Annotated in this window: 52 protein-coding genes, 1 tRNA gene and 1 riboswitch (1 of these 54 cut by a window edge); of the genes, 26 read left to right on the plus strand and 27 right to left on the minus strand. The window is 31.5% G+C overall.

From position 1 onward, the window contains the following. The 5 genes from DIS18_RS15060 to mnmE all read right to left on the minus strand — a co-directional run. Positions 1–1,249 (minus strand): PorP/SprF family type IX secretion system membrane protein (locus DIS18_RS15060; RefSeq protein ID WP_245925655.1); only part of this gene is annotated, 1,249 nt, incomplete at its 3' end. Between the two features lies 1 nt (position 1,250). Then, complete coding sequence (locus DIS18_RS09895) at positions 1,251–2,696, minus strand: T9SS type B sorting domain-containing protein (RefSeq protein WP_109352915.1); 1,446 nt, start codon at positions 2,694–2,696, stop codon at positions 1,251–1,253. Between the two features lie 136 nt (positions 2,697–2,832). Then, positions 2,833–4,161, minus strand: coding sequence for a hypothetical protein (locus DIS18_RS09900; RefSeq protein ID WP_109352916.1), 1,329 nt, complete (start codon positions 4,159–4,161; stop codon positions 2,833–2,835). 250 nt (positions 4,162–4,411) lie between these two features. Then, positions 4,412–4,858 (minus strand): hypothetical protein, encoded by a 447-nt coding sequence (locus DIS18_RS09905; RefSeq protein ID WP_109352917.1) that lies wholly within the window; start codon positions 4,856–4,858, stop codon positions 4,412–4,414. A gap of 113 nt (positions 4,859–4,971) precedes the next feature. Continuing rightward, a complete protein-coding gene (mnmE, locus tag DIS18_RS09910) occupies positions 4,972–6,378 on the minus strand; it encodes a tRNA uridine-5-carboxymethylaminomethyl(34) synthesis GTPase MnmE (RefSeq protein ID WP_109352918.1) in 1,407 nt (468 codons plus the stop codon). A gap of 403 nt (positions 6,379–6,781) precedes the next feature. On the opposite strand from mnmE, the gene DIS18_RS09915 reads away from it, so the two are divergent. Continuing rightward, entirely contained in the window at positions 6,782–7,210 is a 429-nt protein-coding gene (locus DIS18_RS09915; RefSeq protein ID WP_109352919.1) for a hypothetical protein, read from the plus strand. Here the strand turns inward: DIS18_RS09915 and DIS18_RS09920 are convergent. Further along, a complete protein-coding gene (locus DIS18_RS09920) occupies positions 7,202–8,032 on the minus strand; it encodes a CvfB family protein (protein WP_109352920.1) in 831 nt (276 codons plus the stop codon). The genes DIS18_RS09915 and DIS18_RS09920 overlap by 9 nt on opposite strands. A gap of 283 nt (positions 8,033–8,315) precedes the next feature. Here DIS18_RS09920 and DIS18_RS09925 point away from each other — a divergent pair, with 283 nt between their 5' ends. Next, positions 8,316–8,816 carry a hypothetical protein gene (locus DIS18_RS09925; protein ID WP_109352921.1) on the plus strand — a complete coding sequence of 167 codons (501 nt, stop codon included), beginning with the start codon at positions 8,316–8,318 and terminating at the stop codon, positions 8,814–8,816. Between the two features lie 27 nt (positions 8,817–8,843). After that, positions 8,844–9,233 (plus strand): hypothetical protein, encoded by a 390-nt coding sequence (locus DIS18_RS09930; protein ID WP_109352922.1) that lies wholly within the window; start codon positions 8,844–8,846, stop codon positions 9,231–9,233. 77 nt (positions 9,234–9,310) lie between these two features. Here the strand turns inward: DIS18_RS09930 and DIS18_RS09935 are convergent, their stop codons facing one another. From DIS18_RS09935 to DIS18_RS09960, 6 genes are all read right to left on the minus strand, one after another. After that, entirely contained in the window at positions 9,311–9,649 is a 339-nt protein-coding gene (locus tag DIS18_RS09935; protein WP_109352923.1) for a DUF2853 family protein, read from the minus strand. 95 nt (positions 9,650–9,744) lie between these two features. Further along, positions 9,745–11,505 (minus strand): 2-succinyl-5-enolpyruvyl-6-hydroxy-3-cyclohexene-1-carboxylic-acid synthase, encoded by a 1,761-nt coding sequence (gene menD, locus DIS18_RS09940; RefSeq protein ID WP_109352924.1) that lies wholly within the window; start codon positions 11,503–11,505, stop codon positions 9,745–9,747. A gap of 48 nt (positions 11,506–11,553) precedes the next feature. Continuing rightward, positions 11,554–12,672 (minus strand): chorismate-binding protein, encoded by a 1,119-nt coding sequence (locus DIS18_RS09945; protein WP_109352925.1) that lies wholly within the window; start codon positions 12,670–12,672, stop codon positions 11,554–11,556. 2 nt (positions 12,673–12,674) lie between these two features. After that, positions 12,675–13,097, minus strand: a complete 423-nt coding sequence (locus DIS18_RS09950; protein ID WP_109352926.1) for a PaaI family thioesterase — start codon at positions 13,095–13,097, stop codon at positions 12,675–12,677. Between the two features lie 152 nt (positions 13,098–13,249). Then, complete coding sequence (locus DIS18_RS09955; RefSeq protein ID WP_109352927.1) at positions 13,250–15,013, minus strand: serine hydrolase; 1,764 nt, start codon at positions 15,011–15,013, stop codon at positions 13,250–13,252. A 109-nt stretch (positions 15,014–15,122) separates the two neighbouring features. Then, positions 15,123–15,608 (minus strand): PAS domain-containing protein, encoded by a 486-nt coding sequence (locus DIS18_RS09960; RefSeq protein WP_181364031.1) that lies wholly within the window; start codon positions 15,606–15,608, stop codon positions 15,123–15,125. Positions 15,609–15,713: 105 nt separating this feature from the next. Further along, a riboswitch (cobalamin riboswitch) is annotated at positions 15,714–15,843 on the minus strand. A 125-nt stretch (positions 15,844–15,968) separates the two neighbouring features. On the opposite strand from DIS18_RS09960, the gene DIS18_RS09965 reads away from it, so the two are divergent. Continuing rightward, on the plus strand, positions 15,969–18,029 hold the full coding sequence (locus DIS18_RS09965; protein ID WP_109352929.1) for a DUF3857 domain-containing transglutaminase family protein: 2,061 nt from the start codon (positions 15,969–15,971) through the stop codon (positions 18,027–18,029). Positions 18,030–18,040: 11 nt separating this feature from the next. On the opposite strand, the gene DIS18_RS09970 is transcribed toward DIS18_RS09965, so the two are convergent. Continuing rightward, a complete protein-coding gene (locus tag DIS18_RS09970; RefSeq protein WP_109352930.1) occupies positions 18,041–18,646 on the minus strand; it encodes a pyridoxamine 5'-phosphate oxidase family protein in 606 nt (201 codons plus the stop codon). A 151-nt stretch (positions 18,647–18,797) separates the two neighbouring features. Here DIS18_RS09970 and DIS18_RS09975 point away from each other — a divergent pair, with 151 nt between their 5' ends. Beyond that, a complete protein-coding gene (locus DIS18_RS09975) occupies positions 18,798–19,157 on the plus strand; it encodes a hypothetical protein (RefSeq protein WP_109352931.1) in 360 nt (119 codons plus the stop codon). Here DIS18_RS09975 and DIS18_RS09980 read toward each other — a convergent pair. From DIS18_RS09980 to DIS18_RS09995, 4 genes are all read right to left on the minus strand, one after another. Then, positions 19,150–20,097: an NAD(P)H-dependent flavin oxidoreductase gene (locus tag DIS18_RS09980; RefSeq protein ID WP_109352932.1), complete on the minus strand. Its 948-nt coding sequence runs from the start codon at positions 20,095–20,097 to the stop codon at positions 19,150–19,152. The two genes, DIS18_RS09975 and DIS18_RS09980, sit on opposite strands and share 8 nt — an antisense overlap. Positions 20,098–20,158: 61 nt before the next feature. After that, on the minus strand, positions 20,159–21,391 hold the full coding sequence (locus tag DIS18_RS09985) for a class I SAM-dependent rRNA methyltransferase (RefSeq protein ID WP_342752163.1): 1,233 nt from the start codon (positions 21,389–21,391) through the stop codon (positions 20,159–20,161). Between the two features lie 103 nt (positions 21,392–21,494). Then, entirely contained in the window at positions 21,495–23,402 is a 1,908-nt protein-coding gene (gene dnaK, locus DIS18_RS09990; protein ID WP_109352933.1) for a molecular chaperone DnaK, read from the minus strand. Positions 23,403–23,744: 342 nt separating this feature from the next. Further along, the gene (locus DIS18_RS09995; RefSeq protein WP_109352934.1) at positions 23,745–24,203 is read right to left on the minus strand and encodes a nuclear transport factor 2 family protein; all 459 of its coding nucleotides are present in this window, start codon (positions 24,201–24,203) and stop codon (positions 23,745–23,747) included. A gap of 281 nt (positions 24,204–24,484) precedes the next feature. Here DIS18_RS09995 and panB point away from each other — a divergent pair, with 281 nt between their 5' ends. From panB to DIS18_RS10010, 3 genes are all read left to right on the plus strand, one after another. After that, complete coding sequence (gene panB / locus DIS18_RS10000) at positions 24,485–25,303, plus strand: 3-methyl-2-oxobutanoate hydroxymethyltransferase (RefSeq protein ID WP_109352935.1); 819 nt, start codon at positions 24,485–24,487, stop codon at positions 25,301–25,303. 85 nt (positions 25,304–25,388) lie between these two features. After that, positions 25,389–26,090 carry an RluA family pseudouridine synthase gene (locus tag DIS18_RS10005; RefSeq protein ID WP_109352936.1) on the plus strand — a complete coding sequence of 234 codons (702 nt, stop codon included), beginning with the start codon at positions 25,389–25,391 and terminating at the stop codon, positions 26,088–26,090. Positions 26,091–26,120: 30 nt separating this feature from the next. Then, positions 26,121–27,500: an aldehyde dehydrogenase gene (locus tag DIS18_RS10010; RefSeq protein WP_109352937.1), complete on the plus strand. Its 1,380-nt coding sequence runs from the start codon at positions 26,121–26,123 to the stop codon at positions 27,498–27,500. Here the strand turns inward: DIS18_RS10010 and DIS18_RS10015 are convergent, their stop codons facing one another. The 4 genes from DIS18_RS10015 to DIS18_RS10035 form a co-directional block, all read right to left on the minus strand. Beyond that, complete coding sequence (locus tag DIS18_RS10015; RefSeq protein WP_109352938.1) at positions 27,501–28,301, minus strand: sensor histidine kinase; 801 nt, start codon at positions 28,299–28,301, stop codon at positions 27,501–27,503. A gap of 688 nt (positions 28,302–28,989) precedes the next feature. Continuing rightward, positions 28,990–29,508: a hypothetical protein gene (locus tag DIS18_RS10025; RefSeq protein WP_109352940.1), complete on the minus strand. Its 519-nt coding sequence runs from the start codon at positions 29,506–29,508 to the stop codon at positions 28,990–28,992. Between the two features lie 80 nt (positions 29,509–29,588). Continuing rightward, positions 29,589–30,215 carry a CPBP family intramembrane glutamic endopeptidase gene (locus tag DIS18_RS10030; protein ID WP_109352941.1) on the minus strand — a complete coding sequence of 209 codons (627 nt, stop codon included), beginning with the start codon at positions 30,213–30,215 and terminating at the stop codon, positions 29,589–29,591. Beyond that, positions 30,216–30,674, minus strand: coding sequence for an Lrp/AsnC family transcriptional regulator (locus tag DIS18_RS10035; protein WP_109352942.1), 459 nt, complete (start codon positions 30,672–30,674; stop codon positions 30,216–30,218). Positions 30,675–30,831: 157 nt separating this feature from the next. On the opposite strand from DIS18_RS10035, the gene DIS18_RS10040 reads away from it, so the two are divergent. Then, the gene (locus tag DIS18_RS10040) at positions 30,832–32,061 is read left to right on the plus strand and encodes an aminotransferase class I/II-fold pyridoxal phosphate-dependent enzyme (RefSeq protein WP_109352943.1); all 1,230 of its coding nucleotides are present in this window, start codon (positions 30,832–30,834) and stop codon (positions 32,059–32,061) included. A 116-nt stretch (positions 32,062–32,177) separates the two neighbouring features. On the opposite strand, the gene DIS18_RS10045 is transcribed toward DIS18_RS10040, so the two are convergent. Beyond that, entirely contained in the window at positions 32,178–33,200 is a 1,023-nt protein-coding gene (locus tag DIS18_RS10045; RefSeq protein WP_109352944.1) for a metal-dependent hydrolase, read from the minus strand. Positions 33,201–33,295: 95 nt separating this feature from the next. Here DIS18_RS10045 and nhaC point away from each other — a divergent pair, with 95 nt between their 5' ends. From nhaC to DIS18_RS14960, 5 genes are all read left to right on the plus strand, one after another. After that, on the plus strand, positions 33,296–34,765 hold the full coding sequence (gene nhaC, locus DIS18_RS10050; RefSeq protein WP_109352945.1) for a Na+/H+ antiporter NhaC: 1,470 nt from the start codon (positions 33,296–33,298) through the stop codon (positions 34,763–34,765). Between the two features lie 146 nt (positions 34,766–34,911). Beyond that, the gene (locus DIS18_RS10055) at positions 34,912–35,556 is read left to right on the plus strand and encodes a peroxiredoxin (protein ID WP_109352946.1); all 645 of its coding nucleotides are present in this window, start codon (positions 34,912–34,914) and stop codon (positions 35,554–35,556) included. Positions 35,557–35,564: 8 nt separating this feature from the next. Further along, complete coding sequence (locus DIS18_RS10060; protein WP_109352947.1) at positions 35,565–35,879, plus strand: thioredoxin family protein; 315 nt, start codon at positions 35,565–35,567, stop codon at positions 35,877–35,879. Beyond that, positions 35,860–36,117, plus strand: a complete 258-nt coding sequence (locus tag DIS18_RS10065; protein ID WP_109352948.1) for a DUF6952 family protein — start codon at positions 35,860–35,862, stop codon at positions 36,115–36,117. The genes DIS18_RS10060 and DIS18_RS10065 overlap by 20 nt, the downstream gene beginning before the upstream one ends. A gap of 172 nt (positions 36,118–36,289) precedes the next feature. Continuing rightward, on the plus strand, positions 36,290–37,138 hold the full coding sequence (locus tag DIS18_RS14960; protein WP_181364032.1) for a hypothetical protein: 849 nt from the start codon (positions 36,290–36,292) through the stop codon (positions 37,136–37,138). Positions 37,139–37,292: 154 nt separating this feature from the next. On the opposite strand, the gene DIS18_RS10075 is transcribed toward DIS18_RS14960, so the two are convergent. Together DIS18_RS10075 and katG are read right to left on the minus strand one after the other, a co-directional pair. Further along, positions 37,293–37,763, minus strand: a complete 471-nt coding sequence (locus tag DIS18_RS10075) for an ankyrin repeat domain-containing protein (protein ID WP_109352949.1) — start codon at positions 37,761–37,763, stop codon at positions 37,293–37,295. Between the two features lie 108 nt (positions 37,764–37,871). Further along, the gene (gene katG, locus DIS18_RS10080; RefSeq protein WP_109352950.1) at positions 37,872–40,076 is read right to left on the minus strand and encodes a catalase/peroxidase HPI; all 2,205 of its coding nucleotides are present in this window, start codon (positions 40,074–40,076) and stop codon (positions 37,872–37,874) included. A gap of 265 nt (positions 40,077–40,341) precedes the next feature. On the opposite strand from katG, the gene tpx reads away from it, so the two are divergent. From tpx to ribB, 6 genes are all read left to right on the plus strand, one after another. Continuing rightward, entirely contained in the window at positions 40,342–40,848 is a 507-nt protein-coding gene (tpx, locus tag DIS18_RS10085) for a thiol peroxidase (protein WP_109352951.1), read from the plus strand. Next, the gene (locus tag DIS18_RS10090) at positions 40,841–41,209 is read left to right on the plus strand and encodes a diacylglycerol kinase (protein WP_109352952.1); all 369 of its coding nucleotides are present in this window, start codon (positions 40,841–40,843) and stop codon (positions 41,207–41,209) included. Before tpx ends, DIS18_RS10090 begins: the two co-directional genes overlap by 8 nt. A gap of 101 nt (positions 41,210–41,310) precedes the next feature. Beyond that, the gene (locus DIS18_RS10095; RefSeq protein ID WP_109352953.1) at positions 41,311–43,701 is read left to right on the plus strand and encodes an FtsK/SpoIIIE family DNA translocase; all 2,391 of its coding nucleotides are present in this window, start codon (positions 41,311–41,313) and stop codon (positions 43,699–43,701) included. 9 nt (positions 43,702–43,710) lie between these two features. After that, complete coding sequence (gene lolA1, locus DIS18_RS10100) at positions 43,711–44,346, plus strand: outer membrane lipoprotein periplasmic chaperone LolA1 (protein ID WP_109352954.1); 636 nt, start codon at positions 43,711–43,713, stop codon at positions 44,344–44,346. A 9-nt stretch (positions 44,347–44,355) separates the two neighbouring features. Further along, positions 44,356–46,737, plus strand: coding sequence for an LptF/LptG family permease (locus tag DIS18_RS10105; RefSeq protein ID WP_342752164.1), 2,382 nt, complete (start codon positions 44,356–44,358; stop codon positions 46,735–46,737). Between the two features lie 16 nt (positions 46,738–46,753). After that, positions 46,754–47,914 (plus strand): 3,4-dihydroxy-2-butanone-4-phosphate synthase, encoded by a 1,161-nt coding sequence (gene ribB, locus DIS18_RS10115; RefSeq protein WP_109352955.1) that lies wholly within the window; start codon positions 46,754–46,756, stop codon positions 47,912–47,914. Positions 47,915–47,925: 11 nt separating this feature from the next. Here ribB and DIS18_RS10120 read toward each other — a convergent pair whose 3' ends face one another. From DIS18_RS10120 to DIS18_RS10130, 3 genes are all read right to left on the minus strand, one after another. Further along, a complete protein-coding gene (locus tag DIS18_RS10120; protein ID WP_245925659.1) occupies positions 47,926–49,473 on the minus strand; it encodes a glycoside hydrolase family 16 protein in 1,548 nt (515 codons plus the stop codon). A gap of 86 nt (positions 49,474–49,559) precedes the next feature. Further along, a complete protein-coding gene (locus tag DIS18_RS10125) occupies positions 49,560–50,753 on the minus strand; it encodes a DegT/DnrJ/EryC1/StrS family aminotransferase (RefSeq protein WP_109352957.1) in 1,194 nt (397 codons plus the stop codon). 133 nt (positions 50,754–50,886) lie between these two features. Further along, on the minus strand, positions 50,887–51,516 hold the full coding sequence (locus DIS18_RS10130) for an NAD(P)H-dependent oxidoreductase (protein WP_109352958.1): 630 nt from the start codon (positions 51,514–51,516) through the stop codon (positions 50,887–50,889). A 188-nt stretch (positions 51,517–51,704) separates the two neighbouring features. Here DIS18_RS10130 and DIS18_RS10135 point away from each other — a divergent pair. The 6 genes from DIS18_RS10135 to DIS18_RS10160 all read left to right on the plus strand — a co-directional run. Continuing rightward, positions 51,705–51,792, plus strand: a tRNA-Ser gene (locus DIS18_RS10135). A 235-nt stretch (positions 51,793–52,027) separates the two neighbouring features. Continuing rightward, entirely contained in the window at positions 52,028–53,278 is a 1,251-nt protein-coding gene (locus tag DIS18_RS10140; protein ID WP_109352959.1) for a site-specific integrase, read from the plus strand. A gap of 174 nt (positions 53,279–53,452) precedes the next feature. After that, entirely contained in the window at positions 53,453–53,716 is a 264-nt protein-coding gene (locus tag DIS18_RS10145; RefSeq protein ID WP_079738437.1) for a helix-turn-helix domain-containing protein, read from the plus strand. Further along, positions 53,716–55,212, plus strand: coding sequence for a hypothetical protein (locus DIS18_RS10150; RefSeq protein WP_109352960.1), 1,497 nt, complete (start codon positions 53,716–53,718; stop codon positions 55,210–55,212). The genes DIS18_RS10145 and DIS18_RS10150 overlap by 1 nt, the downstream gene beginning before the upstream one ends. Before the next feature lie 50 nt (positions 55,213–55,262). Beyond that, a complete protein-coding gene (locus tag DIS18_RS10155; RefSeq protein WP_079738439.1) occupies positions 55,263–55,583 on the plus strand; it encodes a DUF6660 family protein in 321 nt (106 codons plus the stop codon). Between the two features lie 49 nt (positions 55,584–55,632). Further along, positions 55,633–57,671, plus strand: partial view of a TonB-dependent receptor gene (locus tag DIS18_RS10160; protein ID WP_109352961.1) — the 5' portion only. 148 nt of this gene lie beyond the right edge of the window; 2,039 of the gene's 2,187 nt are visible here — the first part of the coding sequence; its start codon is at positions 55,633–55,635; the stop codon falls past the right edge of the window.

Consider the following 57,671-nt stretch of genomic DNA (forward strand, 5'->3'; position numbering starts at 1 on the left):
CTGCTTCTGCTATTCTAGCCTGCTCTTCTTGAGCTGCCTTAGCTTGTGCTTCTTCTAATTGTTTTGCTTTAGCTTCCTCTGCTGCTTTTACTCTTGCTGCTTCTGCTATTCTAGCCTGCTCTTCTTGAGCTGCATTAGTTGCTTCTGTAGCTTTTTCTCTTGCTGTTTCTGCATTAACTTGTGCTTTTTCCTCAGTAGTATCACTTTTAGCAACAACAGGTTTATTCTGCTTACTAGTAGATGTTTTATTTGTATTTCTTCTTTTTGAAACTGAACTTCTCTTTTTATTTGGCGAAATCAATAATGCCTCCTCATCATCTTCTCCACTATAATCATATCTATTTTTATTATTGAATTTAAAAGCCAAAGTGAAATCATGAGAATTACCAAAAGTGGAAAATCCACCAACGCCTTTTTCATAATTATATTCAATAGCAATTTGTTCAGTTACATTTAAACCAATACCAGCAGAAAACGCATACAAACTATTATATCCTGCTTGTGCCCATATCCCTTTTGGAACCATAAGCATAACCATTCCTGAAACTACAGTTTGGTCTTTTTTAAACTCTGAGCTTATTAATCCAGTAAACCTACTCTCATCAAAAAAACCTCTACTATTTAAATAACCCGTATACATAATATGCCCTTTTATACCTTGCTCTGGATTATCTTCTATCATTTCAGAAGATGTTAAATTATATGACACCAAATTATTTATAGACACACCAAAATCAAAAAACTCAGTACCATAATTAATCCCTGGATTAATTGTAATTATTGAGTTTGAAGGGAAATTATCTAGAGATGAATCTGGAAAATTAGTAATAACATTACCTTCATTTATACCACTTTTATAAAACCCAATGTTAGTACCAAAAGTTAAATTACTATCTCTATCAAGAACAGCATTATATGCAAAGTTTACAACGCCTCCAAAGGTAGTTAAAACACCATAATTTTGTTGAAACAAGGTAACACCTGCTCCAATATTTTCTTGAAACCTTCCAGAATATCCAAACAAATAAGTTTGTGGCGCATCATCAAATTGCACCCATTCTCGTTTATTATTAAAGCTGATATATTTATTTTGTTCTCTAACAAAACTAAAAGTTGGATTTATAAGCTGCCTGTTAAATTTCAAAGAATTTCTAGCAGGCATATTAAACGCCACAACTCCATCCTCTTGAGAATAGAGCTGTTGTGTAATACAGAAAAATAAAACGATATGTAAAAGATACTTTTTCATCTTACCTGACGACAGTTATCGAACCTTTTTTAGTTTTACCATCAGAAGTTGTTATAATGTAATAGTAAACTGGGTTTATGGATCCAAAAGCTATTTGGTTTTCAGGCCAATTATTTTGATAGTTTTTAGTTCTTAGTGCAATTTTACCTTGTGAACTTATTAAAAGTACTTCAGTATTAGTTCCACTAACATAGTTTTGTGGAATTACCCATGTATCATTTACGCCATCACCATTAGGGCTAATTAAATTTGGAATTTTTTCAACATTTGGGAAAGCTTCTCTAACTATAAAAGCAAATTCTGTTGAGGCATTACAACCTGTAGTTTGTGTAACTACAACTTTATAATTTCCTGTTTCAGATACCTCATAACTATTATTTGTTGCACCATTTATCATAGTATCATTTAAATACCATTTAAATTCTGGGTTATTTGCTGAGGTTGTAAGTGTAGCAATTAAAGTCTCATTCTCATCAATATTATTAACATCATCAACATCAATACTACTTGTAAATCCTGTATTATCAATGTTTATTGTAGCACTGGTCATACAATCACCTAAATCAATATTTACGGCGTACTCTCCAGATTCATTAGTTTCATACATTTGATTTGTTGCACCAGAAATAACTTCACCATCCTTAAACCATTGGTATCCATTAGCATTTATAGCACTTAAAACTGTTGGACCATCTGTGGAGCAATACGGGTTACCTAAACTAGAATTGATACTACTTGTAGATCCTGAAGAAGCTTCACTCACAGTTACCCGGTTTGAAACTGAATCTGATGTACAAGAACCATAATTTGTTTCAACAAAATAAGTCCCTGGCTGATTTACAGATAAAGTATTTCCTTCTGATACAAAAACGGATGTTGTCTGACTTGTTTCTTTATACCATTTATAAGTTAAAGAAGGATATTGTAATGGTGAATTACCAGAAAATTTATTAATATCATCAATAGCTAATAAATAACTACCACCAGAACAATACACAGCTGTTTCAATTAAATTGTTAATTGAAAAATCTGTGTCATGAATTTTATAATATGCCGGAAAAGCGTTAGAACTTCCGCTAATAGAAGCTGGTGCTGTACTTTTAGCTCGCATTCTATAAGCCTCACCAGCTGTGGTGGTTGGCAATGAAAAACTAAATTCTACTGGTGAAGTTGTAACAGCTCCTGGATTAGAAGTGTAAATTATTGTTGGATTAGAAAAACTTCCATTTTCATCAGAAAGTTCAACAATGAATTGATTTGAAGATTCTAAATTTGACTCTGGAGAAAACGCAAAGGTTACATCAAAATTATTAAATGAAGAACTAGCACAAGCTTGAGTTATAATAGCTTTAAAACTAGGTTTACTTATTACTATTTGAGCATGAGTAGTTTCGTTTAAAGATAAAACGAAAAAAACAACAATGTAAAATAGAGTAAAGTTTCTCATATAGTTTTATTATTAAATAAAACCTCTAAAACTAGTACTAAACACTATTTATATATTATAGGAATTATAAATTCTAAGATTAAAATAGTATAAGGATAAGTGCAAAGGTTTAGGGTTTGAAATCATTTTGAATTTATTAATCCATACTTCTTAAATCAGGATCAACTTCATTTGATGCTATTATTTTATTAATACGCAACCTAAAATCTGGTCTTCTAGCATTCTTTGTATCTATAAAAGTTTCGTAATTGTCACTTTTAGAGTAAACATTAAAGAAAACACTATTTCCATACCAATTTTCTAAATCTTCATTATTTGAATTATACTCAACAAAAATATTTCCATTGCAGTTATTGAATAACATTGCATTAAAATTTATCTTTTCTAAATTCTCTTGATTTATTATAATATTTTCGTCCAAAACTACAGCAGGATTAAACCCAGAGATTACACTTTTATTCATATCTAAAGAAGCATTTTTACCAATAAAAACAGCTTCTTGTACCAGATTCATCTTTATATCTGATTCTAAATTTTCACTATTATTTATAAATGTTATATTTTGAACTTTAACTAACGTACCACTTTTAGTGAAATCAAATTCTTCTTTTCTATCATAAGATTTAACCTCTAAACATTTTGACCCTCCTCCGTTTGAAGCATAAGGTGATCTCACAGCTAATGAATTTGATAAAACTGCTCTAGTTCCGTAATTAAATTTAAAATCATTACCATGTGTACTATAAGATACTAACTTATTAAGTGTTGTATTACCTCCCCAGACTTCAAATGCATTTCCAGCAGAATGACTTACCATGATATTAGATAGCTCAGTTTCATTACCAACACTTGCTAGAAGCAGTCCACTAAAATATCTGTTTTCAGAAATTCTTTTACCAGCAAATTCAATTCTAGTGTGCTTAATTACACCAGAACTCCTATTTGGATCATTTCCTCCATAATTTGCATGAACATAATCAGATGCTTTAAGGTTTGGATAAAACATGGCTGCTGATCCAAAACCAAACTTATTAATTGGAGCATTTCCTAATATTACTAAGCCTCCCCAATCACCTGGCCTTTTTACTGTGCGATTAGAAGAAAAAATAATAGGATCTGTTTCTGTACCATTAGCAATAATACTAGCATCTTTAGAAATTGTTAAAGACCCTTTAGTCTTAAAATCTCCAAGTATAACTGTTCCAGGTTCTATGGTAAGTGTTATACTATCAGTAACAAAAACACTACCTAATAATAGATATACCTCTCTTTTGTATAGTGTGGTGTTTTCGGTTATATTTCCGGCTAATATTTTAGAAGGCTCGCCATAATCCTGTTGGTTAGGTTTAAACTCCGTCCAATTATTAAGCCAGTTTGTCTCTCCTACTATTCCCTTTTCTTGTTGGGCAAAACTATTTGCTATTATGAAAAGAAATATGAAAATGATTTGGGTAAAGTTTTTCATAGTTAATTATTTAAATAAAATCTTCCTAGGTTTTCTACTATTAAGAATAACCAAAAATAAATAAAAATCCATGAAATACCAATTATTTCGTTAAAATACAAATATTAAAAAGAAAAATACTACATATTTTATCGATTAAGTGTAATTTAAGTTTAAATAAAATTAAGATTTGTATAAAAAATAATGTCCGTTTTAGAATATTCTAAAACGGACATTATATAAAAGTTATATTATTTATTAAATATACAACTTATCTAAAATCATTATATTGATGAAGTGATTTCATTATTTCTTCATAAAATAAAATACCTGCTATCAAATTACCAGTATCAGAATAAGGCAAATATTCTTTATGAAATTCACCAGCTTTTTCCAAATAATCATCTGTAGATTCAAATTGACCATCTAATGCTTTTTTATTATCATTATTTGTAGGTATACCTAATGTAGCCATAGTTATACCGGGCTTTGTTGCAAAAGCAATGTAAGGTAGTGTTCTAACTAAAACTTGAATTCTTTCAGAGTATAAAGTAATTAACTGACCTTTTTGCATAAGCTCAAGCTCGTTTTTATTATGGTACTTGCTTATTCCAACTTTCTCACTAATAAAGCTTTTTGGTCCTTTCTTTTTTTGAGCAAAACCAATGCCAGTAAAGAATAAAAGGCTAAAACTGAATAAAATAATCTTCACTTTCATGTTGTAGATTTAAGGGTTTAAAAAACAAATTTATGTAATTAATCGTTAAAAACAAGCGTTTTATCGATTTATTTTAAATACAAAACAATAATCGTATTCTTTTTATTACATATTTATTTACCAATACAGAAATTAGCAAAAATATTTCCTAATAAATCATCGTTAGTAATCTCACCTGTAATTTCCCCAAAATGATAAAGTGCTTGACGAATATCTATAGCTAATAAATCTCCTGATAAACCCGTTTCTAATCCAGATTTAACTTTATCAATCTCTTCAAAAGCTTTTAAAAGGGAATCGTAATGGCGAGAATTAGTTACAATAGTGTCGTTATTTCTAAGCGCACCAGTATTAACAAAACTTAGTAGTTTGTCTTGAAGTTTATCTACACCTATTTTATGTTTAGCAGATAATAAAATGAAATGAGATCTTTCAAAAGTACTTAAGGATGCATCTAATTTTGATTTATCCTCATCTGAAAGTTTATCAATTTTATTAGCAATAACTAACAGTGGTTTTAATGGGTATTTGTTTTTTATTTTTTCTATTTCAACTTTAAAAGTAGCGCTGTTATTTTTAAAATCCTCAGCATCAAACAAATAAACTACTACCTGAGCTTGATCTATTTTTTCAAACGTTCTTTTAATTCCAATACCTTCAACAACATCCTTAGTATCACGAATTCCAGCAGTATCAATAAACCTAAAACCTATTCCTCCTATTGAAATTTCATCTTCAATAGTATCTCGAGTAGTTCCTGCAATGTCTGAAACTATAGCACGCTCTTCATTTAATAAGGCATTTAAAAGTGTAGACTTACCAACATTTGGTTCGCCAACAATAGCCACAGGAATTCCATTTTTTATCACATTTCCAACAGCAAAAGAATCAATCAACCGTTTTAAAACAAATCGAATACGCTCTACTAAATCTTTAAACTGCGTTCTATCTGCAAATTCAACATCCTCTTCGGCAAAATCAAGTTCCAATTCAATTAAAGAAGCAAAATTTAAAAGTTCTTCACGAAGCTTAGCTATTTCAGAAGAAAATCCCCCACGCATTTGTTGCATAGCTATTTGGTGTGAAGCTTCATTATCACTTGAAATTAAATCTGCAACTGCTTCTGCCTGAGACAAATCTAACTTACCATTTAAAAAAGCACGTAATGTAAACTCGCCAGCTGTAGCCATTCTACAACCTTGACGTAAAAATAACTGTATAATTTCTTGCTGAATATAATTGGAACCATGACATGATATCTCAACAACATCTTCCCCAGTATAAGAATTTGGGTTTTTAAAAACAGAGACTAAAACTTCATCAATTGTTTTTACACCATCAACAATATGTCCTAAATGAATCGTATGTGTTTTTTGGAAGCTAAGTGATTTTCCAGAAATTACTGATTGAAAACAAGAATCTGCAATTGATATTGCTTCTTTTCCAGATAATCGGATAATAGCAATAGCCCCTGCACCAGATGGTGTTGCTAAAGCTACAATAGTGTCTTGATTAATCATTCGGCAAAAATAGTGAATTTGAAATGCTATTTACTACTAATTTTATTTCTAAAAACGACGTCTTCTTACTTATAATTCAACAAAAATTATTTAAATATATATTTTATCAATAAATATTAAGCAATAAAACAACCACAAACTTAATTATTTCGTATTTCTAGAATAGTAAATACAATGTTTTTTTAGTTTTTTTTCAACTAAACCAAATATTTCATAATAATCTGATTAATAGTTTTTTAACTTTTATATATTATGCTAGCATAGTATATTTGCAAGCGCAAATTTATATTTCTAAATTAAAATTTGTGACTTACTAGTCAATAAAGTGTCAAAACTCTGGTAACCAGAAAATTAACAATAATTTGTCCCCCTAGAGCAACCGAGGCAAAGATTTGCAAAAAAAATGAAAATAATAGAATCTGATTTTTCTAATCAAATTTTAAAGTTTGTACAAAACCCTTTAGGTAATATTTTTTTCTTCAATCATATAGCAGTTGTAGAACTCAATGAAGGCGTACATTTTGATACAAATAACGCACCATTAATTATAGATGAATTGGTATCTTATTTTGGAAATACACAACCTTATGGTGTTGTTGCCAACAGAGTTAATTCTTATTCAGTTAATTTAATAGACACCCAATTATATAAGCAAAAAGCTAAAAACCTATATGCGTATGGTGTAGTTGGTCACGATCTTGCTGGAAAAATGAATGCAGAAATGGAAAATGATTTTTGCACATCAGAAAAAGTAGATTATGATAATATCTACGATGCTATAAACAAGGTATACACTAAAGTAAAAAACAGTGGTTTATTTAGCTTAAACTAAATAAATACCATCAGGTTTTATTTCTATTAAGCGCTTTTTATAAAGTGTACCAACTGCTTTTTTGAAGTTTTTTTTACTCATTTGCAAGTGCTCTTTAATAGCCTCAGGACTTGATTTATCTGTTAAATTTAGGTACCCACTGTTATCCTGTAATTCTTGCATTATTCGGTCTGCATTAGGCTCAATATTTCTATAACCTATCTGCCCCAAAGCAATATCAAGTTTATTACCAGGTCGTATTTTTTTAACAATACCTTTCAACTTATCTCCAACACTTAAATCTCTAAAAATACTGTCTTTATAAATTAATCCAATATGTTGCTTGTTCACAATAACATTCATCCCAATATCAGATGGATGAGATACAATCAAATCTACCTCATCAAATGCATTAACAGTAAGTTCTCTATTGTCTAAAAATCTATTGGTTTTACTAGATGCTACCAATCTATTTGTTTTTTCATCCAAATAGCAATGCACCAAATACCAACCTCCAGGTTTCATTTTAAAAGCCTGCTCACTAAACGGGCAAAACAATTCTTTCACCAAACCCCAATCTAAAAAAGCACCATAATCAGTTACTTGATTACATCGTAATAAAGCAAACTCACCACGCTTAATATAAGGCATATCAGTAGTAGCAACTGGACGCTCCTCATTATCTAAATACACAAAAACATCAAGCTTTTCCCAAATTTTAAAAGACTCAGGAACATATCTATTAGGTAACAAAACTTCATTATCATCAGCATCAATTAAATAAACCCCATGGTCGGTTTCTCTAAGTATTTCTAGCGTATTTATTTCACCTAATTTTATCATGCGGCAAAGGTAACATTTTATTGTTATGGCGCAACCCAAGGGTCGGGCTTTCACTACTCGCTCCCTCCTATGTCGGGGAGCTCAAACATGCCGTTCAATCCCTTGCGCACTATTCCACAAAAATCATTACTAAACATAAACAATGTGTGTACTTGCAAAAAGTTTAAATAAAAAAAACACAACCTACTCATTGCTAATTACTTAAAACACTTCAGAACTTTTTATCATATTAATTTTCAGGATTTTTAAAAATTGAATTGTTATATATTAAAAAACAATAACCATGAAAAAATTAATTGTATTACTTGTATTAGCGCTTTCATTTACAAGTTGTGAAAAAGACGAATTAAACGACGCTGAACTAAACCTTGCGGAAACAAAAGTTTTAGGAACTTGGGAAATGTATCGTGATGAAAATTTAGAATCTATAATAGATGAGTGGACAGGAACAGAATGGACCACAAAAGATCAATGGTTTCAAAACACAAGGGAAGATTCAGAAATAATTTTAGAATTTAAGGCTGATAATACTTTTGTAGATAGGTATGCCAATGTTGAAGTTGCAAATGGTACTTGGGGGCTTTTAGATGATGGTCGCTTTTATTTTGATTACATTCAAAATAGTGGTATCAAAAACGAACAACTAACCCAAAGAAGATATATAACTATATATTGTGATAACACTTATTCTATTGAGATAGAAAACAATGATAGAGCTGTTTATTATTATAGAAAAATGAATACTACAGAATGCTCTGATTTGATAGAGTATAATGTTGAATAAATATTTCTACTCTAAAAAAACACTACAATGAAAAAAATATTTCTTTTATTATTACTACCTCTAATAGTAGCTACAACTTGTGAAGAAGATCATTTAAACTCTGGTTTTGAGACAGAATTTATTATACAAAATGATTCAAGCATAGATTTAATTTTACTTCAAGAAGGAGGTTTTCAAACTACAATTGAAAACGGAACAAGTTTTCTTCTTGCCAGTGATTTAAATCAGGAAACAAATTCAATAAACCCATCTGAAACTTTTGCTTTTAATGTTATCAATTTATACAAAACAGAAAATGATAATTTTATTTTAGCATATAAACAAGAACCCATTAATGATGATTTGTGGACGTTTGACGAACCTGTAACAAATAGATATAACTATACATTAATAATTACAGATGATTTATTAAATTAATAACTATTAATTATTAAATCAAGAAATAAAAAAAGCGTTACATATTGTAACGCTTTTTAATTTATATAAATTGAGTTCTAGTAAACAGACTCTTTTCCAAAATGTTTAGTAAGCAAATAATAAACTACTGCTCTATATTTATTACGGTTAGATTGTCCGTATTTATCCATAACAGCTTGAATACCTTTATCTAAATCTGCACCATCTTTTAATCCTAATTTCTTGATTAAGAAATTGTTCTTAACTGTAGCCAATTCAGATTCGTCTGATCCTGAAACCGTTGATGCATCAGCATTGTAAATTGCTGGCCCACAACCAATAGTTACTTTTGTTAATAAATCCATGTCTGCGTTTACTCCGCATTTGTCTTTTAAATCTGCAGCATATTTTGCAATAAGCTCATCTCTTTTACTCATAATGATTTCGTTTTATGTGTTAATTAATAATTTAATAGATAACCGTTCTAAAGATACTAAATTTTAGACACAACAAAAATCAAAAAGTCACATGGCTATTTAATAAACTCAAAGTAGTTTAAAAGCACTTCATCATTGACTTCCTTAGGAGTAAACACTTCTAGTAATTTTGGTTGATTGTCTTCTAAATAAAAAGATGCTAAAGAAGACTTCAAACTATCTTCGTCTGAGGCAGATTCATATTTAAAACCATACATTTTACACAAATGTTCTGCAGTTAAATCGTGATTGGTCTCAAAATAAGTATCAAAATTATCAGTGTTTTTATGTCCTGGTAAAATTCTAAAAATACCACCCCCTTGGTTGTTTACAATAATAATTCTGAAGTTTTTTGGTATATGCTTATTCCAAAGCGCATTACTATCGTACAAAAAACTCAAATCACCAGTAATAAAAACTGTTGGCTTACTATTGGCCACAGCACAACCAATAGCTGTAGAAGTGCTTCCATCTATCCCACTAGTTCCTCTATTACAAAACACATCAATATTCTTATTAATTTTAAATAACTGTGTGTAACGAATGGCAGAACTGTTACCCGATTGCAAAATATAATCCTCTGGTATAGATTTTAAAGCACTACTAAAAACTTTAAAATCAGAAAATGGAATTTGCTCAACATAAGCTTTATGCCTTTTTGTTCTATGCTTTTTTACTGAAGTCCAGATTGGTTTATAATCACTCTTTACATAATGTGTAACTCTAGGCAAAAAGGTTTCAAAAAAAGCATTAGGCGATTTTTGAATATGATTATCTAAACAGAAAAACGTATCATTAGCTGTTTTGCTATCAATATGCCAATGGTGTCTTGGTTTATATTTTCTAAGAAATTGTTTTATTTTTTTTGATACAACTAAGCCACCAAAAGTTAAAAGTATATCTGGCTGCAATTGTTGCCTTTCATCTTCAGTAAGAGGTGCTATTAATTTATCTATACTAGGAAAAAAACTTGGGTGATGTAAATTAGATGTTGTTTCAGTAAATACAATAACACTATCATCTTTAGCCAATTCATCTAACCACTTTTGTTCAATGGTGTTGGGTCCATTAACACCAACTAATATCATTTTTTTTGAAGCCGCATTCCAATCTTCCAAACAAGATTTCAAAACATAATCTTCAATTTCCTGAGGCTTTATTTTAGCATCAACTACCCTAGGAGAAACACTCAATGTATCTACTATTTCATAGAGTGGTTCATCAAAAGGAATATTTATATGTACAGGTCCTTTTTTTAAACAAGCTAAATTAATTGCATTATTCAGGCCTTCTTCATTGTGCGTTTGGATATCTTTTTGCAAACCTAATAAACGTTCAAACTTATCCTCTAAATTTTTAAAAATGGGTAGTTCTTCTTCTCTAGAAATGTTTTTTTCATCTTTTAAATCCAACTTCAAATTAGCCGAATACAAAATATGATTATCAAAAACTTTTTTTTGATTAATAGTTTGCCCATCCCCAATTCCAACCAAGTGTTTTGGTCTATCTGCTGATAAAACCACTAAAGGAATATCACTGTAAAAAGCTTCAGCTACCGCAGGATAATAATTTAACAACGCACTACCAGAGGTACAAACTACTGCTGTTGGTTCTTGGATTTGTTGCGCAATGCCTAGAGCAAAAAAAGCAGCACAACGCTCATCAACAATACTATAACATTTAAAAAATGAATCGTGAGTAAAACCAATAGTTAATGGTGCATTTCTACTACCAGGAGAAATTACAATATGCTTTATACCTTTGGCTTTACAGAGTTGGATAACAGTTTGAGCAAGCGGGATTTTCGGGTAAGTCATTTAGCAATTTTGTTATACAAAAATACAAAATCACCCAATAAAAAATACTTATAACACAGAATTAATAACTAACGATTTTGATACCGTTTCCTCCCACTCCATTTCTGCATCAGAGCTTTCAGTAATTCCGCCACCAACATAAATAATTGCTTGCTGGTTTTTAAGTTGCATACATCTTAAATTAACATATAACTGGGTACTATTTCTAGTTACACTATAAGCTCTATTTTCAATATTACGTTTACTAGAACGTGGAGCAATAGTAGTTTCTAAATTTAATTCGCCTAAAAATCCAGTATAAAATTCTCTATTATAATTTTCATTTTTTAATATGAATTGTTTTGCTAATAATTTTGGCAACCCACAAACTGCTGGTGTTGGATGCAATGCTTTTATAACTTCTTTTAAAGGTGTATCCGTTTTTAACTGGGCAGAAATCATAGTTTTTAAATGAACCAAATTACCAGCCTTTACGGTTTCAACCTCCGAAACTTTAAAGTTTTCTACTGATGGTTTTAAATTATCAACTATAAAATCGGTAACAAATTGTTGTTCTTGTTTTTCTTTGTTTTGCCAAACTACATCTAAGTTGCCTTTGTAATCTTGAGTACCTGCTAAAGCCATAATAGAAAATCGATTACCCTCAATTTTAATTAAAGTTTCAGGAGTTGCCCCAAGCCATAATCCAACTTTTGGATGATACCAGCAATAAACAAATGCAGATTTATAACTGTTTAAAAGGTTTTTAAAAATAGGAATTGGGTTAGAATTTGAAACATCTACCTTTTCTTGTCTAGACAATACCACTTTTTTTAAGCCTGAGCTATTAATAGCTTCAACGCCTTGTTTAACCAAATTTATATGAAAATCTCTTGCGCCTTCATTAGATATATTCTCATTGCTTTGAACATCTTCTATAACACTTAACGGTTCATATGAAGCAGAAAAAACTTCTGAAACCTCATTTGGAATTAAAATGGTTTGCTCTATATCATCAAAAGGAGAAAACACAAACCCTTTTTCAACAAAGTTCTTAGTAAAATGCAAATCTTTGGTACTTTGAAGTCTTGCTTTCAATAAGTTTTCATTAGGCTTTCTGTAAGTAACAAATGGGAGTTTATTTTTAAAATGTGCTTCAATACACTTAAAAAAATCAGATGAAGTCATGCTTATTTTTTAGGTAAAGAAATGGTTGTTAACTTACATAATGAAATTAAATTTTCATTTTCATCAGTTACACGAATTTCAAATAATTGAGTTGTGCGCCCTTTATGAATAAAAACGGCTTTGGCATAAACAAACCCTTCTCTTATACTCTTTACATGGTTAGCACTAATCTCTATACCACGCACAAAAAACTGCTTAGTATCTAATAATAATTCAGCAGCAAAACTTCCAGTTGTTTCAGCTAAAGCAACTGTAGCACCTCCATGAAGCACACCGTCTGGTTGATGAACTTTAGGTGTAACAGGCATTTTTAATATTAAAAAATCATCTCCAAAATCAACCATTTCAATCTCTAAAGTCTCGATAAGGGTATTTTTGGTCATTACTTCAAAGCGTTCTATGAGAGCTTTTTTAGGTAGTTGCATAGGAAAACTGTATTTTAAAAGTAGTGCTTGTAAAAGTACAAAATGCTGTCATTTTATAATGCATTCCAAAACATATTAATTTCTTAAATTTAACAAAAAACACCTTCCGAAAATTGGAAGGCGCTTATTATAATTTAGCACTAATAGATGATTTACTCCACTATACGTTTACCAGTAATCTCACGCCCGCCTTGAAAAAGTGTTACACTTTCTACAATACCCGCATCATTTTTATTAAACTTTAATTGTGCTTGGACTACTTTTAAATAAAACTCATTGTCATTTTTAGGAAAAATATCAAATACTGGTTGTCCTGTAGCTTGGGTTTTTAATTGGTTTCCTTCTTTTGTAACCGTTAGTACAAACCCTGGCATAAGCTCATATTTTCCAACGTAAGTTTCTAAAATAGCATCATCTACTTTTACCTCCTTTTCGAAATCACTAACATCATCCCCAAGCTTCTTTAAAAAGTCAATTCCATTTTGATTGTTAGGGTTTAATTCTACAGATTTTCTATAGTTTTTTATTGCTAAATCTTTTTTACCTAAATTCATTAATGCTTCGCCATAACTATCATAAGCATTTGATGAATTTGGGAAGGCTTCAATAATCAATTTAAATACTTTGGATGCTTCTTCGACTTTATCAGAACGCATAAGTTTATAGCCCATAGCATTCATATTGCTTTCATTTAAATCATACTTTTTTAAATCTTTTATTTTATTATAAGATGCTATTCCAGCTTCAATACCTTTTTCTTCTATAACAGAATAAAATTCATCTGCAACAGATTTTTTTGGCATGTTATAGTCTTTACCATTTAATATACCATAAATAGCTCTAGTCATTGAATTTAGTGGTGCTCCTCCTGTATTACTAAAAAGTACAACTAACGATTTATTAGATGGTGCTCTAGAGATATTAGTATTAAATCCATTGATACCACCTCCATGACCAATAGTATAAATACTATCTTTTGACTTTCCTATTTTGTTATAACCAACACCCCATCCATAGGCATAATGACTGTTTCCCCAAGCAGAAATATAGGGTTCAAAATACATATCCATATACTTTTGAGATAATAGCTTATTGGTATATAAAGCTTGATCCCATAAATATAAATCTTCAACTGTTGAATACATAGATCCTGCAGCATAAGGAATTGACATGTCTAAATATCTTGAATTTTCATAACCACTTCCATTTTTTTCATATCCAGTAGCACGTTTTTTTAAAATCTCACCATGGTGGTCATAACCAGTATTATTCATGCTTAAAGGCTTAAATATATTTTCATGAAGCATCTCTTCGTAAGTATTACCACTTAATTTTTCAACAAGAACACCTAATAAAAAATATCCAGAATTACTATAGCTAAACTTTTCTCCTGGCTCAAAATCTAAATCTTTGTCTTGGAATTTTTTAACAAATTCATTTGGTGTATACGGGTTTCGAGTTTCATCTTGCATAAATCTAGGAAATGAGGTGTAATTTGGTATTCCAGAAGTATGCGTTAGTAAATGATGTGTTGTAATTTTATTTCCTGTTTTTTTAGGATACTCAGTAAGGTATTTTGATATTGGAGCTTGTAAGTCTATCTTTCCTTCTTCAGCTAATTGTAAAATTAACATCGCCGTGAATTGTTTTGTAATAGATCCTAATCGATGTTTGGTATCAGAAGTATTAGGAATATCCCATTCCATATTCGCCATACCAAAACCTTTTTTATAAATCACTTTTCCATTATCTGCAACTAATGCAGAACCGTTAAACTTACCATACTCTTGGTATTTACTAATAAGTTGATCAATTTTTTCTACTTTTGATTGTGAAAAACTAAAGTTGAATACTAATAGCATTGAAAGCATAAAAATGCTTTTTTTAGAACCTAAAAATTTTAAAATTGTTTTCATAAGATGATTTTTGATTGATTTATATTATTAATGTATGACGTTATATACCGTTTATAAGTTACATAAAAATTAAAAAATCTCAGGTTTTAATAAATAAAGTTTACTGTGGTTAAGTAATTTGTTTTTCTAAAGCTAAAAGATGAGTTGTTTTATTGCTTTCATCTTTTAGCGGGTATATTTTTATTTCGCATTTATAAGCATCACCATTTTTCTTATAATTGATGATTTCCTCTTTAAAGGGTTTATCTGCTTTTAAACTAACTCTAATAGATTTTACTGCTTCTTCGGAAGAGTCTTTTCCTTGTAAAAAATTAGGCTTTTTGCCTTTTGCAAAATTTGCTGGATAACCCGTCATTTTAGTAAAACCTTTACTCACCCATTTAATTTCCTGATTAAAATCTGTAAGAACCAAAGCCTCAAAATCATTTTCAGTTATTAACTTCTCAATATTCAATACCCAACCAAATTTATTCTTATAAGCCTTCAAAAAGTCAATTTCAATTTGCTTATTAAAATTTATAGATTGTTCTGCTAAATGCATCCCGTAAATATCCCAGCATAGTAAAGGGCCTCGTAATGGTTTTGATTTATTCATAGCTTCTTTTTTTATGTGCAGTGAAATAAAGAAGCAAGACATACTATTAAAAAATTAATAGTAGTATAAGAATATCTTGACTTGGCTCTAAATCGCGAAAGCACTATTTGTCTGAATTATAAAGGAAGTATCTGGCTTGTAATTTACATTACTTACAGTTGCGCGACAGCTTGTGATTTTAACACAATTCCTTTTTAGTTAGCATGATGCTAAACCTTTATAACTGTTGCAAAGATATTGATTTTAAGTTTACAGGTATTTTAAAATTAATAATACAATTCTATGGTGATATTTACTACAAAATAAAACGCAAGTTATTTCTAAAAAATTAACTTTGTATTTTATTTGAAACTCGCCTTTATGAAACAACTATGCATTGCGTTACTATTATTTATCTTACCTGCATCAACTATTTTTTCACAAGTTTTAAAAGAAAATATACCTAATTGGGTTGATTATATAGAATACGCTGATACTGAAATTAATAAAGATGACGTTTCACAAGGTTCTTATATTTTGTTATATGATAGTCAAGTTAACGCTTCAAAAAAAGTGGCTTACACTCGATTAGCTTTAAAGATCACCAATAATACAGGTATACAAAATGCATCTACTATTAATGTTTCTTATGACCCTACTTACCAAAATTTAAAATTTCATAGTATTAATATTATTCGTGATGGAAAAGTTATAGATAAACTAGATGTCTCCAACTTTCAAGTAATGCGTCGGGAACTCAATGCTGAGATTTATTTATACGATGGTTCATTATCAGCAGTTATGAATATATCAGATGTAAGAACTGGAGATATTATTGACTATGCATATTCTATTTACGGCTTTAATCCACTTAATAAAAAATTTTCGGGTTCGTTTTATTTAAATGATACGGACCCAGTTGGAAAAATAAATGTTTCTGTTTTATCAAAAAACAAATTGCATTATAAACTATTTAATACAAATGATGCACCCCAAATAACAAAAGTTAATAGCCTTTACAAATACAATTGGAGCGTATCTAATATTAAAAAACTCGATTATGAGCAAAACACACCTTCTTGGAAATTAATTTATAATACAGTTTTTTTAAGCGAGTATAATTCTTGGGAAGAAGTTGTTGATTGGGGCTTGAATTTATATGATATAAGCACAAAGATTAACACTAAATTACAGACAAAAATTAATGAAATAAATAAAACTAACAAGACTCAAGGAGACAAAATAAAAGCTACTCTAGATTTTGTACAAAATGATGTTAGATACTTAGGGCTTGAGTTTGGTATTGGTAGTTACAAACCTTTTTCTCCAAACACAGTATTTGAAAGACGTTTTGGAGATTGTAAAGACAAAAGTCTTTTAATGATAAAAATGCTGAATGAAATGAGAATTGAAGCTTATCCGATGCTCGTAAATACAACTTTAAAGCAAACTATAAAAGAAATTCTCCCTTCTCCAAAATTTTTTGATCATTGTGTAGTAAAAGTTATTGATGGCAATAACGAATATTATTATGATCCTACAATAACTAACCAAGGTGGTGATTACGATAGCACGCATTTTCCTGACTATAGATTTGGTTTAGTTTTAAAAAAAGGAAATTCAAACTTTGATGACATTAAACCATATTCAGAAAATAAAGTTGAAACCATTGATGAATATATTATAGATACTATAGGCAAAGGCGCAAAACTTAAGGTAGTTACAACATACTATGAATCTGAAGCAGATAATATGCGGAATTACTTTAAAAACAACAGCATAAACGCCATTAAAAAAGAATATGAGAATTTCTATTCAAACTATTATTTTGATGTAACTTCTTCTAAGCCTCCACGTTTTAAAGATGAAAAATTAAGTAACAAGTTCAAAGTTTTTGAAGAATACCAAATCGATAGTATTTGGCAACCTATGATTGAAAAAGAAAACCATATAGCAACCACTTTTACTGCTACAAGTCTTTTAAATTCTCTATATATTCCAACCAAAGAAAAAAGAAATTCTGAGTTAGCAATTGTATATCCCATAATCAGAGAACATAAAATTAAAATTAATTTACCAACACAATGGGGTATTGAAAATGAAAAAATATTTGTCAACTCGCCTAGTTTCTATTATGAATGGAACGTGAAGTATGACAGAAAAAAACATATTATCGATTTATACTATTATTTAGAAACTCAAAAAGATCATATCAATACAGAAGAATACAAACAATATCTTAAGGATGTAAAAAAAGTAGATCAAACTACTGGATATTACCTTTTTATTCCCAAAAACTACTCTAATTCTAATACATCTACAGTTAACAATAGTGATTTTTTTGAAGGCGTTAAGTCTATTATAAAAGTTCTATTACTATTTGCAGGTATAGTCGTAATAGGGTTATTCGTTTTTTTATATTTTCAAGGAAAGAAAAGATGAAACAGTTAAACTTACAAATCCTTTTTATAGCGTTTTACCATAGCCTCTCTAGTTTCTGGTTCATCTTCAGATCTTAATTGGTCTTTTAACATCTGCCCCATAGTTGGAAATGAATCTCTATCAATTTGTGAAGAAGCATCCCACAATTTTGAGCGCATAAATGCTTTTGCACAATGCAGAAAAGTTTCTTCAACTGAAATAATAACACAAGCTTTTGGAGGATTAAGTTCTTCAGTAAATAGCTTCAAATAGGTGTCATCGGTTGATAAATATGCACTACCATTTATACGCAAAGTTTCATCAACACCAGGAATCAAAAATAATATACCAACTCTACCAGTTTCAACAATATTAGAAATACTATCAACTCTATTATTTCCTTTTGCATCTGGTATAACAATTGTTTGTTCATCAATTACTTTTACAAACCCCGAATTACCTCCACGAGGAGAAGCGTCCATTTTCCCATCTGTACTTGAGGTAGATATAACCAAAAAAGGCGAGTTTTCAATAAAATTCACAGCATGCTTCTCTAAAGACTTTAAAACCTTATTTTTAGCTCTCCCACTTGGGTAACCATATAATTCTCGAAGTTGAGCTTCATTTTTAATTTTCATATCGTAGCGTAAAAATGTTAATCAAATTTAATGATTTTAAAATCTAAAAAATTAATTATTCATCTTTAACCAAGTAAAAAGGTTTTTCATCAAGTATATATAGCAGAAATGAAAAATATTATTTAAAATTATACATTATACTAACTTTAAGATGAAGACATTTACTCTATTAATAGCCTTATTATCCACCAGTTTATGTAGTGCACAATATATATCTGAAGATGATAAATTACACTTTGGCGCAGGTTTCTTAATATCTGGAGGAACTTATACAATTGTTTATTCCAAAACAAAAAACAAAAAAAAGGCCTTCTGGTATAGCTTTGCAGCTTCAACTTTAGTTGGTCTTTCTAAGGAAATTTATGATGGATACATCATAGATGGTGGACGATTTGATAATGGAGAAATGGTAGCAACATCACTTGGTGGTTTAACTGCAAGTACAACTCTTCATTTATTTGTTGGTAAGAAGAATAATGAGAAACTTAAAAATATAGCCATAGTTAACTAACTAGTTTTTTTACAATATCCTTAGTTGGTAGAATTTTATTAGTATGCTCAATACTTGGTCCTGCAACCCAAACCGTTTTATAAGTGGCTTTAGTAGCAGCGTTTTTAGTGGCATTCATTCCTATTGAAAAACGAATCATTTTCACCCACTTTTTTAGTTTTTTGTTCTTATTCAACACAGATTCTAACCAGGTTTGTTTTGTTCCTATTTTTTGAACATATGGTGTGTTAATTACTGTACAAGGCGTTCCAGAAATACGTTCTGTCATTATAATATCATCAGCACCATAATCCACACAGGCTTGTTTGTATTCTTCAGTTACATTTGCTTCTTCAGAAGCAATAAATGGGCTGCCAACTGAAACACCTTCAGCACCGTAGCTTAACATTTTATCAATATCTGCTTTACAACCAACGCCTCCAGCAGAAATAACAGGAATGCTACAATTTGTACTCAATTCTCTTATTAATTCTTCAGGGGACTTATCTCCTCTATGACCACCAGCTTGATTATTAACAGCTATAATAGCATCGGCTCCCAAATCTTCAACTTTTTTGGCAAACTTTAAATCAACTACATCACAAAATACTTTTATACCAACTTTATGAGCCTGATTTATAGTTTCCTCTGGACTTCCTAATGAAGTAATAATAAAATCGCAACCTTCTTCACAAATCACTTCTAATTGTCCCTTATATTTTACATTGGATTTATTTACAATTAAATTGAATCCAAACGATCCTCCTTCAGGCTTTGCTGCTTTTAATTCTCGTAAAGCGACTCTAAGCTCATCTAAAGTTCTATAATTTAAAGCTGGAATACAACCTGCAATTCCTCCATGCATAGCCTCTTTAACCATGGCAATATTTGACACCAGAAACATTGGAGCTTGAATAATTGGATACTTTATATTGAGCAGTTTTGTGAGTTTCGTTTCCATACTTAAATTGATTTCAACAAATATAATAAATATTATGCATGCATAGTAAATTAAATATTATCTAATCTACAAATCGGTAATATCCACATTTTAAATAAGCCCCCTCTTGAAAACCAATAGGGTGATCTGTATCATGTCCTGTTTTCAAAATGACTTTAAAGGGTCTGTTATTTGAAGATAAAACTTTGCTATTTATATCAAAAAAAGATTGAGTTAAAACTCTAGAAGAACAAGATGCTAAAACTAACAATCCATTTTTAGCGGTTAACTTTTCACCTAATTCAGCTAATTGAGCATATTTCTTTTTAGCTAAGTCAATTTCTGAAGCTTGTTTTGCAAAACTTGGAGGGTCAATTACTACAACATCAAACGTCACTCTATTTTTAATAAGATTCTTTAACTCTACAAAAGCGTCACCTGCAATTATTTTATGCTTTCCAGAATAATTGTTCAGTTTTCCATTTTGAATAGCTATTTCTAAGGCTTGCTTACTAATATCCAAGCTAGTTACTTCTTTCGCCCCATTTGCTAATGCATGAACTGAAAATCCACCAGCATAACTAAACACATCTAACACCGTTTTTCCCTTGCTCCACTCGCCTACTTGCTTTCTATTTGCACGATGATCTAGGAAATAGCCAGTTTTATGACCTTTAATAACGTTTGCCGAAAAGTTCACCCCATGCTCTACAAACTCAACAACTTCATTTTGTAGAGTTCCGTAAACCACTTCTCCATTTTCAAGTTTATGCAATTTTGATTTTTCCAAACCTCTACTTAATCGAATAACAATAGTTTCAGCTCCTGATGTTTCTTGTAAGCTAGGAATAATAGCTTCCAAATAAGGCAGCCATATTTCAGAATATATTTTCACAACTAAAACTGTCGCATAAACATCAGCGATTAGCCCGGGGAAATAATCGCTTTCACCAAAAAGTAAGCGATAACTATTGGTATTAGTTTTTAATAATGGCTGTCTTTTGGTAAAAGCATCACTGATTTTATTTTGAAAAAATGTGCTATTAATTTCTGCCTTTTCATGACTACTGTGAAGCATTTTGATTCGAATTGGCGAATTAGCATCGTATAATCCCAAGCCAATAACTCGATTTTTATTTTTACTAAAAACAATAGCTAAATCTCCAGATTTGGCATCATCATTAATTTTAGTAATATTATTTGAAAACACCCAAGGATGCCCTTGAACTACAAACTGTTCGCCTTTAGCATTTAGTTTTACGGCTAAGCGCTTTGGTTTGTAATTTGATTTTATTTTTGAAGAAAAGAGTATCATTTTTATTTAATGTAAAAGTAAAGGTTTAAAACAAAAAAACGCAACCAAAATTGGTTGCGTTTTTTTATAACTTCAAGCTTAAGTCTTCCGACTCTAGCTTTTTTTACTTCACTTCCTCAAAGTCAACATCCTCAACATCATTCCCTTCAGCTTGAGCTTGCTCACCTGCACCAGCATCTGGTCCTGGTTGTGCACCACCTTGAGCTTCTGCTTGTGCTTTGTACATTTCCTCAGAAGCCACTTTCCAAGCTTCGTTTATTTTATCTAAAGCAGGTGTAATAACCTCTAAATCTTTAGTTTCATAAGCTTTCTTAAGTTCTTCTAAAGCATCAACTATTGGTTGTTTTTTATCTTCTGATAATTTATCACCAAACTCTTCTAATTGCTTTTCCGTTTGGAAAATCATAGAATCCGCTTCATTTAATTTCTGAGCATTTTCAGCTGCAGCTTTATCCGCTTCAGCATTTGCTTCAGCATCCGCTTTCATTTTCTCGATTTCCTCCTCACTTAAACCAGAAGATGCTTCAATTCTAATATCTTGTTTTTTACCAGTTGCTTTATCTTCAGCCGATACTTTAATAATACCATTGGCATCAATATCAAACGTTACTTCAATTTGTGGTGTTCCACGTCTAGCTGGTGGAATATCGCTTAAATGGAAACGTCCAATTGTTTTGTTATCTGCTGCCATAGCGCGTTCACCTTGTAATACGTGAATTTCTACAGAAGGCTGATTATCTGCTGCTGTTGAGAATACTTGAGATTTCTTAGTAGGAATCGTAGTATTCGCATCAATAAGCTTCGTAAACACATTACCCATAGTTTCAATACCAAGAGATAAAGGTGTTACATCTAAAAGTAATACATCTTTAACATCTCCAGTTAATACACCACCTTGGATACCAGCACCTAAAGAAACAACTTCATCAGGATTTACACCTTTACTTGGTGCTTTTCCGAAGAATTTCTCAACCGCTGCTTGTACTGCAGGAATACGTGTAGAACCACCTACTAAAATTACTTCATCAATATCACTTTTACTTAAACCAGCAGCTTTTAATGCAGACTCACATGGCTCAATCGTGCGTTTTACTAAATCGTCAATTAATTGTTCGAATTTAGAACGTGTTAATGTGCGCACTAAGTGTTTTGGTCCACTTGCAGTAGCAGTAATATAAGGCAAGTTAATCTCTGTTTGTGCAGAAGACGATAACTCAATCTTCGCTTTTTCAGCAGCTTCCTTTAAACGTTGTAAAGACATAGGATCTTTACGTAAATCCATATTCTCATCAGCTTGAAACTCATCAGCTAACCAGTTAATAATTTTTTCATCAACATCATCACCACCTAAGTGTGTATCACCATCCGTAGAAAGTACTTCAAATACACCATCACCTAATTCAAGGATAGATACATCATGTGTTCCTCCACCAAAGTCAAAAACCACAATCTTCTGGTCCGTACCTTTTTTGTCCATACCGTATGCTAAAGCAGCAGCAGTAGGCTCATTAATAATACGCTCAACTTTTAAACCAGCAATTTCTCCTGCTTCTTTAGTAGCTTGACGCTGAGAATCATTAAAATAAGCAGGCACTGTAATTACCGCTCTACTTACATCAGTTCCTAAATAATCTTCAGCTGTTTTCTTCATTTTTTGAAGAATCATAGCTGATAATTCTTGTGGTGTATATAATCTACCATCAATATCAACTCTAGGTGTATCATTATCACCCTTTACCACTTTATATGGTACACGTTCTGCTTCTTTCTTAGACTCAGAATATTTATTACCCATAAAACGTTTAATAGAATAAACTGTTTTTGTTGGGTTTGTTACCGCTTGTCTTTTCGCCGGATCACCAACCTTAATCTCTCCTCCTTCAACAAATGCAATCACAGATGGCGTAGTACGTTTACCTTCCGCGTTCGGGATTACAACAGGCTCATTACCTTCCATCACAGAAACGCAAGAGTTGGTTGTTCCTAAATCGATTCCAATAATTTTACTCATAATATATTTTAATTTTGAATGTTCATTTTTAATTTCAGGATGTATAAGTCAATCATTATGCCAACCAAAAAATTATGACATAGTGTCATAATTTCTTTAGTTCTCAGTCTCAGTCTCAGTCTCAGTTTCAGTTTTCAATATATTATTTTGTCATTTTTGGGGCGCAACCACAAGGGTCGGGCTATACTCATTGGTTTCTATTTTAAATTATTGAATTCGTGAATAAAAATATTTCACTACTCTCCCGATTACTATCGGGATCAAACATGCCGTTCAATCCCTTGTGCAGGTTTACCAGCAAAAGTCAGTCATTAAAAATAAACAAGAAAAAAAACGCAAGAGTTATTGATTACAAGTAGAACGTCTTCTTGTATCAATTAAATAAATAATTTTCCACTGATTGCCATCTTTAAACATCTGGAAAGAATTCACACCACAATGGCTAAACGTATCATTAAACCAAAACTCATAAGGCGTCCAAGCATTAGCCATATTACCATCCACTTGAATACTATAATCGAGTAAACGTTCATCCCATTTTTGATCATCAGGTCTATCTGCAATAGCATTTATAAGTTTATTAGGATCGTCGGTAACTAAAATATCTTTACCCTCTTTATTTCTGTAGGCAGTTTGCATCAAAATTTTATCAACCATAACTGATTTCATTAAAGCTGTATCACCTTTATGAAAACCTTCAAAAAAGGTATCAACAGTAGCTTTCACTTGAGCTTCTTCATCAATTTGCCCAAACAGTGTTGTAGAAATTAAAAGTGCTAAATAAAATATTATACGTGCCATAATCATTAAATTTTCAACTAAAATAACTGATAACCAACAATCAAGACCTCACTTAAAGAAAAGTTTAACAGGAAATACTAAATAAACCTCAAAATAATCAGTCAAATTCGTTTCTATTTCCTTTATATTTCAATATAAAATAAAACCTAACTAAGGCTATGCTTATATTTTCTATATTATTTAAAGAAAAGATAATTCAAATTTGGTACTAATCATTTTTAAAATTCATTTAGTATACTCCTTAATTTAGTATTTTTACATGCAAACTAAACAAAACAAATATGTCTGTAGCCAAAAAAGAATACAAGCGCATTACCGTAAAAACATTAGTAGATATGAAAGCTAATGGCGAAAAAATATCTATGCTTACAGCCTATGATTATACCATGGCAAAAATTGTTGATGGGGCGGGGATAGATGTTATTCTTGTAGGCGACTCTGCCAGTAATGTTATGGCTGGCCATGAAACTACACTTCCTATTACACTGGATCAAATGATTTATCATGCTTCTTCAGTAGTACGTGCTGCACATCGTAGCTTGGTGGTAGTAGATTTACCTTTTGGAAGTTACCAAAGTGACCCAAAAGAAGCATTGCGTTCTGCTATTAGAATCATGAAAGAAAGTGGTGGACATTCTGTAAAGCTAGAAGGAGGTAAAGAAGTAAAAGAATCTATTAAGCGTATTTTAAATGCAGGTATTCCTGTAATGGGACATTTAGGATTAACACCTCAATCTATATATAAATTTGGAACCTACACTGTTCGAGCTAAAGAAGAACAAGAAGCAGAACAATTATTAGAAGATGCCAAAATGCTAGAGCGCATAGGTTGTTTTGCTATAGTTTTAGAAAAAATTCCAGCAGAATTAGCAAAACAAGTTGCAGAAAGTGTAAGTATTCCTATTATAGGAATTGGAGCTGGTCCGCATGTAGATGGTCAAGTTTTAGTTCTTCATGATATGCTTGGTATGACACATGAATTTAATCCAAGATTCTTAAGAAGATATCTCAGTATGTATGATGAAATGACTACTGCAATTTCACAATATGTTGATGATGTGAAGTCTCAAGATTTCCCTAATGAAAGTGAACAGTATTAGTCTTCAGTAACAGTACCTAGTTATACTCATTCGCTAAAAAACTTTGCGTCTTAGCGCCTTTGCGCGATAAAAAAAAATATAAATCGTGTCACAAAAAATCCTTTCAAATAAAAATAACCTTCTGGTACTTTTTGAAGATAACCACATAATCATCGTAAACAAACGCGCTGGTGATATTGTACAAGGCGATAAAACAGGAGATAAACCGCTTAGCGATGTTGTAAAAGAATATATTAAAGACAAATACAACAAACCAGGGAACGTTTACCTAGGCATTGTACATCGCTTAGATAGGCCAACAACTGGTCTCGTTATTTTCGCAAAAACAAGTAAAGCGCTTCCAAGATTAAATAAATTATTCCTCTCCAAAGACATAAAAAAAACCTATTGGGCTATTGTAAAAAACGAGCCGCCAAAGCATGAAGACACACTTATTCATTGGCTGAAAAAGAATCCTAAAAACAACAAATCTAAAGCATATATAAAGGAGGCTTCAGGTAGCAAAAAAGCAATTCTTCATTATAAAGTCATAAAAAAACTAGATAACTATTTTTTACTTGAAGTTAATTTAGAAACTGGGAGACATCATCAAATTCGCGTGCAATTATCTTCTATTGGTTGCCCGATTAAAGGAGATTTAAAGTACGGTTTCGATAGAAGTAACAAAGACGCTAGTATCAGTTTACATGCCAGACATATAGAATTCATTCATCCAGTTAAGAAAGAAGCAGTTTCTATTAATGCACCTTTACCTGAAGATGCTATTTGGAATGCTTGTTTGGTATAATTTGAATATCTTTAAAAAAATACTATTATTTTGAGTCGCATCCCAAGTATTATAAAAGAGCAGCAACAGTTTTTTAAATCTCAAAAAACTAAAGATATTGATTATAGATTATCACTTTTAAAAGCATTAAAGCTTGAAATCTTATCAAAAGAACAAGCCATTTTTAATGCATTAGAAAAGGATTTCAAAAAATCAGAATTTGAAGGATATCTTAGTGAGATAGGTTTAGTAATGAACTCATTAAACTTGGCAATAAAGAATTTAAAAAGGTGGGCTAGACCAAAACGCATTAAATCCTCATTATTAAACTTTCCTTCCAAAGATTATATTTATAGTGAACCTTATGGTAATGTTCTTGTAATAGCGCCTTGGAATTATCCATTCTTATTAGCTTTGGAACCCTTAATAATGGCCATATCTGCTGGAAACACTGTAGTTTTAAAACCAAGTGAATTAACAAAACATACTTCCAAAATAACAACTGAAATCATTCAAAATGTATTTTCTGAGAACTTTGCAGTTTCCATTGAAGGCGGTATTGAAACATCTACGGCTTTATTAGCTCAAAAATGGGATTATATTTTCTTTACAGGAAGCACAAAAGTGGGTAAAATTGTTGCTGAAGCTGCAGCAAAACATTTAACGCCTGTTGTACTAGAACTTGGTGGTAAATCACCTTGTATAATTGATGATTCTGTAAATCTAAAACTTATAGCTAGAAGATTAGTTTGGGGCAAACTTTTAAATGGTGGGCAAACCTGTATTGCAGCAGATTATGTTATAGTAAAAAATAACATTAAAGAAAACCTTATAGAAGTTTTAAAAGCCGAAATTATTAAACGCTATGGCAGCAACCCAAAAACATCACCAGATTTTCCACGAATAATAAATAAGAATAATACCAAACGCATTGAAACTTTACTAGAGGGTCAAAACATCATATTTGGAGGAGATATACAAATAGAAGATTGTTATATATCTCCAACATTAATTGATGAACCGAGTTTAGATAGCAAGATTATGCAAGAAGAAATATTTGGTCCTGTATTGCCTATTTTAACTTACGAAACTGAACTTGATATTGAAACTATTATCTGGAATACAGAAAAACCATTATCGTTTTATGTATTTTCAGAGCACTCAGATTTTATTGAAAGTATTATAAAAAAATACAGTTTTGGAGGGGGTGTTATTAACGATTTATTGATTCATTTTGGTAATCACAGATTGCCTTTTGGAGGTGTTGGCGATAGTGGAACCGGAAGCTATCATGGTAAACATGGATTTGATACTTTCTCAAATAAAAAATCAATTATTAAACGAGGCAATTGGTTTGACCCTTCGTTTAGATATGCACCTTACAAGGGAAAAATGAGTTTATTAAAAAAGGTATTTAAGTACTTAGGGTAATTAAGATAAAGGATAATTTAGTACTAATTCTACGCCTTCACCTAATTTAGAATTCAAATTTAAATTGGCTCCAATCAAAGCAGCTCTACTTTTCATATTAATTAAACCAGAACCTTGTTCAATTTCATTTATATCAAAGCCCTTTCCATCATCTGTTGCTGTAATAATCACTTGTTCGACTTGATAATCTAAAGTAATACTTATATTTTTTGCTTCAGAATATTTAACCGAATTGGATAAGAATTCTTGAAGAATTCTGAAAATAATGATTTCATGTTTTCGATCATTAAAATCTACTTTATTACCAATAATTTTAAGTTCAGCAGAGGTGAATTTCATCTTTTTCATTCTATCCAACTCATTAGTTATAGATTTCTCAAAACCAATGTTTAAAATCACATCATTATTAAGTGTTCTTGAAAGTGCTCGCACTTCTTTTAAACCATTACTGAGGGCCTCAGAAGTATCTTTAAACTTATCTCTAACATCATCTGCAACTTGCATTTTTAAAATACTTAATTGCATACTAGCAAAAGACAAAAGTTGACCAACATTATCATGTAACTCCCAGCCAATATTTTTTAAAGTTTGCTCTTGAGCTTCAGTTTGAGCTTGTATAATTTCTGCTTCAAAGGCTTGTTGCTGCTTTATTCTATCCTGAAGTAATTTATTTTTCCGTTTTTGAAACACAACAAAAAACACAATAACTAATGATGTAATGATAATTAATACTAATATCATATACACCAATAAATAACGCTCGGAAGCTGTACTAGCTAATCGTTCTCCGGTTTGCACCATATTAAAGCAAATGTAAAAGTTAAATACATAACAATGTTAGCAAATAAATAGATTTGCCATTTTAAAAAAATAAAATTCCAATCTTTATTTGAATTGTAAATATCATAAAAAACTAAGGGCGTAATAATAAGCCACCAAATAAAGATAGCTGCACTAATGTAAAAATTTAGAGATTTATAAAAAGTAAGGATTTTATCGCTCTGTAAAATTTCAATAAAATAAAAAACAGTACAAAGAAATATGATTAATGCCCCTAAAATACTAATAATAGGAAAAAAACGAATAAAATAATCACTCCAATTAAAAACTACATATGTAAGGGAAAAAAACAAAAAACTATAACTAGTATATTTAACTATAATTTTAAATAAATTTTCACTTAGAATTTTAAAATAAAAGAATGCAAAAAAAATTGGAGCACCTATCTTCCAATATATGGTATATAACCAAAAGTTTTTAACAAAAACAGAATCTTCTAAAAAACTTAAAAAACCATTATTAAAAATATGCTTAACATAATTAGATCCGATAAAGTCAAAAATAGTCAGGTAAGCCAAAAACCATATAAAATATTTAGCAGCTGTTAATTTATACTTTTTATAAAGTATTAAACCTGTAACAGCTGCTAAGATTTCTACACTAAAAGTAATAGTGCTATAGTATTCTAATAAAAAGTCATTCATTAATGTTATTGTGGATATCCACCATTACCGTTACCCCCTTCGTTTAACGGAGGCGTAGGTATATCATTGTCAGTTGGCGGTAAAAACACATTTAAACTACTTGCTTTCGATGTTTTTCTTGGTCCTGTAGGTACAATAAACATGGTATTTCTGTTCTTTTTTATTGGATTTTTTACATTGCCATAATTACCCAAATACACACGAACTCCCGTCATAGTATATCCTAAACTATCTGATTTTGCCTTGGCATAGGTTAGATATTCATTAACCTCATCTAATGACCACCATACGGAACGTGTTTTCTTTTTAGAACCTTCTACTTCTATTATAGAATCTATTTCAGTTTGATTATTCTTTTCCCAATTATTGCTTAATATTTTAGCTTGCGCAACAGAAATAGTGTCTTTAGGTATTTTGTTTTCAGCGTGCATTGTTGGCATATCTCCTTCTGGTCGTGGACAAAAGTAATACGTTAATACTGCTCCAATAATAAATCCTAAAATAATTGATCCTAATTTTTTCATGTCTTAAATATGGTTTTTTTGATTAGTAATAGCTCCTTAAAAATAGTAAAAAAAAAGACATACAAGATTTTATATAAATTTTAAGTTGGAAATCCTAACATAGATCCCATACCAACGGTAAAAAGCCAACATCCATAAATAGCATGCTCTATAGATACTAATAGTGTTGACTCTGTTTTTTTAAATGTTAATGCAAATAGCGCCCCTCCTAAAAAAGTTAAAAAAAGTACTAAGCCACTATTAAACAGTAAATGAGCTAAAGAAAACAATATGGCATTTATAAAAATAAGCAAACCAGTATTCTTAAATAATGGTCTATATCTTTTAAAGAAAAAGGTTCTATAAATTAATTCTTGTGGGTACACAGAAAAAAAACTGTAAACAAACAGTATAAACAACCATTTAATGGGTTTATTTAAAAGCACATTAAAAAGTTGAGTCTTATCAGTTATCCAAACGAAAACTGTTGTGATAATACCAATAATAAAGAGTTTTAAAATTGTGCTTTTCCAAAATGTTTTCCAATCTATTTGCTTAGATAATTTAAATTTTAGTTTTTCAATTTTCAACAAAACATAAATCACATAAGTAAAACCAATAAAACCAATTCCAAGTTTAATCCAAGGCGAATAGTTTAAAACAAAACTAATTGGCACTAAAACAAAAATAATAAACAGTTCGAAACCTTTGTAAAGAGTTGATTGCATCTAGAAATTTATTGCTGTACTGTGTTTAACTTCATTAATTACAAACATACTGTGTGTACTACCAATATGATTAATACTAGTTAATTTATTAACCATAAATTCTCTAAAGGCAGTCATATCTTCCACAATAACTTTTAACAAATAATCATAGTCACCACTTAAATGATAACACTCCAGCACTTCACTTAATTGTTTTACTTCTTTTTCAAATTTAATAACAAACTCTTGACTGTGCTGAACCAGTTTAACATGACAAAACACTACAAAGTTTCTGTTAACCTTTTCTTTATTTACTATAGCTATGTAACCATCTATAAACCCTTCCTTTTCAAGTTTTTTTATTCTTTCGTATACCGCAGTAACTGACAAACCTAGTTTATTTGAAAGCTCTTTATTCGTCTGTTTACTATCCTGCTGAATGTATTCTAAGAGTTTTTTATCTGTAGCATCAAAAGTCATAATCGAAATAATTTCATTAAAAAGACTTTAAGCGAAACTAAATTAAACTTAAAATCTATAATTATATAAATATATAGTTTTATTTTCTAAATAAATAATATTACATTGTTTTTAAGTCTAAAATTATTAAATTTTGCATAACAAAATATATTATAAAATGGCTTTTAAACCCGCAAACAATATTCAAGATTTACAGTACTTTGGTGAATTTGGAGGTGTTAATCCTTCAATTTCAGATTCATCAACCTATACTTTCTTATCTGCAAAAACGATGTTTGACACTTTCGAGGGTAATTCAGATGGCTGTTACTTATACTCAAGACACTCTACACCTTCAAATTTGTATTTAGGTGAAGCCTTAGCTGCAATGGAGGGTACAGAAACTGCCAATGTATCAGCTTCTGGAATGGGTGCTATAACACCTGTTATTATGCAGTTATGCAGTGCTGGAGATCATATTATTTCTAGTAGAACCATTTATGGTGGCACATACGCCTTTTTGAAAAACTTTACACCAAAATTTAATATTGAAACTAGTTTTATAGATATTACAAAACTTGATGTTGTAGAAGCTTCGATAACCAAAAACACAAAGATTATTTATTGCGAGTCTGTGAGTAATCCGCTTTTGGAAATAGCTGATATAAGAGGGTTAGCTAAAATTGCCAAAAAACACAACTTAAAATTAGTAGTTGACAATACGTTTTCGCCATTATCAATCTCTCCAGCTACTTTAGGTGCAGATATTATAATCCACAGTTTAACTAAATTTATAAACGGGTCTAGTGATACTGTTGGTGGTGTGGTTTGTGGTACACAAGATTTTATAGATGAATTACGAAATGTAAACGATGGCGCATCTATGCTTTTAGGGTCTACTATGGATAGTTTACGTGCTGCTTCTGTTTTAAAAAACCTAAGAACATTACATATAAGAATGCAGCAGCATAGTAAAAATGGCTTGTTTTTGGCTGAAAAGTTTGAAGCAGATGGCTTAAAAACAGTATATCCTGGTTTAAAATCGCATCCGTCTCATGAATTATTTAAAAGCATGATGAATGAAGCTTACGGCTTTGGTGGGATGCTTACTATAGATGTAGGTTCTTTAGAAAAAGCTAACGAACTTATGGAGCTTATGCAAAACAAAAACCTTGGTTATTTAGCTGTTAGTCTTGGATTCTACAAAACACTATTTAGTGCTCCTGGAAGCTCTACTTCTTCTGAGATTCCAGAAGATGAGCAAAAGGAAATGGGTTTAAGCGATGGATTGATTCGTTTTTCTATTGGTTTAGATGCAGATATAGAGCGTACTTATAACATGATGAAAGAATGTATGGTTGAGTTAGATATTTTAAAGCATATACCTGAGCTTGCAAAAACGCTTTAAATTAAATCGCGCAAGGGATAGAAGTGGATAGCCCACAGCCCGATCCCGATAGCTATCGGGAGAGGTACGAGGACTTGTAACGGATAGCCCGACCCTTGGGTTGCGCCCAAAAAAAATTAAATGCCTTTAATACGCTCCCATAAAGATGCCATAATATCAGCTAAACTATCAAATTTAGGTTCGAATGGCTTCATGTTTAGCCTGTTATTTTCTTTGTATAACAACAAACTAAATACGGAAGTATTAGGGTTTTCTATATCTAGAAGTGGATAACGTAAATCGTTATATTGATATTCGTTTTCTTTGATTTTATAAACACTATAATACTGATTGCTAAACCAAGCTAAATCTTTAATATCTTTAAATTGAGAAGGTTTTAAATCACGTTGTTTTGGTACTTTTCTAAAATTTAAAAATCTATTTTTTGTATCTAATAAAGAGTAATCTGAAACAAAATACGATGCTTCAGTTTCCACAATTCCATACCATAAAACATTATTAAAAATAGCAGGCTGGGTACTGAATCTCAATTCACTAATATTACTGTCTTTTAAAGACTTTCTAAAAACAGAATCTATGTAAAGCTTATTCCCTAATGTAAAAAACATATAAACTGAACTGATACCAATTCCTAATTTTAACCACAACGTTCTTCTATTTGATGTTCTTTTAAAAAACATAAGCACAATCATGCTTATCAAAAAAGGAAAGGTGTAGGCAGGATCAGCTACAGCAATATTATTTAATGCGACTCTGTAATTGCTAAAAGGGGCAAATAATTGCGTACCATATGGCGTAAAACAGTCTAAAATAGGATGTGTAAATAATGACCAAAAGAATAAACTAATCCAATCTTTTTGGGTAGTTGAATCTAATCGTTTACCAGTATTATAAAGCTTAAAAAACAACCATCCTAATAGAAGTGCAGCAATAACTGAAAACAATATGGAATGCATAAACCCTCTATGGAATAACATGGCATCAATTTCGTTACCATAAAGCCATCCTCCAACCAAAACATCTAAATCAGGAATAGTACCTCCAATGGCGCCAAATAATAACGCTTTGTTTCCTATTTTCTTTCCTAATACCGCTTCACCACAAGCGGCTCCTAATACAATTTGGGTTAATGAGTCCATTTATTATTTTAAAATGAAATGCAAATGTAAGCATCTCAAAGGATTTGCATACCATTAACGAAAATCGTAACATTACATAACTAAAAAACCTATAGATGCAAGACGACAAGAATATTTCTGAATTCAAAGCCCACGATCAAAACATTATAGAAAACAAAGAACTTAACTTTTTAGAAGCTCTTATACCTGTTGTACTTCTAATGGCATTACTTTTTTACAATATAATATTTGCTGATGGTGAACTTTTAGGGGAATATTCTAATCAATTTATTTTACTTATTGGTGGTGCAATTGCAGCCATAGTTGGTTTTTTTAATAAGGTTTCAATTAACAGAATGCTTACTGAGATTTGGGAAAATTTAAAAAGCGTATTTGTTCCCATAATGATTTTATTTTTAGTTGGTGCTCTTGCAGGCACTTGGTTGGTTAGTGGTGTTATTCCTGCAATGGTTTACTATGGTTTACAAGTTTTAAGCCCTGAGATATTTCTACCTGCATCAGTTATAATTTCAGCTGTTATATCAATAGCTACAGGAAGTTCCTGGACAACTTCGGCTACTGTTGGTATTGCACTTGTTGGTATTGGTACAGCTTTAGGAATAAACCCCGGTATGATTGCCGGAGCCGTTATTTCTGGAGCTTATTTTGGAGATAAAATGTCGCCATTAAGTGATACAACTAACCTTGCTCCTGCTATGGCTGGAACTGATTTGTTTACGCACATACGTTATATGAGTTTTACAACTGTACCAACAATAATTGTAACACTTATTGTTTTTGGAATATTAAGTTTTACAATTACAACTTCTGGCTCTGCAGATGTTAGTAATTTGTTAGAAACTATAGATAACACATTCAATATTTCGCTTTGGCTGTTTTTAGTTCCTTTAGCTGTTATTGGATTAATTCTTTTAAAAACTAAACCATTAATAGCATTAAGTGCTGGTGTTTTATTAGCTGCTATTTTTGCATTTATTTTTCAACCAGATATTTTGAATAGTTTGGGAGATTCTAAATTATCATCAGTTATAACTTCTGTCTTTACAGACACTCAGATAACTACTGAAAACGAAAAATTAAACGACCTCTTTTCTGCAGGAGGAATGAAAGGCATGCTTTGGACTATTTATCTAATTCTCTGCGCTATGGTGTTTGGAGGTATTATGGATGGTATTGGAGCATTATCAAGAATTACAAGTGCACTACTTTCTGTTGCTACATCTGTTTTTGGGTTATTTGCTAGTACAGTAATTAGTTGTTTAGGATTAAATACCATTGCTTCAGATCAATATTTAGCTATTGTTATCCCAGGGAAAATGTTTAAAAAAGCTTTTGAAGACAAAGGTTTAGCTCCAGAGAATTTAAGTAGAACTCTTGAAGATTCTGGAACTGTAACTTCTGTTTTAATTCCTTGGAATACATGTGGTGCATACCAATCTGGTGTTTTGGGTGTAGGTGTTGCTGAGTATTTCTTTTACGCCATTTTTAATTGGTTAAGCCCGTTTACAACATTACTATTCGCTGCATTTTCAATTAAAATAAAACAATTAAAATCTTCAAAATAACCTAGTAAGGTTCTCATTTTCAACACCCATAAATAAATACTATTAATCAATAGGTATTTAAAATTTTGTGATGTTTTATTTTCTTTAGTTGTAATCTATTTTTGCACACTGAAAAACGAATCTTAATTATAAAATTTTAAATAAAAATGGCATTAGTAGGAAAAAAATTTCCAGATTTAAACGTTGACGCAATGAACGACATGGGCGATACTTTTAAAGTAAACGTTCTAGAAGAAGCAGTTAACAATAAGAAAAAAGTAGTATTGTTTTGGTACCCAAAAGATTTCACTTTTGTATGTCCAACAGAATTGCATGCATTTCAAGCAGCTTTAGGTGAGTTTGAAAAAAGAAATACCATTGTAATTGGTGCCTCTTGTGATACACCAGAAGTACATTTTGCATGGTTAAGTACTGCAAAAGATAACGGTGGTATAGAAGGTGTAACATATCCAATTCTTGCAGATAGCAACAGAAACTTATCTAGTGTTTTAGGCATCTTAGATATTACTAACGAAACTTACGACGAAGAAACAGGAACAGTTCAAGTTGAAGGTGATAATGTGACTTACAGAGCTACTTATATTATTGATGAAAATGGTGTTGTACAACACGAAAGCATTAACAACATGCCTTTAGGGAGAAATGTTGATGAGTATTTACGTTTAGTTGATGCGTTAACACACGTTCAAGAAAAAGGAGAAGTTTGTCCTGCAAACTGGGAAGAAGGTAAGAACGCTATGAGTGCTAATGCTAAAGCTACTGCAGAGTATTTAGCTGCTCATGCTAACTAGTTAGTATTATGGTAAAAGAATTAGATCAAGATAATTTACAAAGCTTAGTTTCAGATAACGATACTGTAGTTGTTCAATATTCTGCAACTTGGTGCGGTAATTGTCGTATCATGAAACCGAAAGTAAAAAAGTTAGCTTCTGAATTGGAAGACGTTACTTTTATTATAGCTGACGCGGAAAAGTTTCCAGAAAGTAGAAAATTAGCAACTGTTGATAATTTACCAACGTTTGCTACTTTTAAGAATGGTGCATTTGTAAACCAAGTGCAGACTAACAAGTTTGATGTTTTAAAAGATTTAGTAAATGAAGTTACCAGTAATTAAACACTTAACGCAGTTTATTGAAGACAACGATGAAGATTTTATTGTTGAAACCATTGAAACTTTAGAAGCTTTAACAGAAGTACCTTCATTAAAAGATGAAGAATTAGATGTTATAGGTGAATTGATTTCTAACATGTATGGTGCTATTGAAGTTAATAAAATGACTAAAGATGGTACACCTAAAAAAGAAGCTTTAAACAGTTTTATGGGGCGTGTTATGGGTTCTATTGACACCTAATTGAAAGAGAAAAATGAGTATTAAAAACCACTTCAATAGAAGTGGTTTTTTTGTTTTTATTGAAACTTGATATTGTAAAAAATTTCAGCTACCTTCGTTTAACACCGGATATAAGGCATTAAAACGACGCATATCAGTAAAACATTGTAAAACATTTACCCAAACTAACAAAATGAGCAAATACAAATTAAACTTTTTGACAATTTTACTTCTGATTCCAATGTTTGCGATTGGACAAATTCCGAAAGGACATTTTTTAGACGCAGATGATTCGGCTGAAAAAGGATATAAATTAAAACCTTTCAAACAGAAAAAAGAAGGAATTTATCATTATGCAATTCTGACGGAATTGCCATTTGAAAATGATTGTGAAAATGGAATTTCGGAAAAAGAACAAATTGCTTGTGCTGAAAAAAATCTAAATGGATTGATAAACGAAAAACTGAATTCTGAAACGGAATTTAATGGCAACGTTTATGTTTATCTGACTGTAACTGAAAAAGCGGAAATAATTGACATAAAAGTTAAATCATATCCACAATCAGATGAAATTGATAAATTAATAAAGCAAGCAACGGAACAAATAAAAGTTCGACCAGCAAAATATAAAAAGAAAGTAGTTACATCTCGATTATGGACGAAATTAGAATTTAATTCTAATGAAAATGATAAAGGAAAATTCATTGGAAAGTGGATTGGAGAAGATGAAAAAGATATAGGATACTTGAACTTTGATTCGGAAGGTTATGCATACTTCGAAATACAAGGACAAATAATGGGCGGAAAAGAGTTTGTCCAAAATGGAAAAAAAGGAAGTATGACCTATGAAATAAATAGCGAAACAAAACCTATACAAGTAGATTTAATAGTAACGATGTTTGAGACTAAAAAACAAAAGAAACTACTCTGTATCTCGAATTTTATTGATGATGACACAATGGAATTTGCTATCGGCTTTGAAGGAATACGTCCGACCGAATTTGATTCTGAAGACTCAATAATTTTGAAACGTGATAAATAAAAACGTTTTACAACACCGTGTATAATTCATTGCTGGTTATAGCCTACTTACGAAAGTCCTCGCGGACTTTCTATCTGTGATTTAATTGCTAACTTTAGTGCTTAAACACAACTAACCATACACAAAACCGTTAAACGAACCTCCCAAATTCAAACTAATTCAAAAACTCTACAATACTTTTAAAACCTTTTTCCTCAGCATAATCTATAGCTGTTTTTCCATCTTTATCTTTCAAAGAGACATCAGCATCATGTTTCAAAAGCATTTCAATCATTTTTACTTGATTATACATTGAAGCAAAAATTAAAGGTGTTACACCATTTTTATTTTTAGCATTTACATCTGCGCCATGTTTCATTAATAAAGTTGCTAAACCTATGTTGCCTTTAAAAGCAACACCAATTAGTGCTGTATTACCTTGAGCATCTGTATCGTCAACTGGAGCTTTATGCTGCAATAAAACCTTAACAATAGCTTCTTTATCAAAATAAGATGCGAAAATTAAAGGCGTAAAACCTCTAGCGTCTTTTACATTCACTAATTCTGGGTTTCTTTCTAGTTGTGCTTGAATATTACCTGCAATACCTTGCTGAATAGTATAAAAAAACAATTCTGTTTCGTTCATAGTTCTATTTTAAAAAATAAAAAGGATGAGCATAAAAACTCATCCCTTCTAAATTAATTTTCAATGTCAGGTTGAGCCTTTCGTCTACGCTCAAGGAGACAACTATCATTATTTTAAATCAAAACGATCTAAGTTCATCACTTTAGTCCAAGCTGCAACAAAATCGTTTACAAATTTCTCTTGTCCATCGTTAGCACCATACACTTCAGCAACTGCTCTTAATTCAGTATTCGAACCAAAAATCAAATCTGCTCGTGTTCCTGTAAATTTAACTGCTCCTGTTCTTCTGTCTCGTCCTTCAAAAATAGTATCATCAACAGACGTTGCACTCCAAGTGTAAGCAAAATCTAAAATATTTGAAAAGAAATCGTTAGTTAAACTTCCAACGCTATCTGTAAAAACACCATAATCTGAACCATCATAGTTTGTTCCTAATACTCGTAAACCACCTACTAAAGCTGTCATTTCTGGAATAGAAAGCGTTAATAAATTTGCTCTATCAACCAATAAATCTTCGGCAGCTACTTTTAATTTTGGATTCATGTAATTTCTAAACCCATCAGCCAACGGTTCTAAATAACCAAAAGATTCTAAATCGGTTTGTTCTTGAGAAGCATCTCCTCTACCTTGTGTAAATGTTACAGAAATATTATGACCTGCATTTTTAGCTGCTTCTTCAACACCAGCATTTCCAGCCAAAACAATTAAATCTGCCATTGAAACGGTTCCGCTAAAATCCTTTTGAATACCTTCCAAAACATTCAATACTTTATTTAATTCCGCAGGATTATTTACTTCCCAACTTCTTTGAGGTTCTAAACGCAGACGACCACCATTGGCACCACCACGCATATCTGAACCTCTAAATGTTGAAGCCGATGCCCAAGCCGTTTTTACCAATTCTGAAATTGATAAACCAGACGCTAAGACCATTTTCTTTAAAGATTCAATATCTGAATCACTTAAATTATAACTTACAGCAGGAATTGGGTCTTGCCAGATCAACTCTTCACTAGGAACTTCAGGACCCAAATAACGAGAAACAGGCCCCATGTCACGATGCGTTAATTTATACCACGCTCTAGCAAACGCATCTTCAAAAGCTTTATGGTCTTCATGGAAACGCTGAGAAATTTTTAAAAACCCAGGGTCTTTCTTTAAAGCCATATCTGCGGTAGTCATCATTAAAGCTTGCGTACCATTTCCACCAGCAGCAGGCGCTTGTTTTGCATCAGCATTTTTTGGTGTCCATTGGTGTGCACCTGCAGGACTTTTTGTTAATTCCCAATCGTAATTTAATAACACATCAAAATATTCATCATTCCATGTTGTAGGACTTGGTGTCCACGCACCTTCCAACCCACTAGTAATCGTATCATCTAAAACACCAGAATTATACGTGTTTTTCCAACCTGTACTCATTTCTTCAATAGGTGCGCCATGAGGTTCTGCTCCAACGTATTTATCTGGATCTGCTGCTCCATGGGCTTTTCCAAAGGTATGCCCGCCAGCAACTAAAGCCACGGTTTCTTCATCATTCATAGCCATACGTCCAAAAGTAATTCTAATATCATGTGCAGATTTTAATGGATCAGGTTCGCCATTAGGCCCTTCAGGATTTACATAAATTAAGCCCATATGTACTGCTCCTAAATGGCCTTCTAAATCACCATCGCTAGTATCGTAACGGTCATCATTATCTAGCCAACCTGTTTCACTTCCCCAATAAATATCTTGTTCTGGCTCCCAAACATCTTCTCTTCCTCCTGCAAACCCAAAGGTTGGAAAGCCCATAGATTCTAAAGCGCAGTTACCCGCAAGAATCATTAAATCTGCCCAAGAAATTTTGTTTCCGTATTTCTTTTTTACAGGCCATAATAATAAGCGTGCTTTATCTAAATTCCCATTATCTGGCCAACTGTTTAAAGGTGCAAAACGGTGTGTTCCAGAACCAGCTCCTCCTCTACCATCTCCAACTCTATATGTTCCTGCACTATGCCACGCCATACGAATCATGAAACCTCCATAATGCCCATAATCTGCAGGCCACCAATCTTGAGAATCTGTCATTAAATTGATAACATCTTGTTTTAAAGCAGCAAAATCAACACTATTAAATGCTTTAGCGTAGTCAAACGCTTCTCCCATTGGATTAGATTTAGAAGCATTTTGCCTTAGAATATTCAGTTTTAATTCGTTAGGCCACCAATCTCTATTGCTTGTTCCGCGTCCTGCGGTTTTCTTTTGATCTCCGCTTAAAAAAGGGCATTGACTTGGGTCTCCATTCATGCTGTGATTTCCATTGTTATCCATTACTTATCGTTTTGTGTTATATTCAGTTATTAATTAAGATTTATTGATTTACTAAAATTACTGATTTAATAGCTTCAAAAAACATGTGCCATATTTTTTAAAATTATATTCTAATTGATAAAATTTATCATTTAATAATACCTAATAGCTTTTGAATATAACTAACAAGTTTTATTCACTTAAAAAAATCAAAAAATAGTAAGATTAAACTATTGAACTCATTTAAATATTGCTATTTTAGATGCTCAAATTAAAATACAAAAAAATGGCTTCAATTACATTAAAAGGAAACCCAATTAATACATCAAGTAACTTACCAGAAGTTGGTACAAAAGCACCTGACTTTTTACTAACTACAACAGATTTAGATGTTCATAGCTTAACAAATTACAAAGGCAGTAAGGTGGTTTTAAACATTTTTCCTAGTATAGATACAGGAACTTGTGCACAATCAGTTAGAACGTTTAATCAAGAAGCAAGTGAGTTAGAAAACACAAAAGTACTTTGTATTTCTCGTGATTTACCTTTTGCTCAAGGTCGTTTTTGTGGTGCTGAAGGATTAAAAAACGTAGTTAATTTATCTGACTTTAAAGATGGAAGCTTTGGAAAAGCATATGGTTTAAACATTGTTGATGGGCCTCTAGAAGGATTACATTCACGTTGTGTTATTGTATTAGATGAAAACGGCATTGTAAAATATACTGAACAAGTGGGAGAAATTGTTGACGAACCAAACTATAAGGCTGCTTTAGAAGCGTTGCAGGATGCCTAAAAAAGAATCCTTTATAAAAAACCGATTGAAAAGTGTGGGTTACGCCTTTAAAGGTGCACTATTACTTTTAAAAACTGAAGCTAGTATCAAAATTCAGTTTGTAATTGCTATCATAGTAACTATAGCAGGCTTTTATTTTGAAATTTCTTCAAATGAATGGATCGTTCAATTATTAGCTATTGGTTTAGTTATGAGTATTGAAGGTATTAATACAGCAATTGAAGAAATTGCTAACTTTATTCATCCAGAACAGCATCCTAAAATTGGTTTAATAAAAGATATTGCAGCTGGAGCAGTTTTTATAGCTTCAGTTTTTGCCAGTATTGTTGGTTTAATTATATACCTCCCAAAGATTTTTTAAAATACTAATACGCTTAGGATAAACGTTAGTAATTTGTATTTTTGTTACAACCCAAAAAAACACTCCTTTTGGAGTTTAAATTCTGAAACAACAAACCATTAATGGCCAAAAGTAAACCCAAAACTAAAAAAACACCTATAAAAAAAGTTAGAACATTTAGTTTTAAGTTATCTAGTCAGCAAAAACTGGTTCTGGGTAGCTTGTTAATCATACTTGGCTTTTGGTTGTTTATAGCATTTATTTCTTATTGTTTTACTGGAAATGAAGATCAAAGCGCTATAAGTTCTTTTCCATCTAGAACATCAGAAACTCAAAATTGGGTTAGTCAAGTTGGAGCATGGTTTGGAGAACTTTTTATTCACCGAGGTTTTGGTATTGCATCTTTTATATTTTCTGGTCTAATTTTTCTATCTGGTGTTTATACTTTAATGAACATCAACAAAGCAAAACTAAGAAAGCATTGGTTTTGGGGTATATTAATTATTATTTGGCTGTCAATTCTTTTTGGATTCTTCGGAAACACAAAAGATATTCTTGGGGGAACTATAGGTTTTGAAATTAATAGCCTTCTTCAGGATTACATAGGAAAAATTGGTGTATCACTTTTATTAGCATTTGGATTAATAACCTATTTAGCTATGCGTTTTAAAGTGACTTTTGAAAGCATTACTAATATTTTTAAATCTGCAAAAAAGGATATCAAAGATGAACTTTCTAATATGAAAGAAGATGTTGTTGTTCCTTTTGACAATAATTTATCTGAAGAAGCTGAAGCTATAAAGTCAGCTTTTGAAATTCCATTAGAAAATAAAGAGACTGAACCTAAAAAAACAATCAAACCTAAATTAGAACCTGCGCCTTTAGAAGTTAAAATACCAGAACCAGAAATTGAAAAAGAGCCAGAACTAGAAATAAAAGTTGAAGAAGTAAAAGAAGAAAAATCCGAAACTGATAATTTAGCAGACAAACTTGTTGAAGATTTTGGGCAGTTTGATCCTACACTAGAATTAGCTAAGTATCAATTTCCAACCCTTGATTTATTAAAAAAATATGATACTGAAGGTATTACTATAAATCAAGAAGAATTAGAAGAAAATAAAAATAGAATTGTTGATACTTTAAACAATTATAAAATTGGAATTTCAAGTATAAAAGCAACTATTGGACCAACCGTAACACTTTATGAAATTGTTCCAGATGCTGGTATTCGAATTTCAAAAATTAAAAACCTTGAAGATGATATTGCTTTATCACTTTCTGCTTTAGGAATTAGAATTATTGCTCCTATTCCAGGAAAAGGGACTATAGGTATTGAAGTCCCAAATAAAAATTCAACAATTGTATCAATGCGTTCAGTAATTGCTTCAAAGAAATTTCAAGCCTCAGAAATGCAATTACCAATAGCTTTAGGTAAAACTATTAGCAATGAAACTTTTGTAGTCGATTTAGCAAAAATGCCTCACTTACTTATGGCTGGTGCTACAGGTCAAGGTAAATCGGTTGGACTAAATGCGGTTTTAACATCTCTACTTTATAAAAAGCACCCTGCAGAAGTAAAGTTTGTATTAGTTGATCCTAAGAAAGTTGAGTTAACACTTTTTAATAAAATTGAACGTCATTATTTAGCAAAACTTCCAGATAGTGAAGACGCGATAATAACAGATAACACAAAAGTAATCAATACATTAAACTCATTATGTATTGAAATGGATAACCGTTACGAACTTCTAAAAAATGCATTCTGTAGAAATATTGCTGAATATAATGTGAAGTTTAAAGCTAGAAAATTAAATCCTAATGATGGGCATCAATTCTTACCATACATTGTTTTGGTTGTTGATGAGTTTGCAGATTTAATAATGACTGCTGGAAAAGAAGTAGAAACACCTATAGCTCGTTTAGCGCAATTAGCTCGTGCTATTGGAATCCATTTAATTATCGCAACGCAACGACCATCTGTAAACGTTATCACTGGTATAATAAAAGCTAATTTCCCAGCACGAATAGCCTTTAGAGTAACTTCAAAAATAGATTCACGTACTATTTTAGATGGTTCTGGAGCTGATCAACTTATTGGTCGTGGAGATATGCTTTACACACAAGGAAATGATTTAATACGTGTACAATGTGCTTTTGTTGACACACCAGAAGTTGAAAAAATAACAGATTTTATTGGTTCTCAAAAAGCATATCCAGAAGCTTATTTACTTCCTGAATATGTTGGTGAAGAAAGTGGCACAAGTCTTGATATAGACATCTCAGACAGAGACAAACTATTTAAAGATGCTGCCATAGTTATTGTAACCGCACAACAAGGTTCAGCTTCGTTATTACAACGAAAACTAAAACTAGGTTATAATAGAGCAGGCAGATTAATTGACCAGTTAGAAGCCGCTGGAATAGTTGGTCCTTTTGAAGGCAGTAAAGCGAGACAAGTTTTAGTCCCAGATTTAACTGCTTTGGATAAACTTTTACAAGACGAATTATTATAAATTAGAACAATGAAAAGATTAATTGCAGTATTATTAATAACATTATCTTTTAACGCTTTTGCCCAAAACAAAGCCAAAAGTTTATTGAATGAAGTTTCAGTAAAGGTAAAAAGCTATGACAATATTTCTTTAGACTTTAAATACACATTAGAAAATATTTCAGAAAACATAAAGCAAGAAACCAAAGGAGATGTAGTGATGCAAGGTGATAAATACAGATTAAATATACTTGGAGTAACACGCTTATTTGATGGTAAAACGCTATATTCTATTAGTGCTGAAGATGAAGAAGTGACTATTTCATCAGATAACGACGATGAAAATGATGCCATAACACCAAGTAAAATGTTGTCTTTTTATGAAGACGGATATACTTACGAGTTAGATATTACACAAAATATAAAAGGAAGAAAAATTCAATATGTAAAGCTAACGCCTATTGATTCTAATTCTGAAATAAAAAGTATTCTTTTAGGTATTGACGCGCAAACAAAAAACATTTACAACTTAATTCAGGTAGGTAAAAACGATACAAAAACCACACTCACTGTTAATTCTTTTAAAACTAATGCGCCTTTATCAAAAACCTTATTTACCTTTGATGCCAATAAATACAAAGATTATTACATCAATAAATTAGATTAGGTTCTTCGTTTGAAAATTCTTGACCGCTACATACTAACCACATACCTTAAAACTTTCCTCAGTGTGTTTGTTATACTCATGCTGATTTTTGTTTTACAGACTATTTGGCTTTACATAAAAGAACTTGCTGGAAAAGATCTTGACATTGTAGTTATTGTTAAGTTTCTAGCTTATTTTATGCCAAAACTTATACCTTTAGTTTTGCCACTTACCATTCTTTTGGCATCTATTATGGTGTTTGGTAGTTTTGCAGAAAACTATGAATTTGCTGCAATGAAATCAACTGGTATTTCATTACAACGCGCCATGTCTGGTTTAAGTGTTTTTATAGTTATTCTTGGTATCGTAACTTTCTTTTTTTCCAATAATGTTATTCCATGGGCAGAACTTAATTCTTATAATTTAAGAAAAAACATAGCAAAGCTTAAACCCGCTATGTTACTTGCTGAAGGTCAATTTAACCCAGTTGGAACTTACAATATTAAGTTTGTTGACAAATATGGAGACCGTGATCAATTTCTAAAAGATGTAACCATACATGTAAAAGATAAAACTGGCAGAAAAAATGCTACGGTTATAAAATCCAAAATTGGAGAACTTGCTAGTGAAAAAGACTCAAATGTATTAAAGTTAATTTTGAGTGATGGCCATTATTATAGTGATGTTTCTCCACAAGATAGAAAAGCATTAAAAAGAAAACCTTTTGCAAAAAGCACTTTTGAAACCAAAATCATCAACATTGATTTATCAAACTTGAACAATGTTGATTTTGATGAACAGTCCCAAACTGATAAATATAACATGCTAAATGTTAGTGGTTTAAACAAAACCATAGATTCTCTCGTTACAAAATATGGTAACGAAAATAAAACGTTTGCTGAAAATTTACATCTTAGATCTGGACTTAATAGAAATTACCCTGTAGACAGAAAGGTAATTGATTCTTTAAGCTACACTGGTCCTATTCTTGATCTTTTTGATACCAAACAAAAAATAGATTTAGTAGATGTAGCGTCAAAATCAATGATTAGTTCTAAGCAACTTATTATCACAAAAGATGCTACCATGAAAAACTCTAAAGCGTGGCTTAACAAGCATGTTATATCACTTCATGAAAAATTTGCCTTAGGCTTTGCATGTGTTATACTATTTTTTGTTGGCGCACCACTTGGTGCCTTAATCCGTAAAGGAGGTATTGGATTACCTATGGTTATTGCCATACTTTTATTTTTAACCTATCATTTTATTGGAATATTTGCAACAAATAGCGCAAAAAACGGAGGATTCAATCCAATTATTGCACCGTGGTTTTCAACCTTAATTATGCTTCCTTTAGGTATTTTCTTAACTAGAAGAGCTACAGCTGATAGAGGTCTTATTGAAGGAGAAGGGCTTTTCGAATTCTTAAAGAAATTATTTGGAATCAAGAAAGCAACTATAGATGAAGACACTACAGTATTTGAATCAAAATCTTCAGAATACATAGATTTACTAGCTTATGATAACAATAGGTTAATTGATATAATTAAAAATTATAGAGAGTATAGTTATTCATCAAAATATAGAAATACAGCACTATCAATAATTAACACAAGAGGTATTTCAACACAACAATTAAAATTTTCTGGTAATCTTTTTAATGAAAAATATGAAGAAGCAATTCGTCTAAAAAATAAATTTGAAGAAGACTCTAAATTAGCTTTTATATTATACATTATATTCTATTCATTAACCTTGATAGGTCTTGTTTTAGAAAATAATAAGTTTGAACTTATTGGAAGTGTTTTATCAATTACTGGAATTATATCAGGAATATTTTATTTGTTTTCACTAGTAAAATCCTTTATTAGTAGCTCTAATTTTTATAAACATCTTGAAAAAGCATCTTTTTCAAATGCACTTATATTTCTACTAGTAGGTTTTCCTTTATACTTCCTAATTTATCTTTTCCAAAAGAAAAAAATGAATGAAGAATTAAATATAAATGTAAAAGCAAAAACCGAACAACAATCTCCAATTACTTCTGAAAATTGTAATGAACTTCAATTTTCAGCCAATAATTATAATGAACATTCAAAATTTGCTATAACTCTCTACATTATTGGCGTAGTTTTATTGATATTATTCTTTGTCTTTAAAAACAATGAGTTACTACCACTAGCAACAGCTTCAATACAACTAAGTATAGTTTCATTAGTTTTATTTTTGGTTTATTTTATCAAATCGATAATCAACACATTCCAATTTTATAATCATATTGGGAAAAAGCAAAAAACACCAAATGTATTTCTTCTAATACTTGGCATACCATTCTACTTCATAACTTATCTTTTTTTAAACCAAAAAATGAAAGATGACTTAAAGACAAATTGTTTAGAATCTTTAAAATAAGCCATATCTTTGCATTATGATGGCAACTACTATGACACAAAAAGTAAATCAAGAGTTTAAGCTCAATACTATCCACGAAGCAATAGATGATATAAGAAACGGAAAAGTTATTATTGTTGTTGATGATGAAAATCGTGAAAATGAAGGTGATTTTTTGGCAGCTGCCGATAAGGTAACACCAGAAATGATAAACTTTATGGCTACTCATGGTAGAGGACTTATTTGTGCACCATTAACTGAAGGTAGATGCAAAGAGCTTGAACTAAACATGATGGTTCGTAACAATACCGACCCTATGGAAACTGCATTTACAGTTTCTGTTGATTTAAGAGGAAATGGTGTTACTACAGGTATTTCTGCAAGTGATAGAGCTAAAACGGTACAAGCACTCATAAATGATGATACTAAACCTTTTGAGTTAGCAAGACCAGGGCATATTTTCCCTTTAGTTGCTAAAGAAGGTGGTGTTTTACGAAGAACTGGACATACTGAAGCTGCTATAGATTTTGCAAGATTAGCAGGATTAAACCCTGCTGGTGTGATTGTAGAAATCATGAATGAAGATGGTACCATGGCACGCTTACCAGAGCTATTTAAGGTAGCAAAGAAACTAGATTTAAAAATTGTTTCAATTGAAGATTTGGTAGCTTATAGAATGCAACACGACTCTTTAATTGAGAAAAAAGAAGATTTCCAAATAGAAACTAGATTTGGAAGTTTTAGATTAAGAGCCTACAAACAAACCACTAATAATCAGGTTCATATAGCTTTAACCAAAGGGCATTGGAAAGATAATGAAGACGTACTTACCAGAATAAATTCTACATTATTTAATAATGACATTTTAGGCACACTTACCAATAATGCTGATAAGCAATTGGATGCTATGTTTAAAGTAATAAATGATGCAGGTAAAGGAGCGATTATATTTATAAATCAAGAGTCTCAATCTATGAATATATTGAGTCGTTTATCGTTTTTAAAAGAAAATCAAACTCCCGAAAAAGTAGCTCGTGCACCTAGAATTCATATGGACAATAGAGACTTTGGGATTGGAGCTCAAATTCTTCATGACTTAAACATTCATAAACTACAACTCATTTCTAATACTAAACAAACCAAACGTGTAGGTTTAATAGGTTATGGTTTAGAGATTGTAGACTATGTTAAATACTAAAAATCTAAGTATTAATATTGGATTATTAGTTTCTTTACTAATGTTCTATTATTTGAGTTTATTCTTAAAAGATATAAACCATTACTCAAATTAGATACATTAAACTTATTATTAGTATTTTTTTTGTTCATAACAATATTACCTAAAGTATCAAATATTTGAACTGAATTTATATGCATATTCGAATCTATATAAACAATGTCTTTAGTCGGATTCGGATATAATTTAAATGAATTTGCGTTAAATTCTGCATTACTTAAAGCATTGTTTTGATATACCCTTACATAATCAATTACCATTGAACTACTTGTAAAACCTGAGTCTGGAGTACCTGAAAACCCTCCCATAGCTACATTTAACAAAAGAAATTGTTCTAGATCAAAAGGCCATGTTCCAATATCTCTAATAGCAGGATTATAGGTGTAGTAAGCCACGTCATCAACTAAAAAAGTAATTTGATTTGGTGACCAATTCACAGAATACACATGGAAATTTGCAGAGACATCACTTATTAATTGTGATGCCTTATTTTTTGTATCACCAGAACACCCATCACAACCTGTATGCAATGCGCTAGAGGTATGATTTACTGCTCCTAAACCATGTTCCATAATATCAATTTCCCCACACCAAGGCCATCCTGTATTACCAAAACCTTGAGTTTGCCAATAAGCTCCTACCTCGCTTACATTTTTACCCAAAGTCCAAATAGCTGGCCATGTACCATTACCGCTAGGTAATTTAGCTCTAACATCTACTCTTCCATAAGTAAAAGCAAATTTAGAATTCAATCTTGCAGATGTAAATTGCAAAGTTTTACCTCCATGAGTATAGCTTTCTCTTTTAGCTACAATATTTAAAAACCCATTTTCAACAAAAGAATTATCTAGTCTATCTGTATAGTGTTGCAGTTCATTATTAAACCATTGTCCACCATTAGGACCTATAGTTTGGTGGTACCATTTAGATGCATCAATTGTAGCAGGCGTAGTACTATCAAATTCATCAGACCATACTAAATCTGTATATAAAACATCTAGAGCGTTAGGATCAGTTGGTGTAGAACCATCATGTATATCATCAATTAAAAACCCTCCAGACACAGATTTACCATCATCAAACCTAAAAACTAATCTATCATATTTACCACTACCACCAATAGTTGAAAAATCAAAAGTTAATGCTGTCCATCTATTAAATGAAGATGCAGTAACTGCAAGTTCAATATTTGGATTTGTTCCATTCTCCAACTTAATTATAATGGTATGAGAAATAGGATCAAATGCATAAAATAGTAATGTTATAGTATCATTAGAATCTAAATCAATAGACCTTATCAAATCTATATATTGTCCTTGTTCAGATGAAGAATTTGAACGCACAAATTCTCCTACTATGTTTCCTGAATCTGTTGGAGATGTTCTTGTAGTAAACGTACTTCCTCCCCAAACACTAAAAACATCTGAATTATCAGAAAAGTCAATTGGCATTTGCTGTGAGAAGCTAACTTGTGAAACCAATATGAGAAGTACAAAAACGTTAAAGCATTTTCTAAACATAGAAATTATTTTTTCACAAAGTTAAGCATGGAAAAACTCATCAACAGTGTTTTAAACCCATACAAAAACAATACAAAACAAATTCCTTAAATGCACGCTCTTATAATCTGGGACATTTTAGTAGCACGCTCTCTTACCTCTTGCTCTGTCCAAGATAATTTTATTAAGCAAGACATATTTCTTGCGATGTAATGGTCAGATTTAGAGAAGTCTCTATTTTTAAGATTTTCTAAACCTTTTCTCACTTCCGTAGAAATTGGGTAAAGTGATTTTAAATCTTTTAAATGATGCCATTCTCTGATGTAATGCCAGTTGTTATTATAATAATTCCAAAATGCATCAACTCCATTTTCTTTAAAGGCTTTTGAAACTTTATTTACAGTTTCTAAATCTGGTAAAAAGAAATTTAAAAAAGCACAGCTTTCTACCCCACCATCTGGAACAGTTCTGAACGTTACTTCCGGAATTTCTGCTAAGGCTTCTCTAATAATATTGAAGTTACGCTTTTGTATTTCCAAAAATTCTGGCAAGCGTTTTACTTGGGCTAATCCTACTGCAGCATGCAATTCTGAAATGCGAAAATTATACCCTAAGAATGGATGTGTTTCTGCACCTCTATCATTACCAACATGATCATGACCATGGTCGCTATAATGGTCAGCATTTATGTAATATTCTTTATTGTTTGTTATTACTGCTCCACCTTCTCCACAAGTTATAGTTTTTACAAAATCGAATGAGAAACATCCCAAATCTCCGATGCTTCCTAAAGGTTTACCTTTATATGTTCCGCCAATGGCTTGACATGCATCTTCTACTAATAATACGTTATGTTTGTTGGCAACTGCCTGCAACGCATCCATATTAGCCATACTACCGCACATTTGCACCACCATAATGGCTTTTGTTTTTGGTGTGATAGCTTTTTCAACTGCATCAGGGTTTAAGCCTAAAGTATCGTCAATATCTGTTAATACGGGGATGGCTCCTAACATCATTATAGCTTCAAAACTGGCTACAAAGGTAAAGGTTGGCATAATAACCTCATCGCCTGCACCAACACCTGCTGCTGCAAGTGCAACGGAGACTGCTGCGGTTCCGGAGGATACTAATTGCACGTGTTTGGATTTAAATGTGCTTTGAAGTTCTGATTCTAATGCTTTCGCTTTCCAATGTCCTTTACGCATACCATCGAAGCCGTAGCGCATTAAAACACCATTATCTAGTACATCGTTTACTTCTTTTCGTTCTAAATCTCCAAATAATTCAAATCCTGGCATAATTGTATGGTCTTTTCTGTTGAAACGGACGCTGGCTACGCGTTAGGGATTGAGGCATTTGTTGAAGCTCTCCCGATTTTTCATCGGGAAGCGACTGCCGAAAGCCCGACCCCTGTGGTAACGCCCAAATATTTTATATTTTTATTACGGTTTCTTCTATAGGTTTTCTAACTTTTTTGAAACTTGAAAACATATCATCTTCGGCACGATAACCTACAGGAAGAAGTAAAACTGATTTTAGTCCGTATTCGTTTAGTTTAAGGATTTCGTCAAACTTATTTGGTAAAAAACCTTCCATAGGGCAAGCGTCTATACCTTCAATGGCGCAAACAGTCATTAAATTACCTAGCGCTATATAAGCTTGGTTGGTGGACCATTTTTGTCGCTCTTCTATGGATTTTCTTTCCATCATTTTAATAAGGTCTTCACGATAGGGTTTTAATATGGTTTCTGGGGTGTTTCGGATGGTTTTTATGTTGTTATAATAGGTTGTAATATCTGTGTTTTCAATGTTATCTTGAATACATATTACCAATAAATGAGACGCATCTAATACTTGTTTTTGGCCGTAAGAGGCTTCTACAAGAGGAATTCGAGTTTGCTTATTTTCTACAACAACTAACTTGATGGTTTGTAACCCAAATGAGGTTGCAGTTAGGTTAAATGCTTGTGATATAATATCTAACTTAGGTTTTGGTAGTGTTTTAGATGCATCGAATTTTTTTGTTGCATACCGCCACTTAAGCTGTTTTATTGTGTCCATTATAATATCTGAGTGTTTGTACAAAAATAAGGTTTGCAATTTTGTTTTTGCTCTATTGACAAATAAAATAATTGTATTGAAAAATACATAAAATTTATTACTAAAAAGTTAAGTTTTTATTTGATAGAATGAAAAAGGACGTTATATTTGCACCCGCATTCAGGCAAATAGCTTGATGAGGCACTCAAGGAGAAATGGCAGAGTGGTCGAATGCGGCAGTCTTGAAAACTGTTGAGGGTCACACCTCCGGGGGTTCGAATCCCTCTTTCTCCGCCAAGATTTATTCAAAATCGACGAAAGTCCTGTAAACTCAATGTTTATGGGACTTTTTATTTTACCCAAAACATTAAAATATGTATTAAAAACCATTCTGTTGGTGACCTATTAGGTGACCTTTTTTAAACCTTAATTAGGTCACCTAATTGTTTATAACTGTTTATAAATCAGTACAATATATCAATTAAAAGACCTCGAAATTTTGTAAATTAATGTATAATTAAAGGTCACCAGAATGAACAAAACATTTGGATTATTATTCTACTTAAAAAAGAGTAAAGTAGATGCACAGGGCAAATGCCCTATTTACCTACGTATTACCATAGATGGTAAGCGTACAGAGATTAGTACAAAACGTACCATTGAGATTGAGAAATGGAGCGTTGAAGCCAATAAAGCTATTGGAAGAACAGAAAATATACGAGAACTAAATGCCTATTTAGATTCACTTACTACAAAAGTATATCAAAGCCAAAGAGACTTAATTCAAGATAACAAGGAGGTTACAACCGAAACCCTTAAAAACAAGTTTTTAGGTGTTGAGGAAAAACAAAGAACACTCATAACCATCTTTAATAATCACAACAAGCAAGTTGAAAAATTAGTTGGTAGAGAGTTTTCAGCAGGAACTTTAGAACGTTATAAAACAGTATGTAAGCATCTGCAAGAGTTTATGCAACATCAATACAATGTAAGTGATATACCTGTAAACAGAATAGACCACAAGTATATTACAGATTTTGAGTTCTATTTAAAAACGGTTAGAAACTGCGGACATAACAGTACAATTAAGTATATCAAGAATTTTAAAAAGATTGTACGTATTGTAATAGCAAACGATTGGATTAAAAAAGACCCATTTCTAAATTATAAAGTCCGTTTAAAAGAAGTGGAACGTCAATTTCTTTCAGAAGAAGAAATACAAACAATGCTCGAAAAAGAGTTACACACTAATAGATTAGAGCAAGTAAGAGACATTTTTATATTCTGTTGTTTTACAGGTTTAGCGTATAGCGACGTTAAGAAACTATCAAAAGATAATTTGGTATTTGGTATTGATGGAGATAAGTGGATAAAGACAAAGCGTACTAAAACAGATACACGTAGTAACATTCCCCTACTTCCGACTGCTTTAGAGATTATAAAGAAATACGAGAACCATCCAGAGGCAGTTACAAAAGATGTATTGCTTCCTGTATTGAGCAATCAAAAGTCTAATGCCTATTTAAAAGAGATAGCAGATTTGTGTGGTATCAATAAAAACTTAACCACCCATTTAGCTCGTCATACGTTTGCAACTACGGTAACATTGTCTAATGGTGTGCCAATGGAATCAGTTAGTAAAATGTTAGGTCATAAATCACTAAAAACAACGCAACACTATGCTAAAATATTGGATAGAAAAGTAAGCGATGATATGGCAATTTTGAAACAAAAATTTGCTGATAAAAGTAATGTTGATGCTTCCAAAAGAATCGCTAATTAACATATATAAACAAAGAACAAAAGTATATGCTTAAACCCTTGATTATTCAAGGGTTTTTCTGTTAAAAGATAGTGCATAAATGTTAATAAGTTTGTTTTATGTAAAGGTCAAAATATCGTAAATTAACACAATATAAATCAGGTGTTTACACCTTTTAATACGTTTTAATAAAAAATGACATTTGAAGTAATTACAAAGGATGATTTAAAGACTCTTAAACAGGAAATCATCACAGAACTGAAGACAATTTTAGGAAGCCAAACAGAGCAAAAAAAGTGGTTAAAATCAGCAGACGTACGTGAGCTATTAAATATTTCAGCAGGCACGTTGCAGAATTTACGAATCAACGGAACATTACCTTATACAAAAATGGGTAAAACTATGTACTATGAATATGATGATGTAATCGGAATTTTAATCCAAAACAAAAGTGCATAATGAGAATATACATACCTGAAAACTTGGATATATTCGAGTTAACGCACAATAATCCGCCAAGTTTTAAACCTTATAAGTTAGACAAGCTATGTTATATCCTGCATTTAATAAATGCTATTCCATTAATGGATAAGAATATTCAGGGCGAAGATTTTGTGCCTATCAACGCAAAAAAATTGCAGGATAAAATACAGAACTATAAAAAGTATCTTAACTATTTAGAAAGCGATTTACAAATTATTGAGTCCGATAATCATTATGTGGTTGGAGAAAAATCAAAAGGATTTCGATTTATTGAGAGATACAGAACACCTGTAAAATCAATGCAAGTTGAAGACTTCACTTTTAGAAACAAATTAAAAGCCCATAAAAATCGTAAAATAGAGTCGGTTAAACATCTTGGCTTTTTAACAAAGTGGTTTAATGATAAACTACGAATTGATTATGATTACATAGATGACTTTTTAGTTCAAGAGCATAATTTAAAAATAAAAGATAAAGCACTTTGGGAGTACGACAGAGTAAGAAAAAAATATAAGCATCCAACAAATCAAATGGTACACGCTCAAATGAGCGCACAAAGGTTAAAATGGCAAGATTATAATTTGATGTTGGATGATAATGTATATCGCTTTCATACCAATTTGACCAATATGCCAAGTCGAATTAGAAATGCTGTTACGTATGATGGCCAAAAATTAATTTCGTTAGATATTAAAAACAGTCAACCCTATTTAAGTACTATTTTGTTGAGTCGTGATTTTTGGATAGTGCAAAAATTTGAGCGAAATAAGAATAACTCATTGTCGATTGCTTTTGATGAACCGCAGAGTCGCTATTTTTCTTATCTTAATAAAATAAATAAGGTTTTCAATGAAATAAAGAGTGATACATTAAATATTTCACATATAAATATTCATAACAATGATTCTTACATTATGTTAGGAGAAATCCCCCAATCCCTTATAAATAATGAGTTTCAAGACTATATTGATTTAGTAGTATCTGGAAAGTTATATGAGTTTTTAGAGGATGCCTTTTTACAGGAATTAGGTATTGAATTAAAAGACCGCAAAGAAGTTAAAGCAGCAGTTTTTCAAGTGTTGTTTACATCCAACCAATTTAAGGGGCAAGCAGAAGCAGCACCCAAAAGGTTATTTGAGCAAAAGTTTAAAGCGGTGTTTGATGTATTTGCTAAAATAAAAAGTAAGGACAAATCTTTACTTCCAAGATTATTACAGAGCATAGAGAGTCATTTAATGATTAACATCATAGCAAAGCGTGTTTCAGAAGGATATCCATTAGCACCTATATACACTATTCACGATAGCATATCTACTACTGAAGAATATGTAGAAGTAGTTGAGCAGATTATGATGGAAGAGTTAACCAAGGCTATTGGTCATCCACCAACAATAAAACAAGAGGTATGGTGTAAAAGCAATATGGTAAAGCATCTTGAAACTTTAAAGGAGAAAGCAAAGGTTGTCGCTTAAATAAAATAATTGCACAACCATTGCATCATTAAATTTTTATCTTTGTACTTGTGAAATTTGTAACAATCATATTATCATTAATTATACTATTGCTTTCAGCAAAGCCTTGTTCTGATGGGCAAAATATAGAAGACCAGCAGCATCAAGACGAGATAAGTACAAATCATAATCATCAAGAAGATAGCGACGATTCTTGTCCTGTAACTTGTATTTGTAATTGTTGCGGTATGACAATTACTTACGAACCCATCAAGACATTTGATTTAAAACTTAATATTGAAATCTCAACGGATTTAATTTCTACATATCAACCTATTTACGGGTTTAATTTCCTTTCCAATATTTGGCATCCGCCACAAGTAATCAGCTAAAACAAATCGATTTTAAATCAATTATTTAGTTAATTACAAATACAATTCAATGAATAAATACCTATTGAGCATAAAGCTCATATTAATACTTTGCCTATCGTTACAGGCACAAACATCAGACATACAAATAAAAGTCCTAACAGAAGCTGAAAACGAGCCTTTATTGGGCGCAACGGTTTATTTTGAAGCATTAGAAAAAGGAGCAGTAACCGATTTTGATGGTATTGCAACTTTTACAGAAATACCAGATGGTCAGCATCAAATAATAATTTCCTTTTTAGGCTTTGAAGCATTTGAGACAACAATTCAAATTCCAAGTAATACAGCGTTAGTCTTTAAATTAAAAGAAGGTGGTAATCAATTAGATGCTGTAGTACTGCAATCTTCAAGAAGTACGAGAACCGTTAGAAAAATACCGACACGTATAGAGTTTATAGGTGCAGAGGAATTAGGAGAAAAAGCAATAATGAATCCTACTAATATTTCTATGGTGCTTCGTGAAAGCACAGGAATACAAATGCAACAAACATCATTAAGTAGTGGGAGTACCAATATTCGTATTCAAGGTTTAGATGGTAGGTACACACAGCTTTTAAGAGATGGATTTCCATTATATGGTGGTTTCTCAAGTGGGTTAAGTATTTTACAAATACCACCTTTAGACTTACAACAATTTGAAATTATTAAAGGAAGTTCGTCAACACTTTATGGTGGAGGTGCTATTGCAGGATTAGTAAATATGGTATCTAAAACACCAGATGAAGAACCTGCATTAGATATTATGCTAACTCAAACCCAAGCGTTAGGAAGTACTGCCAATGTATTTTATAGCAAACGAAATGAAAAATTCGGTGTATCACTTTATGGTTCTGGTCATTACCAAAAAGCATACGACCCAGAAGATGATGGCTTTAGTAACCTACCAAAAACAACATCAATTTCATTCAATCCAAAATTATTTTATTATCCATCAGATAAAACAACACTTTGGTTTGGATTAAACGGAACGTACGATGATAGAATTGGTGGAGATATTACCAAAATTGAAAGTGGTGAAGAAGGTATTCATCAATATACAGAAGAAAACAATTCAAAACGATTAAGCAGTCAATTGGTATATCAAACACAATTAGATTCCGTTAGTTCAGTAGAGTTTAAAAATAGTGTCTCTTTTTTCGATAGGAATTTAACCGTTCCGGATTTCAATTTTGATGGCAAACAGACAAATACGTTTACTGAAATCACATATAATACAGCATCAGAAAAAACGGATTGGATAGTTGGAGCTAATCTTTATACCTCAAATTTCGATGAAAATGATAACGCACCACTACAGAGAGACCAAAAAGATGTAACCTTTGGCGCATTTGCAAATAATATTTATGATTTATCAGATAATTGGATATTAGAAACAGGATTAAGAGCAGATTATAATACGGATTTCGGTTTCTTTCCACTTCCAAGAATTTCATTACTTTATAAAAACAATAGTGGATTTTCAAGTAGAATTGGTGGAGGTTTAGGGTATAAGATTCCTGATATTTTTACAGAAGAAGCAGAGTATATCAATTTTGAAAATGTGCTTGCTATAGATAAATCTACAGTAGATGCAGAACGTTCTTATGGTGTTAATTTCGATGTGAATTATCAAACACGATTATCGGATGAGATTGGTTTTTCCATAAACCAATTATTCTATGTGACTGCTATTAATGATGGACTGCTTTTAAATTCTACAGATAACGGTTTATTTCAGTTTGAAAATGCACCAGATGAAATCTTTAGCAAAGGAGCAGAAACCAATATTAAGTTTACTTACAAAGACTTTAGATGGTTTTTAAACTATGCGCTTATTGATACCAAACTAAATTATTTACCTGGCAATCCACAAAAGCCATTAACAGCAAAGCATAACGCAGGTAGTGTTTTAATGTACGAATCTGAAAAATGGCGTATTGGTTATGAAACCTTTTATACAGGAAAACAATTCTTATCCAATGGTACAGAAACTACAGACTTTGTAACTATGGGTTTATTGGTGATGCGTAATTTTAAATTAGGAAGTGTATTTGTGAATTTTGAGAATTT

This window comes from Algibacter marinivivus (assembly GCF_003143755.1).
In the GTDB taxonomy this organism is placed as follows: Bacteria; Bacteroidota; Bacteroidia; order Flavobacteriales; family Flavobacteriaceae; genus Algibacter_B; species Algibacter_B marinivivus.

Bases quoted from the DNA above. Each gene is read 5' to 3' on its own strand.
- DIS18_RS10150 (WP_109352960.1), top strand. From the start codon at position 53,716: ATGAGAATATACATACCTGAAAACTTGGATATATTCGAGTTAACGCAC.
- DIS18_RS09945 (WP_109352925.1), bottom strand. From the start codon at position 12,672: ATGACTTCATCTGATTTTTTTAAGTGTATTGAAGCACATTTTAAAAAT.
- DIS18_RS10030 (WP_109352941.1), bottom strand. From the start codon at position 30,215: ATGCAATCAACTCTTTACAAAGGTTTCGAACTGTTTATTATTTTTGTT.
- DIS18_RS10125 (WP_109352957.1), bottom strand. From the start codon at position 50,753: ATGCCAGGATTTGAATTATTTGGAGATTTAGAACGAAAAGAAGTAAAC.
- DIS18_RS09995 (WP_109352934.1), bottom strand. From the start codon at position 24,203: ATGGCACGTATAATATTTTATTTAGCACTTTTAATTTCTACAACACTG.
- DIS18_RS10045 (WP_109352944.1), bottom strand. From the start codon at position 33,200: ATGGACTCATTAACCCAAATTGTATTAGGAGCCGCTTGTGGTGAAGCG.
- DIS18_RS10060 (WP_109352947.1), top strand. From the start codon at position 35,565: ATGGTAAAAGAATTAGATCAAGATAATTTACAAAGCTTAGTTTCAGAT.
- DIS18_RS09935 (WP_109352923.1), bottom strand. From the start codon at position 9,649: ATGAGTAAAAGAGATGAGCTTATTGCAAAATATGCTGCAGATTTAAAA.
- DIS18_RS10120 (WP_245925659.1), bottom strand. From the start codon at position 49,473: ATGTTTAGAAAATGCTTTAACGTTTTTGTACTTCTCATATTGGTTTCA.
- DIS18_RS09960 (WP_181364031.1), bottom strand. From the start codon at position 15,608: ATGAATAAATCAAAACCATTACGAGGCCCTTTACTATGCTGGGATATT.
- DIS18_RS09915 (WP_109352919.1), top strand. From the start codon at position 6,782: ATGAAAATAATAGAATCTGATTTTTCTAATCAAATTTTAAAGTTTGTA.
- tpx (WP_109352951.1), top strand. From the start codon at position 40,342: ATGGCTTCAATTACATTAAAAGGAAACCCAATTAATACATCAAGTAAC.
- DIS18_RS10035 (WP_109352942.1), bottom strand. From the start codon at position 30,674: ATGACTTTTGATGCTACAGATAAAAAACTCTTAGAATACATTCAGCAG.
- lolA1 (WP_109352954.1), top strand. From the start codon at position 43,711: ATGAAAAGATTAATTGCAGTATTATTAATAACATTATCTTTTAACGCT.
- DIS18_RS09925 (WP_109352921.1), top strand. From the start codon at position 8,316: ATGAAAAAATTAATTGTATTACTTGTATTAGCGCTTTCATTTACAAGT.
- DIS18_RS10065 (WP_109352948.1), top strand. From the start codon at position 35,860: ATGAAGTTACCAGTAATTAAACACTTAACGCAGTTTATTGAAGACAAC.
- DIS18_RS09975 (WP_109352931.1), top strand. From the start codon at position 18,798: ATGAAGACATTTACTCTATTAATAGCCTTATTATCCACCAGTTTATGT.
- DIS18_RS10025 (WP_109352940.1), bottom strand. From the start codon at position 29,508: ATGAAAAAATTAGGATCAATTATTTTAGGATTTATTATTGGAGCAGTA.
- DIS18_RS09970 (WP_109352930.1), bottom strand. From the start codon at position 18,646: ATGAAAATTAAAAATGAAGCTCAACTTCGAGAATTATATGGTTACCCA.
- DIS18_RS09905 (WP_109352917.1), bottom strand. From the start codon at position 4,858: ATGAAAGTGAAGATTATTTTATTCAGTTTTAGCCTTTTATTCTTTACT.
- mnmE (WP_109352918.1), bottom strand. From the start codon at position 6,378: ATGATTAATCAAGACACTATTGTAGCTTTAGCAACACCATCTGGTGCA.
- DIS18_RS10055 (WP_109352946.1), top strand. From the start codon at position 34,912: ATGGCATTAGTAGGAAAAAAATTTCCAGATTTAAACGTTGACGCAATG.
- DIS18_RS09955 (WP_109352927.1), bottom strand. From the start codon at position 15,013: ATGAAAACAATTTTAAAATTTTTAGGTTCTAAAAAAAGCATTTTTATG.
- DIS18_RS09930 (WP_109352922.1), top strand. From the start codon at position 8,844: ATGAAAAAAATATTTCTTTTATTATTACTACCTCTAATAGTAGCTACA.
- DIS18_RS10075 (WP_109352949.1), bottom strand. From the start codon at position 37,763: ATGAACGAAACAGAATTGTTTTTTTATACTATTCAGCAAGGTATTGCA.
- DIS18_RS09965 (WP_109352929.1), top strand. From the start codon at position 15,969: ATGAAACAACTATGCATTGCGTTACTATTATTTATCTTACCTGCATCA.
- DIS18_RS10040 (WP_109352943.1), top strand. From the start codon at position 30,832: ATGGCTTTTAAACCCGCAAACAATATTCAAGATTTACAGTACTTTGGT.
- DIS18_RS10145 (WP_079738437.1), top strand. From the start codon at position 53,453: ATGACATTTGAAGTAATTACAAAGGATGATTTAAAGACTCTTAAACAG.
- katG (WP_109352950.1), bottom strand. From the start codon at position 40,076: ATGGATAACAATGGAAATCACAGCATGAATGGAGACCCAAGTCAATGC.
- panB (WP_109352935.1), top strand. From the start codon at position 24,485: ATGTCTGTAGCCAAAAAAGAATACAAGCGCATTACCGTAAAAACATTA.
- DIS18_RS14960 (WP_181364032.1), top strand. From the start codon at position 36,290: ATGAGCAAATACAAATTAAACTTTTTGACAATTTTACTTCTGATTCCA.
- DIS18_RS10095 (WP_109352953.1), top strand. From the start codon at position 41,311: ATGGCCAAAAGTAAACCCAAAACTAAAAAAACACCTATAAAAAAAGTT.
- DIS18_RS10130 (WP_109352958.1), bottom strand. From the start codon at position 51,516: ATGGACACAATAAAACAGCTTAAGTGGCGGTATGCAACAAAAAAATTC.
- DIS18_RS09920 (WP_109352920.1), bottom strand. From the start codon at position 8,032: ATGATAAAATTAGGTGAAATAAATACGCTAGAAATACTTAGAGAAACC.
- DIS18_RS09900 (WP_109352916.1), bottom strand. From the start codon at position 4,161: ATGAAAAACTTTACCCAAATCATTTTCATATTTCTTTTCATAATAGCA.
- DIS18_RS09950 (WP_109352926.1), bottom strand. From the start codon at position 13,097: ATGCAACTACCTAAAAAAGCTCTCATAGAACGCTTTGAAGTAATGACC.
- DIS18_RS10090 (WP_109352952.1), top strand. From the start codon at position 40,841: ATGCCTAAAAAAGAATCCTTTATAAAAAACCGATTGAAAAGTGTGGGT.
- ribB (WP_109352955.1), top strand. From the start codon at position 46,754: ATGATGGCAACTACTATGACACAAAAAGTAAATCAAGAGTTTAAGCTC.
- DIS18_RS10015 (WP_109352938.1), bottom strand. From the start codon at position 28,301: ATGGTGCAAACCGGAGAACGATTAGCTAGTACAGCTTCCGAGCGTTAT.
- DIS18_RS09985 (WP_342752163.1), bottom strand. From the start codon at position 21,391: ATGATACTCTTTTCTTCAAAAATAAAATCAAATTACAAACCAAAGCGC.
- DIS18_RS10140 (WP_109352959.1), top strand. From the start codon at position 52,028: ATGAACAAAACATTTGGATTATTATTCTACTTAAAAAAGAGTAAAGTA.
- DIS18_RS09895 (WP_109352915.1), bottom strand. From the start codon at position 2,696: ATGAGAAACTTTACTCTATTTTACATTGTTGTTTTTTTCGTTTTATCT.
- dnaK (WP_109352933.1), bottom strand. From the start codon at position 23,402: ATGAGTAAAATTATTGGAATCGATTTAGGAACAACCAACTCTTGCGTT.
- menD (WP_109352924.1), bottom strand. From the start codon at position 11,505: ATGACTTACCCGAAAATCCCGCTTGCTCAAACTGTTATCCAACTCTGT.
- nhaC (WP_109352945.1), top strand. From the start codon at position 33,296: ATGCAAGACGACAAGAATATTTCTGAATTCAAAGCCCACGATCAAAAC.
- DIS18_RS09980 (WP_109352932.1), bottom strand. From the start codon at position 20,097: ATGGAAACGAAACTCACAAAACTGCTCAATATAAAGTATCCAATTATT.